Raw genomic sequence first — 57671 nt, forward strand, 5'->3', positions numbered from 1 at the left:
TATCTGCACTATTTTCCTCGTTTGACGGCAATTTATCTCATTTTTATCACCATTTTTAAAATGAGGACACGCCCTAGTTTTAATAGTTTATTTATAAAAAAGCGTCGTAATGACGCTTTTTTTGTCTCTTATTTTTAGTAACGCTATTTTACTTTGTGGTTTTATTATATCTTATCATTACTTCCTCAACGAGTATGGCTATGACTGTATCTGACTCAACATCTGCATCTACTGGCGTTATCAAATCCTTTTTTCAGAAGTATTTTATCGATGCTTTTACTGGTATGGCTCTAGGTCTCTTTGTCACATTGATAGCGGGTCTTATCATCTCACAAATTGGCGGTTGGCTAGATCTGCCTGCGTTGGTTGCCGTCGGTAAGCTAGCATCGATATTGATGGGGGCGGGTATCGGCGTGGGCATTGCCTATTATCTTAAAGCGCCAACGCTAGTCATGCTAAGTTGCTTGGTAGCAGGTATGTTAGGTGCACATTCTGAAGCATTAATGGCAGGTACGCTTTTTACCCCGCAAGTAGGCGGGCCTGCGACTTTTGTGGCATTGCCTGGTAATCCGATAGGGGCATATTTGACGTCGGTATTTGCGTATCGTGCTGGTACTTGGGTTGCTGGCAAGACTAAGCTGGATATTTTGTTAATTCCTTTATTAGTCTGTGCCGTCGCATTAGCCGTTTGTGCGCTACTGAATCCACCTATCGTTGCTGCTGTCGCGGCTATTGGTCAAGGGATCCAAGCAGCCACTGAGTTACAGCCTCTATTAATGGGTATTGTCATCGCCGTTGTGGTTGGTATTTTGCTGACCATGCCCACTTCAAGCGCGGCTATTTGTATTGCTATTGGGCTGGGCGGTGTGGCTGGCGGTGCGGCAGTAGTTGGCTGTGCAGCACATATGATTGGCTTTGCGGTTGCCAGTTTCAAAGACAACGGTGTAAGTGGCGTGATATCTCAAGGTTTGGGCACTAGTATGCTACAAATCCCTAATGTGCTAAAAAAGCCATTGATTCTACTGCCCGCCGTTATCGCCAGTGCTATCGTTGGTCCTATCGCTACAGTAGGGTTCGGGCTTGCCTGTACTGCTACAGGGGCAGGTATGGGTACTGCTGGTTTAGTCGGTGTGTTTGGGGTCATTGAAGCATCACAAGAAATCATGAGTACGGGTCAATTATGGACAGCGATTATTCTATTGATGTTTGTATTGCCTGCTGTCATTGCCGGCATGGTTGCTTACATGATGCGCCGTATGGGTTGGTTGTTAGATGGTGATATGAAATTGCCTTAATAGTTGGAGTATTGAACTAAAATATTTTCAACAGTCTCAAAACTCAGTCTTATTCTCAATCAGCAATAACAACTCTCAAAAAGCTCAGCTATGACCACAGCTGGGCTTTTTATATATAAATTAATCAATTTCTCATGATGCAAAATATATTTACAGCATACTATTTAACTGTCTTTAGCTTTTTATGACGGCGTGGTTTTAGTTTGCGAGATAGCGTAGTGACATCGTTCAATATTTGACTATAGTGCGATGGGAATACCCGCTGGATAGCATCAATCATCTTGGCATCGTTACCGATCAAGCAGCGTTGCTGATTGGTCGCTGCTGCATGCAGGATAATCCAAGCCGCTTCGCTCGCATCAAATTTTAAAAACTTATTAAAACTTCTGATGGCTTTGGGCCCCGTACTCATACCAATATCATTGATACTTTCATTACCGCGTGCGCTGTTGGCGATATTGGTTTTGATACCGCCTGGATGGATACAAGTCGCTGACACTCCGCAGTGCTGTATATTTAGCTCTTGGCGTAGGCTTTCTGTGAAGCCGCGTACCGCAAATTTACTAGAGTTATAGGCAGACTGTGACGGCTGAGCGGTTAGGCCAAAAAGACTTGAGATATTGATAATATGACCATGCTCACTAAACTGGCTCTGTTTAACGCTATTTTTGATTAATGGCAAAAACGCCTTGGTGCCGTAAACCACGCCCCAAAAGTTGATATTCATCACCCATTCAAGCTCACTAATACTACTGCCTTCGACGGTAGAGTAGAGTGCGACGCCCGCATTATTAAAGATAAAATTCACTTTGCTATGCTCAGCCATGACGCTATCAGCCCATGCTTCCACGGCTTTGTTGTCTGATACATCGAGTACGGTCAGGGTGACGTTGACATCATAACCAACGAGTAACTGTTTGGTTACTGCCAGCTGCTCAGGATTGATATCAGAGAGCGCAACATGGCAGCCCATTTTTGCCAAATGAACCGCGAGCTCACGTCCCATACCAGAGCCTGCACCCGTGATAGCGGCGACATGGTTTTGGTAATAAGAAGCAACATCAGTGTCATCTAATGGGGCGTGACTGGAAGAGAACGGCAAGTGTTGGCGCAATGAGGTCGCCATGGCGGTCACATAATTGAGCATAATAAACAATCCTTTGTATTATTAATCATATGGGATTCATACGGAATATATATGGCGATATATAGAAGTAAAGTAAAAAGGTCAAAACAGACTATCTACGTTAGCATAATTCGTGCCGATGCTTACTAGCGATTGATAAACGCTGCTGTCATTTTATGATAGGTATAATCCATACCTTTTAAAGCTTAATTTTGCCAACGTTGGTCGTAGGAAAAATAGCCCATTTAGATGACTATCGAGTGAATTGAAGACACGCCCTAGTATTTAAGACATCACTAACTGGTATTAGAATCACGAATAGTCGGATTGTTGATGGTTAATTCAGCTAATGAATAGGCATAAAAAAAGCGTCTAGCAAACTTTGCCAGACGCTTTTTTGTATTAATAGCTAATTAAGTATAACTAGCGATATTAACTGAACGATACCATACATTAAGATATTTCAGGCGTTTTACCTTCATTGATGACGTCTGCATCAACCATGACGGTCTTTGCATTTTCCATAGAAGGTAGCTCATACATGGTTTCAAGCAATGCGTTCTCTACGATAGAACGTAGACCACGGGCACCCGTTTTACGCTCCATGGCTTTTTTGGCGATGGCATCAAGTGCTTCTTGCGTAAAGTTAATCTCAGCACCTTCCATGTCGAACAAGTACTTATACTGTTTTACCAGTGCGTTCTTAGGTTCAGTCAGGATTTGTACCAATGCCTCTTCATCAAGCTCTTGTAGTGCAGCAAGTACAGGCAAACGACCAATCAGCTCAGGGATAAGACCAAATTTGATCAAATCTTCTGGCTCAACTTGCTGTAGCAAATCTGAGCTGCGACGGCTATCGTCTTTTGAGCTGACATCGGCGTTGAAACCAATACCGCCTTTTTCAGTACGCTGCTGAATGACAGCATCAAGACCAGCAAATGCACCACCAACGATGATAAGGATGTTGCTGGTATCGACTTGAATCAGCTCTTGCTGTGGATGCTTGCGACCACCATGTGGCGGAATAGCAGCCACGGTGCCTTCGATAAGCTTTAGCAATGCTTGCTGCACGCCTTCGCCTGACACATCACGGGTGATCGATGGGTTATCGCCTTTTTTACTGATTTTGTCGATTTCATCGATATAGATGATGCCTTGCTCAGCTTTTGCCACATCATAGTCAGATGCTTGGAGTAGCTTTTGCACGATGTTTTCAACGTCTTCGCCGACATAACCTGCTTCGGTCAACGTCGTGGCATCAGCCATAGCAAAAGGCACATCAAGCAGACGTGCTAAGGTTTGCGCCAGTAATGTCTTACCTGAACCTGTTGGGCCTATGAGCAAGATGTTACTTTTCGCCAGTTCAACCATGGCATCATCAGCACCAATCTTAGATTTTTTGCTGTCATTGGCCAGTGTTTGGCTAACTTTTAGGCGCTTATAATGGTTATAAACGGCAACCGCCAATGCTTTCTTAGCAGCGTCTTGACCGATGACATATTCATCAAGCTTGGCACGTAGCTCTTTTGGCGTTGGTAGCTTTTTATTGACCCAAGAGGTATCGATTTCGCTGTCATCATCGCCGTCTTCGGCACTGTCAGCGATTAGATCGGTACATAACTCAATACATTCATTACAGATATTGGCATCGTCAGCGGCAATCAGCTGCTGTACATCGCTTTTGGCTTTGCCACAAAACGAGCACTGCGGGGTATTGTCTTCTGCCATAAAAGGCGCTCCTAAAATTTTAAAACTTACAAATATTTTGATTGTTTGCATCAATGCCAAAACGCATCGCGCTCAGGCAGTTGATGTTTATCAAGGCTGTTATATGCTAATTATAAAGAAGTAGGGCGGCGCTCTAATACTTCGTCAACCAAACCGTATTCTTTTGCTTCGTCTGCATCCAACCAATAATCACGCTCAACATCTTTTTCAATTTTTTCTACTGGTTGACCCGTACGCTCAGCCAATATTTTGTTCAAACGTGCACGAGTTTTCAGGATTTCACGAGCATTAATTTCGATATCAGTGGCTTGACCTTGCGCGCCACCTGAAGGCTGGTGAATCATCACACGAGCATTCGCAAGTGAATAACGCTTGCCTTTTTGGCCAGCTGCCAACAAGAATGAACCCATGCTGTAAGCACCGCCCATACAGATGGTAGATACTTCAGGCTTGATGAAATTCATCGTGTCAAAAATAGCCAAACCAGCACTCACTGAACCGCCTGGTGAGTTGATATATAGGTGGATATCTTTGTCAGGGTTTTCAGCTTCTAAGAATAGTAACTGTGCGACGATGAGATTGGCCATATTGTCTTCGACTTGACCAGTCAAAAAGATAACGCGCTCACGTAATAGACGTGAAAAAATATCAAACGAGCGTTCACCGCGTGATGATTGTTCAACCACCATAGGCACTAATGCAGCTTGAGGTGCACTTTGGGTATATTGCATATCATTGTGCGCACTCATCAGCATATCAAAATGCGGGTTGGCAGTGATGCGATCATAATCTGTCATAAAGATGTCCTGTTTATAAGTACATAAAATAAAGGGATTGGGATTAGCGAACGGTTAAGATTTTATGGGTGCTTATCATGATAAATACTACCGCTTGTTGTTAACACTAACTAGATGCAATGCTACGATCTAGATGTCGCTAAAAATAATTGAGCTAATGGTAACTTTTTTATCGGTGCAATAGTAACTTTTTAATGTGAAAAATAATAAATGACTCCCTATTAATAAGGTGTTTGTATACATTTATCAAGGGGCTTAGTGACAAACAATTGATAAAGAAGGTGCTAATACTTGGTCTGGCCACCAATAAAAATGCCCTAACAAAGTGTTAGGGCATTTTTGTATTACTTTTAGCAATGACAGCCAGTGACAGGCAAATTGCTAAGAGGTATGCTGCTCACTGACAATGTCGACAACGTCAGTAATCATGCAAACTACATGGCTTGCTGCTGTTGTTGCTGAGCAGCTAGCAAGTCTTGGTAGCTAACTTCTTTGTCAGTTACTTTACCTTGCTCGATTAGATAATCAACCACTTGGTCTTCTAGTACAACAGACTCAATGTTAGCGCGCTGTTGCTTATCAGTGGTGTAGTACTCGATAACTTCTGCTGGATCTTCGTAGTTTTCAGCCGCTTCTTTGATGAATGTCTCAACGCGTGCTTGATCTACTTCTAAGCCTTTGGTATCGATAACACGAGCAACGATGATGCCAAGACGGGCAGCACGTAGCGCTTGCTCTTCAAATAGCTCATTTGGTAGCATGTCTTTATCGAAGCTATCAGCATTCGCGCCGAACTGCTGAGAAAAACGTTGCATCATCATGTTGCGTTGACGCTCGATTTCTTGCTCTAGCATCGCGTTTGGTACGTCAAACTCATTCTTTTCTAGCAATGCGTCAAAAGTCGCTTGCTTAACTTGGCTACGCGCAGCGTTTTTGATTTCGCGTTCCATGTTTTTGCGTACGTCGTCTTTTAGTTTTTCAACGCCGCCTTCTTTTACACCGAATAGCTCAAGGAACGCATCGTCGATTTCAGGTAGCTTAGATTTTTCAACCAATTTTACGTTGATTTTGAACTGAGCTTCTTTACCCGCTAAGTTTTCAGCTTGGTAATCTTCTGGGAAAGTCACTTCGATGATTTTTTCTTCGCCAGCTTTCATGCCTTTGATACCCGCTTCAAAGCCAGGAATCATTTGGTTGCTACCGATGACTAGTTTGAAGTCTTCAGCAGAGCCGCCTTCGAATTTTTCGCCGTCGATAGAACCTTCAAAGTCAAAAGTCACTTGGTTGTCTTTCGCAGCCATACCTTTTTTCTCAACGAATTCTTCACGTTGCTTTTGTAGGTTTTCGATCATGGTGTCAACGTCAGCTTCATCAACCTTGGCAGTATGACGCTCAACTTCGATCTCATCGATACCTTGTACGTCTACTTCTGGGAAGATTTCAACAGTCGCTTGATAAACCAAGAAATCGTCTTCAAGTTTTACGTCGTCGATGTTAGGCATGCCAACAGCACGGATGTCTTCAGATTTGATCGCTTCAAAAACGGTATCACGGATCACATCGTTGATAACTTCTTGTTGAATGCCAGCACCGTACTGAGAGCGGATGTGTGACATAGGGACGTTACCTTTACGGAAACCGTCAATCTTGGCAGTTTTCGCAACTTGGCGAATACGGCCTTCGACTTTGTTTTGAATTTTTTCGACAGGTACTTTAACCGTCAATTGGGTTTCTTTGTTAGATAGCTTGTTGGTTGTGACTTGTAAATCTGTAGCCATGTTAATTACACCTTTAGGATTAGATAGTACTTAAAATTAAGCAGTACTTAGGATTAAATGGTAATAGACAAACCGAGCCTCAAAATACGGGCGTGTACAACGGATTGCCGTTGGAATAAATAGGGGACAATGATAGCCCGCAACGTCTATATCAGTGTCAGTAGCAATCGCTGCCAGCACAAAATATAAAACTGCTGAGGTTGTAAATGCTATCAAATATCAATAATAAACCGTTAATACACCGCATAATAACGCTTTTTGGTGAATTATACAGACATATAACGGTTTTCGACAAAATTTTTAAAAGTAGAACAGTATAATCTATCTGATTATTAAAGTAAAAATTATCTGTTTGGTGTCATGTTTCCTTATGTTGCTTACCTTTATAGGAGTACTTATAAAGGCAGCTGCGCCAATAGCTGTTGAATGGCCTGACCGCGATGACTGATACTGTTTTTATCAGCAGCGCTCAAGCTAGCTGCACTGGCTTGCAAGTCAGGTAACCAAAACAATGGATCATACCCAAAACCACCATCACCATGTGCTGTCCCTGAAATCTCGCCATGCCATAATCCTTGAGCGATAATCGGCAATGGATCATCAGCATGACGCACCATCGCCAGTACGCAAACAAATAACCCTTTAACATGAGCATCTGGCTTCGCTTCGCGGATAGGCTGTAAGTCAGCGATGAGCTTGGCATTGTTGTTACTATCGTTACCATGCTCACCAGCATAGCGAGCAGAGTAGATGCCCGGTGCATTACCGAGTGCGGGTACACACAGTCCTGAGTCGTCAGCGATAGCAGGCAATCCGCTGATACGGCTGGCATGACGGGCTTTGATAATGGCATTTTCTACAAAGCTTAGCCCGTCTTCGATGGCATCTTCGATATCAAGCTGACCTTGCGGGATGATCGTCACCTCCAGATTGGCCTCAGCGAATAACCGTTTAAACTCAGCCAACTTGCCTTTGTTATTACTGGCGAGCACCCATTGGGTACTTGGTGCTGACTGTGTCGCATGTAGGGGAGTGTCGATGGTGCTTGTGTTGGTCATAGTGTCTTTCCGTTAAGCGGTTATGTGTGGTCTGTTTAATCTAGCTTTTGTTTTTAGTGTCTTTTACTATGTCTATAAATCTAGCTAACCGTCATATTTGCAGTAGCCATTGATGTCTGTAAGGTAGCGTGGGCTATCGGCTGGGCTATCCGCTAATACATAGCCAATGGCTATACTGATTGTACGGTCTATAACATTTGGTAACTGATACTTTTGGTCATTGTTGCTATAATACTCGCCAAGCTACAGCGAGTTATATCCTGTAACTTTTGAATATTTAATTAATAAATGCTTATGAAGTCAAATACTTGGCTTTTAAGCAAAGAATAATAGCAAGCAGTAACCGCTAGGTTCATTTTGGATTCATAATAATACGTGATATTGTATTGAGCAGTACCGTGTATCAAGCAATAATATTCGTTTCAAACAATAAACTCAGCCAATTTAGTCCGCTATTTTATAGTGTTTTTTGCGGTGTAAAAATAGCGTAAAATTCAGTTTCTATAATCAGTTTTATAAACTAACGGCTAAACAGCAAGGATAAAATAATTATGTCAAACATTACATTGCCAGAACTACCATACGCAAAAGACGCACTAGAGCCACATATCAGTGCCGAGACGTTAGAGTATCATCACGACAAGCATCATAATGCATACGTGACCAAGCTTAACGATTTGCTACCAGGTTCTGGTCTAGAAGACAAAACGTTGCCAGAAATCATCCTAGCGACTGCTAACGATGACAGCAAACAAGGTATGTTCAATCAAGCAGCTCAAGTATGGAACCACACGTTCTACTGGAACTGCATGACGCCAACAAACGGCGGCGGCGAACCTACTGGTGATCTAAAAGCTAAAATCGAAGAAGATTTCGGTAGCTATGACAAGTTCCGTGAAGAGTTCAAAAACGCAGCATTGACTCAGTTCGGTTCAGGTTGGGCATGGCTAGTCGCTGATAAAGTCGGTGGCAAATTGTCTATCGCTAAAACCCCTAACGCTGGTACGCCACTAGCGAACGGCCAAGTAGCAGTATTGACTTGTGATGTATGGGAACATGCGTACTATGTTGATTACCGCAACCGTCGTCCTGACTATGTAGACACATTCCTAGACAAGCTAGTGAACTGGGACTACGCAAACGCAAAATATAAAGGTCAAGATGCTGGCGTTGAAGAGTAATCTTTAACCACTAAGTATTTGATTGATAAAAAAGGACACCGCGAGGTGTCCTTTTTTTGGCTTAGTAATTCTTAATAGAACAACGATATTACGCGATACCGCCGTTAGCACCGATATTTTGCCCTGTGACCCAAGCGGCTTCTTCGCTCACCAAAAATGCCACCACACGGGCGATATCGACTGGTTCACCGATACGGTTGAACGGTGACATGCTAGCGAGGCTTTCTACCGTGTCATCTGCTTTACCTTCGTGGAACAGCTCAGTATCGGTAGGGCCGGGTGACACTGCATTGACTGTAATTCCTCGCGCGCCAACTTCTTTAGAGAAGATTCTGGTCAGCTGATCAACTGCACCTTTGGTAGCACAGTAGGTGCCGTAATTAGGTAGCAGCATACGAGTAGTCGTACTTGAGAGGTTCACAACACGGCCGCCGTCATTAAGTTTAGTCGCCGCCTCACGCAATGTATTAAACGTGCCTTTTACATTGATAGCAAATATACGGTCAAAGTCTTCGTCTATGGTCTCGGCAATGGGTTTATTGATCATTATGCCTGCGCTGTTTACCAAGATATCTGGCTTGCCAAACGCATCGATGGTGGCATCAAACATCGCTTCGACTTGCTTGGCATTACTGACATCGGCTTGCACAGCGATGGCTTCACCACCTGCCGATTTAATTTGGTTGACGATATCATTGGCCGCTGTGTCATCGTTTGCATAGTTAATAATTGTTTTGGCACCTGCTGCCGCAAGTAATATAGCTATCTGTGCACCGATGCCTTTTGATGAACCAGTTACAATCGCGACTTTATTATTTAGTGTTGTCATTATTATTCTCTCTATTATGGCTGATAAATATCAGAGTGCTTATATTGCACTTTGACTGATAATTTTTAATTGACGATACAGACATTACCAGTGTGCAAAGACAATGAGTAGAGCGGTTACGTATAATTATTTTAGGATAAGCTTATCCATTGTGTCTACGCAGATGCAAAGCATAAAGGTTAAGAGGTTGGCGTTGAAAAGTATTCTTTAGCTATTAAGGGTTTGGATAAAAAAAAGGACACGGTGAGGTGTCCTTTTTTGGTTTATAATTATTTCGATAGTTGAGCGATCTCAAATTTTAACAGAGATACATTTCAAGGAAAACTCCAGCCAAACCAAACCCAGTAGAGTACTAGAACTAAAGTAGCTATAACTAATATATAAGAGAGAAACTCTAACAAAAGAGTAGAATATATATTAAATTTAGAAAACCACCATTTAAGGCCGTTGATATTATAGTTTTCAGGCATTACAAGTTGTGCCCTAATATGGTCACTACTAGAGTAATTCTTTGAATGAGTCTCGAATAGTTTTAATATACTGTAATATGAATCTCTGAAAAGATCATAGGCATATTGATCATGTGGTTGGTTTAGGTATGGATATATCTTCTGTTTGAGTTCACCAAGCTGTGTTGCACAAGAATACATTTTTTCAGCCAAATTTGAATAATCGTTTCTATCAATTAAAAGTGAGTAAACTAATACTGCGATAGTTGAAAAAATTTGAATCAAGGTTACTAAATCGTTATTTATATTCTTCCCAAGACCATAAGCTTGCATCAAGGATATGAGAATTAACACCAAGGAGATTATTACAACTGTATAAGTTGACCACTTGCTATGACTTCTCAAGCATTCAGATGCATTAAATCTTGTTTTTGAAGTGGAATCTATTTTTTTGTATAAGTTATCGAAGCTATCTTCTTTCTTCAAGATTGTTCACCTTATTTTAGAATAGTTGTAATTTCATTACACCAGTTTTGTGATTTAAATATATGTAATATTTAGTCATTTTATAGAAGCGATAAAACCTCAAACCCAAATCTATCCAACGCTTCACGCAGCATCGCAATATTATAATACGCATGCGCGTTGACGGTGTTTTGAAAGAACATATACAGCGTGCCAAAGTACTGATGCTGATTGGCGATCGCTTGCATCTTAAACGCTATAGACACCTTTTAGCCTTATTAAGCACTAATCCTCATCAACCAAAACCCAACCACCATCGTTATCCACGACCGACTCATCAAACACTCTCACAAATCCTTGTTTCACCAGTTCAATGCGCGATACTTCAGGTTTATCATCAGTTTTGACAATGGGCGCATCTATAGGCGTAATCGATTGCCATGGCGACGCTTGTCCTGTTTTATTAGCCAATATAAAACTAAAGAACGCCGTGTCGCCTGCCATCATGCGCAGGTCATCAACGACCAACTGAACGTCTTGTTTGTTAGGCTCGGCAGCGTCATCAAGCATCGTTTGAGTTCGGTAGCCTGTCCAATCACCAGAGAACCAATCCAGCCTGTGTGCGTAGGGCTGGCTCGCTATTGGCAGGTTTGCACGTAGCGTCTGCGAGTTGTCATACTGCGTCAGATAGCGATACTCAGGTAAGCGACTGTCTAAAACGCTACCGCGTATCTCAATCAACTTATTTTGATCGTCTTCAGCGACTGTACGCCACATCAGGATAGTAGGTAGGACAGGCATGGTTTTGATACGGACTATATTGTCTATTTTGGCAGCCGCTAACGTTTGCTCAGCTTTGTCTTGCGCGTAATATTTTAGCCCTAACGAAAGCATCAGATACCCACTACTGATCACCAGCATCCAAATGGCAAGCCGTTGGCAATGAGCTAATACGCCAGTTTTAAAAATACCAAGCTTGCTTCCTTTTGTCAGCCCTACGATCATGGCGATGAGCAGTGGCAACGTATATAGCGGATCGATGATAAACATCGAGGCAATACTAAAAGGTGTCAGCGACAGAGACTCTTGTAGCGGCCACAACAATTGAGTGCCATAGACCGTAAAGCTGTCTAAAATTGGATGGGTCGTGAGCGCCAGCGTCATGGCTGTTGCCAAGCGCACAGTAGAGTAAGGCAGTGGCATGTTGCGCCATTGATGGTAACGACTGATTGCCCACGCGCCCACTATGCCGACTGCTGTGAGGACGATTAGCGAATGACTAAAACCACGGTGATAGGTCATATTGCTGATGGGATCAGGATAATTTATTAAGACATCCAAATCGGGCAAAGTGCCCAGCATTGCCCCGTATAGATAGCCTTTGCGCCCTTGGTATTTACCCAGTATCGCACCTTGTACACTAGCGCCTAACACAATCTGACTGAGTGAATCCATGGTTGTCTACTTGTATGGTTTTTTATTTGATTGCTTATTTGATTGCTTATTTGCTTTCTTATTGGAATGTGAGTAATGACTGACTATCAAATTAAACAGTTTCTGGTTTAAAAAATCTCAAAATGGTGAGCGGATAAAGCCTTACGCAGCATCGCAATATTATAGTACGCATGTGCTTTAGTAGTGTTTTGAAAGAAGATATAGAGCGTGTCAAAGTGCTGATGCTGATTGGCAATCGCTTGCGCCCAGTCCTGCATCTCCGCCTCACTATAGCGATAATCATGACGGTCAGCTGCGCTCATCGCATCCCACCAGTTTAGGTTATTGCCATGCATGCGTAGGTAGCCAGTACGTTCGGTAAATATCAATCGTGATGGTGGTAGGCCATTCACCTTTGGGTAATCAACGCTACACCAAATCAGACCTTGCTGCCGAAAGCTATCGACCACTTGCGATGTGTGCCAAGCGTTATGACGAAACTCAATGGTGAGTGGGTAGTCTTGAAACCAACTGACAAGCTCTGCTAGATAGAGACGATGCTCACGAGTACGATCAAAACCATGCGGAAACTGGAGTAATAATGGCGCTAAAGCATTTGCTTCGATAAGCGGAGATAAGGCGTTTAGAAATGCTTGTGCATGTTCGGAAGTACCTTTGCGTGCATGAGTAAAGTCTTGATGCAGCTTGACAGCAAATTTTAACTGACTGTCCGTTTGCACGTAGGCTTTATCAACCATCCCCGCAAAGGCTTTTTGTCCAATAGGTGCGTAAAAGCTGCTGTTAATCTCCACTGCGCCATATTGCTTGGCATACTCACGTAAAAAGTCGGTCTTCTTGGTGCCAGTAGGATACAGCGTACCGAGTAAGTCGGTATCGCTATAGCCACCAGTGCCAAGATAAATACGCGGGGTAGGGGAACTGTCCATGTTGACCACTCACTGCCGTTTGGGTAATAAAGTTTGCTGAGCTGTTTTTACTCAGTGGCTGTTCGCTACACTATTTCTTACGCGACCATAGCCATTCAATCAATGCCAATAGCGCATCGTTGTCTGTGTCAATGTTGTCGGTACTACTGTTCAAATCACCATTACTCATTTCGCGCATAATAGCAGCGCGCCCATCATTAAACAGCGATTGCGCATAGCTGGTGGCATTATCGACACCCATCAGTTTTACGTAGGTAGATTTGTCTAGTTTTTCATCGCTACCTGCAGGCTTACCAAGTGTATCAGTCGTCATCGTGACGTCGAGCACATCGTCTTGGACTTGAAAGGCTAGACCAATATGTTGGGCGCACTCTTGTAGTGCCATGCGCTGCGGAGCCGTTGCACCAGCGCAAATGCCGCCCATGAGCATCGCTGCTTCAATCAACGCGCCCGTTTTGTCACGGTGGATGGCTTCTAAATCACCCTGCACGATACTGGCACTGGCTTCGGCATTGAGGTCTAGCATTTGACCAGAGACCATACGTCTGGCACGCGGTGCAAATATTGCCAATAGCTGACTTGCGATATTTGCATCAAATGGCGCAAAGGTTGGCATTTCTGCGGTCAACACTTCAAACGCTAGCGTCTGCAATACATCGCCTGCCAGCAGGGCTGTCGCTTCATCAAAGGCGATATGAGCCGTCGGCTGGCCACGACGCAGCTCATCATCGTCCATACACGGCAAATCATCATGCACCAATGAGTAGGTATGTAATAGCTCTACGGCCAACGCAGCACGGCGTGACATATCGTAGTCAGCGTCATTTTCTAATAGCGCGTCCAGCTCAGCATTGAGAGTGTCGATGTCATCATTAGGCTCGTCTGGACGTTCATTATTGCTGCTATTAATACTGGCAAAAGCGCTGGCGACCATCAGTGGGCGTACCAGTTTGCCTTGTCCAGTCATCACGTAGCGACAAGCATCTACTAGCGGACTGGGGAGCTTCGCATAAGCAAACAAGACTTCGATGTCTTGCGCCAATTGCTCGCGCACAGCACCATGAAATTGCTTAGTGCTCTGAAAAGAGACAAAGTCAAAAGGGATGATGCCAACAGAGGTAGTGCTAGAAGTAAAGGAAACAGTCATAATCCAACCATTTATCAGGGATACAATAAAACTTATCAGGGATAAGGTAAAAACGCTATTAGTGTAGCATGATAGGCCATATTGCTTATGTGAGACACCGTATCAATTGATTGTTTTTTGCATTTTTCTACCAAAGTTTATTCAAAAAACAGAGCAATCTTAGCTGCAATATAGCGACAAGATTTCGTTACGGATGGATGATGTCACTCTCTGGTTGAATATGTTCTGATAAAAGAGCAAGCTAAGCGAGGTACATTAATCGTATCGCATCAACGGCCTATCATCTTTGAGGCGGTAGGCATGAAAATGAGCAACACGAAATAAATCTAAAATAACAATTCAGTATACATTTATTCACTAAAACGCTTTTAGCGTAAGGTAAATGCCTAAAAGTGATTTAAGAGTGACTTGCGAGTATGGTATTAGCTTGTGACAGTGAGGGGCATAATCCCCTACACTAATTGACGTGAAAATGGTCTGGTGGTGATTGTACTGGGTTTTTACTCAGGGTGTTCAATGGTCAATGTTGATCATGAGACCCTGTCTCAGTCAGTATCTTGAACATCAGTACCTGCAACAGCGGTATATAAATGAAGCGTCACATGATGTCATGTAAGAGACGCAAAATACGTGCATCATGATGAGTGCTGGATAATAAAGACATCTTCACTGGTGCGCTGGTTATATGTTTGTTTTTATAACATGACAAGCGCACAGTGCTATTACCCATTTTACTAACAGTAACTGGCTATTTATTTTAATTAAAAACGTAGCTTTCGTTATATAGAAAGGAGTTTCAAATGGTATATCAAGGAAATCGCATCACGGTGACAATGCTAGAGGATGGCATCGCCAACATGCAGTACAACGCCGAAAATGAGAGCGTGAACAAATTTGATGCCGAAACCAACAAGCAGTTTGGTGAAGCGGTGAGCGCGCTAGAAAAAGCGGACGACGTAAAAGGTCTTATCGTTACTTCAGCCAAAGGCGTGTTTATCGCTGGTGCTGACATCACAGAATTCGTCGGTTCTTTCAAGAAGTCAGAAAGCGAGATCAAAGAGTGGGTCGTTCATGTCAATGACGCTTTCAATCGTTTTGAAGACCTGCCATTCCCTAAAGTAGCTGCCATCAATGGCGCTGCAATGGGCGGTGGTTGTGAGATGACCTTGGTGTGTGAATACCGTGTCATGAGCGACAAAGCGATTATCGGTCTACCAGAAACTCAGCTAGGCATCTTCCCAGGTTTTGGTGGTACGGTCCGTAGTACGCGTATCATTGGTATCGACAATGCACTTGAGCTTATCGCGACTGGCGCTCCTAAAAAAGCACTAGCAGCATTAAAACTAGGCTTGGTTGACGCGACTGTACCTGCTGATGACTTGCAAGATGCCGCAATTGACCTAGTCAAAAAATGTATCTCAGGTGAGCTTGATTGGAAAGCAAAACGTGAAGAAAAACTGGCTCCAGTTAAGCTAAACCAGCTTGAGCAAGCGATGGCGTTCAACAGTGCCAAAGGTATGATCTTTGCCAAAGCAAATCCTAAGCAATACCCAGCACCAGCGCTAGCAATCGAAGCCATTGAAAAACACGTGAATTTACCACGTGACAAAGCAATCGAAGTTGAAGCGGCTGGTTTTGCTAAAGCGGCTAAAACCCCACAAGCAGAGAGCTTGGTTGGTCTGTTCTTAAACGATCAGCTAGTCAAAAAACTGGCAAAACAGCATAGCAAAATAGCACATGAAATCAATGAAGCAGCCGTACTAGGCGCTGGTATCATGGGTGGCGGTATTGCCTATCAAGCAGCTAGCAAAGGCTTGCCAATCATCATGAAAGACATCAAGTCTGAGCAATTAGACCTTGGTATGGGCGAAGCCAGCAAGTTACTTGGTAAAATGGTCGATCGCGGCAAAATGACCCCAGCAAAAATGGGCGAAACCTTGAGCCGTATCCGTCCTACTTTGAACTATGGTGATTTTGCTGAAACTGACATCGTTATCGAAGCAGTAGTCGAAAATCCAAACGTGAAGCGTGCGGTACTAAAAGAAGTCGAAGGCTTGGTAAAAGACGATTGTATCCTAGCGTCAAACACTTCGACTATCTCTATTACCTTCCTAGCAGAAGCGCTTGAGCGTCCAGAAAACTTCGTCGGTATGCATTTCTTCAACCCAGTACATCGTATGCCATTGGTAGAAGTTATCCGCGGTGAGAAATCATCTGAAGAAGCTGTTGCGACCACCGTTGCACTAGCGTCTAAAATGGGTAAAGTGCCAGTAGTAGTTAACGACTGCCCAGGTTTCTTAGTTAACCGTGTCCTATTCCCATACTTTGGTGCATTTGACTTGCTACTTAAGCAAGGTGCTGACTTTGCTCATGTCGATAAAGTCATGGAAAAATTCGGCTGGCCAATGGGCCCTGCTTATCTAATCGACGTCGTCGGTCTAGACACTGGTGTTCATGGCGCAGCAGTCATGGCAGAAGGTTTCCCTGATCGCATGAAGCCTGATTATAAAGGGGCTATTGAGCTTTTATATGAAAACAAACGCCTAGGTCAGAAAAACGGTGTTGGTTTCTATAAGTATGAAATGGACAAACGCGGCAAGCCAAAGAAAGTCGCTGACGAAGCCACTTATGAGCTACTAAAAACCACGACTGATAGCGAAACGCAGACGTTTGACGATCAAGCCATCATTGACCGCACCATGATTGCATTCTGCAACGAGACTGTCCGCTGCCTAGAAGACAACATCGTGAGCACACCAAGCGAGGCAGACATGGCGATGATCATGGGCGTAGGTTTCCCACCATTCCGTGGTGGCCCTTGCCGTTATGTTGACCAAATGGGTCTAGATAACTACTTGGCATTGTGTGAAAAATACGCACATCTAGGCAAAGCCTATGAAGCGCCGCAAAAGATTCGTGATATGGCAGCAGCGGGCGAGACCTTTTACGCAACAGCGTAATAGGCAGTCACTACTAGGATGAAGTGCCGTACGTTTGCTATTTTTGCATGAAAGCAATTGAGACATGAATCGTCTCCAATAGTGAACGTACGATTATAGTTGGTGCAATTTAATACTAGTACCAGGAAATCGAGCGCAAATGTACCTATTGTACTTTAAGCGAGATTGACGATATAGCCGTAGTAAATTGAGCTGACTACACTGACAATAAAAATTGAAAAGGAATATAGTATGACAATTTTAAGTCCAAAAGACGTGGTCATCGTAGATGGCGTACGCTCAGCGATGGGTAAAACTAAAAACGGTATGTTCCGCCACGTTCGCGCTGATAGCATGTCTGCTGAATTGGTACGTGCATTGGTCGAGCGTAACGACTTTGACCCACGTGACGTTGAAGACATCATCTGGGGTTGTGTCAACCAAACGCTAGAGCAAGGCCTAAATATTGGTCGTAACATCGGTCTGCTAGCTGGTATTCCAAAAACTGCTGGTGGCCAAACAGTCAACCGTCTATGTGGTTCTTCTATGCAGGCGCTTCATACCGCCGCTGCTCAAATCATGACCAACCAAGGTGATGTATTCATCATCGGTGGTGTTGAGCATATGGGCCACGTCGGCATGATGCATGGTGTTGATCTAAACCCTGCTGCTTCTAAGCATTATGCAAAAGCCTCAAACATGATGGGCTTGACCGCTGAGATGCTGGGCCGTATGAATGGTATCACTCGCGAAGAGCAAGATGCTTTCGGTCTTGAGTCACATCGCCGTGCATGGGCTGCGACTACCGAAGGTCGTTTTGATAATGAAATCATCGGCATCGAAGGTCATGATGCTGCGGGTCGTTTGCAACTGTGTACGGTTGATGAAGTAATTCGTCCAGACGCAACGATGGAACAAATGCAAAAGCTACGTCCAGCGTTTGATCCAAAAGGCGGCACGGTTACTGCTGCTACCTCATCTGCATTGTCTGACGGTGCGTCTGCTATGCTAGTGATGAGCGCCCAAAAAGCCAAAGAGCTAGGTCTAAAGCCTCGCGCTCGTATCCGTAGTATGGCAGTGGCTGGTTGTGATGCTGCTATCATGGGTTATGGTCCTGTACCTGCGACTCAAAAAGCACTTAAACGTGCTGGCATGAGCGTCGATGATATGCAAACCATCGAGCTAAACGAAGCATTCGCAGCGCAAGGCTTGTCGGTACTTAAAGCCTTAAACTTGTCGGACAAGCAAGATATCGTCAACATCAATGGTGGCGCGATTGCATTAGGTCATCCACTAGGGTGTTCAGGCGCTCGCATCACGGTTACCTTGCTAAACGCAATGGAGCAGTCAGATACTGAAATCGGTCTAGCGACGATGTGTATCGGTCTTGGCCAAGGTATTGCTACTGTTATTGAGCGTGTGTAAATTTCAATTAAGCTGATATTTGTTGGTTAATATGCTTTGATATCTTGTAAAATGAGCGCCTCTAACTTAAAGTTAGGGGCGCTTTTTTGTGCCCGCATAAAATAAAACAATGTAAATAAGTATGTTGAATCCAATCATACCGTTATTGGTTGAGTGAAAAAGGTTATCAAAATTAGAACGTGGTTTATTATAAGTGAATGGTGATAGTGCATGGATGATAGCAATAAGCGAAGCCAATATAGATATAAGAATAAAAATAGAAATAGAAGCAGAGTAGGTAGACAGGAGAGACGTAAACTTGCTAAGCGTAAAGAGCAGAAAACCCAACGCCCTAAAGGATCGATTAAACTAAAATTAAAGCAGGTGTTTTTGCCTTATTTGGGTTTAAGTATCCTGACCATTCTACTTTTTGGTGCTTTGCGTTGGGTACTTGATATTTATCTAAATATTCTGCCTTTAAAAGAAGGCTACTGGAATTTTGGCATTCCTTTTCTTTTATCTATTTTCGTCGTTGGTATTTGGATGTGGCCGAGGTATGAGCTTTTGACGTTGAAGTGGGCTAAGCGTAGTAGTTCAAGCTATTTTTTTATAACGATGGTTTTAGCATTAGTGATACCACTTTTGATCAGCCAAAACTATTTGTCCAAAGCGGCTTATGACGTCATTGAAGTAGACAGCTTGAATGATATTCGTCATTATCCAAAACAAAAATACTTCAAAGTTGGTAGTGTTGAGCCACTAAAATCAGAGAGTGTTTCTTATGTAGAGACACAAGTAATCAGTGGACGACATTTCGAATCGACATTGCATATTAATTATTACACTGCTACGCCATTTACAGCCGTTGATAATATTTGGCTAGGTTCTAGCTACCACACGAAATACGATAATCGAGAAGAGCAGAGCATTAAAGACAGACAATACTCAGCGTTTATTAATGAATCACGCCATAAATACGCCGCCGAAGATTTCTCTAATATCAGCTATTTTAGAAAGCTGAAGTCATCAAATGACAGAAGCGCCTATTTGTACACGATTTCTACAGCTAATAAGCAGTCTAATTTGCCACCCTTGGTATTAATGCCTGAAACAGGATTGCTTACTGACAGTTTAGGTCGTGATTTCGTCTGGGGGTTTGGTTCATTTTTTATTGGTATGGTGCTGTGCTTGTTGCTCGTTCTTGCAGCAGATATGGATAATCAAGAAAAAAAGAGCACGCGAAAACGTACACCTATCAAAAAACAAAAGCCCGTAAAAAAACGAGCACCAGTGAGTGATGTATCAAAAAGCCTAGTAGCTTTGTTTAGAAGTAATAAAAAGCGACCTGCAACGTTGGTATTAATCCTGACCTGTATAGGTGCATTTATACTCACCGTATTCATGGGTATGGATATTATTGCCCCTTTATCCAGACAGGTAAATAGTGTGGGTGGATTGACGATGGATGCGCTGCAAGCTGGTCAATATTGGCGAGTAGTGACATCGATTTTTGTACACGCAGGGATTATGCATTTAGCAATGAGTCTGGGGATGCTTTTTGCGACAGGTTATATTTTGGAAAAAGTATTGGGTCCTATACGTTTTGCGATTGCCTTTTTTATATGTGGGATTTTCGCTAATGTTTTAGGGGTACTATATTTTGATATGGATATGGCAGGTGTTTGGGGTGCTACATTTGGCTTGTTTGGTATTGCGATACCGTTGGTGGCCTTTAAGATTTTTAATAAAAAATATCGAGAAATATATGGCGCTACTGTGGCTGTCATACTGACTATTCTCTTATCCAGTATGTTTTTTGCTTTCATAAACACGCTCAGCTATATGGTGTATTATCTTCTGACCCTATGTGTTGGTATGATTTTCGGTGTGGTCATGGTTATGACCCAAAAACAGGCTTTGTTACGTAATGCTAGGCGCCACAATATATAGTTACTCACTTTTTGGTAGATGACAGTTTGAGTCAAGAGTGACAAGTTGTTATTAAAGCGGATGTCCATTGACGCACTGAACAAAATATGACTAAATAAGAGAGAGATGAACCATGGCACTGTTTATGATAATTCTAAAATAGTTTTAGTTGCAACTGTCAGCCGTACAAGGAGTGTACTATGTCTACTATGATTAATGATCGCACCTATCGAATCGCTCGTGAGAATACCCAGGCAATGATTGTCGATGTGCAAGAGCGCTTAACGCCGCATATCTATGACCACGAAAATATCGTCAAAAAAACCGTTACCTTGATTAAAGGGCTGCAAGCGCTCAATATTCCAATCATGCTCAATGAACAATATAAAAAAGGCTTGGGCGACACCTTGCCGGAGCTACGCGACGTACTCGAAGGAGACAATGCCAAGAGTTTTGAAAAGGTCACGTTTAGTGCCTGCGATAATAATGATTCATGGCACCATTTAGCGCAGCAGAACCGTAGTACCGTGTTGCTTTTTGGTGCTGAAGCTCATGTCTGTATTATGCAAACGGCACTAGATTTATTGGATAATGGTATGCAGCCTGTCATTATTGGAGATGCGGTGGGTTCTCGTTCTCCTTATGACAAAAAGCAAGCCATTCGCCGTATTCGCCGCGCGGGTGGCGTGATTAGCACTGTTGAGTCGATCTTGTTTGAGCTGTGCCGTAGCAGTGAAGATCCTGCGTTCAAAACCATTATTAATTTGATTAAATAAGTGTTTGAGCAATGAAAAGAATAGTGACTTGGCTAAGTTGCCTATTTACGGACTTGTAAGAGATAGCGTTTGGTAAAATAAGCGCTATTTTTTTGATGACACGCCCTACAGAAAACCAGAGAAAAACAATGTCACACACCAGCTCTACATCGTTCTCTACGTCATTGACCAAGCCAGAAACCGCTTCGAATATCGACATAGATGATGTCACGAATTTCTTATTGGAATTAGATGCGCTCAAACGAGTCAATCGCCGCAGCTATGTGACGCAAACCACTCGCAAGGAAAACTCTGCTGAACATTCCTGGCATTTAGCCATGGCCTGTTGGTCGATCGCTGATTTGTTTGCATTAGACGTTAATCATGAAAGGCTGCTTAAAATGGCGCTGGTACATGATTTAGGCGAGATTGATGCTGGCGATACTTTTTTGTATGCCAAGACACGTAATACTGCACACGTAGAAGAACGCGCTGGTATTGCTCGGTTACAAGCTGAACGTGGCAATGGTATTAGTAATTTAGGTGAAGTTTGGGAAGCGCAAGAAACAGGCGATAGTAAAGAGACGCAACTGCTAAAAGTGGTCGATCGTTTATTGCCTTTTTTGCTCAATCTAAATACCAACGGCAAGACATGGATTGAGCTGGAGGTCACACGCTCGCAAGTGGCTGGCGCGCATGCATTTATTAAAGACAGCTTTCCTTCCATTCATGATTGGCTATCACAAAACATTGACTATGCGACCCAGCAAGGGTGGCTGATTGATGCCTAGATCCATAAATCCGCCATTTTCCTCGTGTTAAGCCTCACCATCTACCTATTGAAATGCCTTAGATGATAGACGAGCGAACTGTTCAGTAAATTAAATAAAGAGACTGTTAAATGAGAGTAGCTGGCACTTATAAAATTTTCGCTAAATCGATCGTCTTTGTTGGCCTACTAAGTTTGGCGCAACTGACGCAGGCTGCCGAGCCTATTAGTAATGGTGGTAAATTGGCACACGATGCCAAAAAGCAAATCGGGATTACCACCAGCTATGATCCTGCTTATCGTAAATTAGAGTTTCCGCGTGGTGATGTGCCGATAGAAAGTGGCGTCTGCACCGATGTCGTCATTAGAGCGTATCGGCTACAAAATATTGATCTACAGCAATTGGTTAATCATGACATGAAATCTAACTGGTCGGCTTATCCAAAGAACTGGGGACTGAAATCGACGGACAAGAATATTGACCATCGACGTGTGCCGAATCTGGAAGCATTCTTTGAACGTCATGGACAGACATTATCGATTACGGATAAAGACAGTTTTCAAGCAGGGGATGTGGTGACGTGGCGACTACCGAACAGTAATTTGCCGCACACGGGTATCGTTTCCGATAAAAAGACAGCGGATGGCACACCGCTGATTATTCATAATATCGGACGTGGTACGCAAGAAGAAAACATCCTTTTTGCTTATCCTATCCATAAGCATTTTCGCTACTAGGGCGTGTCCCCATTTAGATGACTATCGATTGAATTGAGGACACGCCCTAGGGTCTGTTGAATAAATCACACCCATTAAAAAGCTCAGTTAAGGGCAAATTGAGATGCTTAACTGAGCTTTTTTGAAGTATTAAGGCGTGTTCTCCATTCAAACACGGCCTAGATCGCTCGATTATTTATGGTTGGCGACACCCAATAGCTGCCCCATTTGCACGATGCTATTGGCTTTCATACTATCTTGCCAGTCTGCCCTTGCAGCTTTTGGCAGTACCACGATAGCGGTTGAGCCTAAATAAAAACGTCCAAGCTCTTCGCCTGCTGCAAACTGCATATCATGATCGGACTCGAATATGTCGTCAGTACGAGCAATTTTGCCAGTCGCGACGGTTTCGATACCAGCGACAATCATAGCGCCGACCATCACCACGGCCGCTTTGCCATATTTGGTATCAAACATACAGACCAGACGCTCATTGCGCGCAAACAAATCTGGCACGTTAGCCGCAGTGGTATTATTGACCGAAAACAGCGTGCCAGGCACATAGCGAGTCTTGGTCAAAGTGCCCGAAAACGGCATGTGGACGCGGTGGTAGTTACTAGGTGCTAGGTAAATAGTCGCAAAACTGCCATCGGCAAAATAATGGCCATCTTCGCTATCAGCCAGCAGTTGGCTGACATCATAGTGACGACCTTTAGCCTGTAGCAACTGGTGATCTTCTATCTGTCCAAGCTGAGAAATGATACCGTCAGCAGGACTAACGATCGCATTTTCGGTGGTATCAACGGGGCGCGCATCTTCTCTTAACTCACGGGTAAAAAAGTCATTAAAGCTCTCATAAGCGTTAAGGCTTTGGCGTTCGTACTCGTCTAAGCTGATATTATAAGCTTTGGCAAAGCTACGAATAAAGGTGCGTTTGACATAAGGGTGGCGACTGGCGGCCAAACGTCCAGCGACTTTACTGAGCTTTTGCTGTGGCACAAGCTGTTGTAAGGTGGTAAATACATTCATAATAAGGCTACCAAAATAAGGTGTAATGTGATCAATAATAGGCAAGTTAATGACGGTATTTTATCATGGACAGCGCATTATTGTATGACCATAATCTGTTAAGGAATCAGTAAATGAAAGCACTCATACAACGGGTGAACCGTGCTAGTGTCATCGTCGATCAGCATTGTATTGGCAAAATAGACCATGGCGTATTGGCGTATATTGGCTTGGGGCATGAAGATAACTTGCTCACTGCTCAGCGCATGATCGATAAAATATTGACCTATCGTATTTTTGAAAATGACGATGACCCTGCCAAACTGGGTAAGCTGGATAAAAACGTTCAGCAGGTCGGTGGTGGGCTATTATTAGTCTCACAATTTACCCTAATGGCAAAAACGGACAAAGGGCGGCGACCAGACTTTGGCGGTGCGATGGCACCTGCTGCGGCGCAAGTGTTGTTTGAGCAACTGGTCGCTTATGCCAAAACTCAATATCCAAGTGTGGCAACGGGTCAGTTTGGTGCTGATATGCAAGTTGAGAGTGTCAATGATGGGCCGCTAAACTTTTTACTGGACATCTGACCGTAGAGTGTCATCAAGTTGTCATAATTAATCCGTTTAATAGGCAGAGACGGGTGAGTGTATATCACCTTTTTACATACTAGATTTTGCCCTCTAACACCGAGAATGTCCTATGTATAATGAGCAAATTTTGATTGTTGAAGATGAGCCTGCGATTCGTGAAATGGTTGTCATGACGCTAGAGATGGCTGGGTTTGATAGTTTACAAGCGGCCGACGTGTCAGAGGCGCATCAGCAAGTGGTCGATCATAGACCATCACTGATTTTGTTAGACTGGATGTTGCCTGGTGACAAGAGCGGTGTGGATTTTTGTCGTATGCTCAAAAACGATGAGTTGCTTTCTGAAATACCAGTCATTATGCTGACAGCCAAAAGTGAAGAAGACAGTAAAGTTCATGGTCTCGATGCAGGTGCGGATGATTATATGACCAAGCCTTTTTCGACCCGTGAGCTGATCTCCAGAATCAAAGCTGTATTGCGCCGCAGTAGCGCGATGAGTGGCGATAAACCGATCGAAATTGGTCAATTAAGCCTCGACACCAAAAGTCAGCGCGTAATAGCCGCTGGCAAAGTCGTCGATGTTGGCCCCACAGAGTATCGGTTATTGGCATTTTTTATGAGTCACCCCGAGCGTGCCTACACACGAACGCAGCTGCTCGATCAGGTGTGGGGCGGCAATGTATATATCGAAGATCGAACCATCGATGTGCATATCAAACGCCTCCGTAAATTACTGCGTCCCTATGAGTGTGATACCTTAATTCAGACAGTGCGCGGTACAGGTTATCGGTTTTCTAGCCTTATTGAGCACAGTTAGTCTGGTACAAATAATGCCGTAGTGACATTGAGGCAGCGGATAGTGCTAAGGATGAGAAATGGACAAGATAGCGCCAACACAAAGTAAGCAACCAGTGGTATCAGAGCAAATATCAACTCAAAGTACAGCGGCACAACTCAAAAAAATCGGCAGTGCATTGCGAGCTTTACGAGATGTGGTGATTTTGCTCAATAATGATGACAGTCTAGAGTGGTGGAATCAGGCAGCGCAAGACTTGCTAGCATTGCAACCCGAGGATAAAGGCCAAAGTATTTTTGACTTTATTACGGTACCAGAGTTCCATCAGTACTATCAGGGGACGACGATACCTAACGATGGTGTTCATATAGAGTCGTGGCGAGATCCCAGCCGTTATTTGAAATGTGAGTTGACACCTTTTGGCGATGAAAAGCTGTTGTTTATTTATGATGTGACTCGTTTACGGCACTTAGAGCAAATGCGTCAAGACTTTGTGGCGAACGTCTCTCATGAGCTAAGAACGCCATTGACCGTGATGATGGGTTACTTGGAGAACTTTTCCGATCAGCCTGATATGCCGCCGCAATGGCGTCGCGGTTTTGAGTTGATGACTCAGCAGACTGCCCGTATGAACAGAATTGTGAACGATTTATTGTTGCTGTCTAAGATCGAAATCGAAGAATCACACGAGCTACATTATATAGATATGACCAAGCTGCTAACCAATATCTATGACGACGCGCAGGCATATAACCAAGCATATAAACACATTATTCATTTGCATATCGACACGTATGACGGGATATATGGGTCAGAGATGTATCTGAACAGTGCGTTATCCAATCTGGTGATTAATGCGATTAAATACACGCCAAAGGGTGGCAGTATCACCATTAGTTGGACCAGAACCTCTGATGGTTGCCGCTTCGCTGTCGAAGATGATGGCATTGGTATTGCGCCAGAGCATATCACCCGCTTGACAGAGCGTTTTTACCGTATCGATAAAGGTCGTAGTCGTGCAACAGGCGGTACAGGATTGGGGCTGGCGATTGTAAAGCACGTCTTGCATCAGCACGAGGCGCAATTGCAAATTGAATCAATAGAGGGCGCAGGGTCGACCTTTAGTGTGGTGTTTCCAGCGGCTTACGTGAGATCAGCCATCGCAAATTGATATGAATAATACCCCGTATCAGTTTGAGTTTGGCTAAGCTTGGTTTAGCTTAGTTGAGACTCATCACTGAGCGCGGCACATGCGTTATTTTTTCTGCAAAAGCGGATAAGGGTTCACCGCACTGCCATTAATATAAATACCATAATGCACATGTGGCGGTGTCCCTTTTGCATTACCGCTATCGCCCACATAACCGATAATATCACCCTTATTGACCCAGTCATTGGGAGCGATATCGGCATAGTCCTCTAGATGGGCATAATAATGCCCTGCGCCACCAGGTCCTGCCACCACGACGATGCGTCCACCTAATGTATTCTCGCCAACTTTTTTCACAATCCCTTGTGTGGTCGCCTGTATCGGGGTATTGCGAGGTGCAAAAATATCAATGCCTTCGTGAGAGCGCCCTTGGCTACGCGCCGCACCCCACGTATCCGTCAAATGCTGATTTGGTAATGGTGAGGGAAGGCTGTTTTGTGTAGGAGGCGCTTGTTGCAATAGACTCAGCTGCTGCCATTTGGTAACCACAAATGACTGAGTTTGTTGACTCATATTGGGCAGCAATTTATCAAAGACAAACAGTAGCACCAGTAGTACAGTGGCCTTAATCAGTACGCTTAATACACGACCGAAAAAAGAGGGCTTTGACGTTGACGGCTGGTTGTTTCCATCTGCTGGCATTGATGTCTCTTATATATCTGATGTTGTTTGAGAATTTATTATAGAAGCCTTATCTGCTAAGGTCTATATGGCATTGTCATCTATGGCTGTTATCCCCATAAATATCATTGTGGTCAAATACAGACACAGACACAGCAAACACGCCCTAATAATACTTCTGCTACGCTTCGATGGTTGCTCTTAATGGTTAATTTTTTATGAATGATGTTTTTAACCCTGCTGATATTTTGACCACGGCTGAAACAGCGCTGGTTATCGATACCGAAACAGATCAGGGTAGTGATCCCCGACCTATCCAAGTCGCTACTATCAATGTGACAACTGGCTTTGAGTGGATGAAATACTTCAACAGTGGCCGATCTATCTCACCCATTGTCATCAAAGTTCACGGTATTACCGATGAAGATGTGGCTGGTCTTGAGCGTTTTGAGTTGGAACAGTTTGAATTGCCAGAGTATTTGATTGGTCATAATGTACGCTTTGATTGGCGAGTGATTGGCAGTCCGTCTGCCAAGCTGATTTGTACGGTGAGACTCGCGCGCGTCGCCTTTCCAGAATGGAGCGCTTACAGTCAGTCTAAATGTATCGAGCAGTTATTGGGTAAGGGCGAGGCGCATGCAATGACGATTGCGGCTCATGATGCGCTGGGCGATGCACGGATGTGCTATCTGCTGTATCAAGCATGTTGTGAACGTCTACAGATATCTCCAACGAATTTTGTGGCAGCCCATGCCATCTCTAATAAATCGACCCCTGTGAGTAAGATGCCGTTTGGCAAGCATAAAGGCAAACCGATCAAAGAAGTGCCTATCAGCTATGTTAAATGGATGATAGGCACTATTCATAACATGCAGCCGTCGCTGTATTCGGCTTTGACCAAGCGTATCAAAGCAGAAGAGAACGAAAGCGTGGAAAAGTAAATATCCCTCTTAATGCTGCTTATTCAGCCAGTCCACGGCCATCTGCCATAACGGCGGGGCTTTAGCATTGGTCTTACTACTAAAATAGCGCATATGGCCGATATGGTTTACGCCAAAATCTTCAGGATGCAAAAATCGTTTTTCGATGGGCATACTCGTAAATACCCGTATCATATCATCCATGTTTTCGCTATTAGCGATGTCATCATCACTAAAGCCGAGCCACAATGCTGGCATGCTGAGTTCATCATAAAAATGCGTGTGTATACTTTTGCCAAATGCCGTTTTGATATAGCCTGCGGCATTGCACCATTCACGCCATTGACGGGCCACACCGCGTGGCAGCGGCTCACCCATGCCCATTTTATCCGACGGTGTATAGCCCAATGTTAAGTTAGCGAGCGGAATAAACGCATCCATAAATCCCATCGCCTTGAGCTTATACGGCATATTCATGTTTTTGATACGTCCTGAAGAGCAAGCAACATTGAAGACTGAGGTAATCGCCTGATAGTTGGGCATTAAGCCAATCAACTGACCGCCTGCGCTATGACCGATGAGGTGATAAGAGGCATTAGGAAATTCATCTTGCAGCGCATCAAGGACGGCAGGCATGTCATGGCGACCCCAACTTATTAGCGAGGCATCACACTTTGCTAGGTCAGTCGAAAGCGATTCACCGATACCTTCATTGTCAAAGGTCAGCACCCCAAAGCCACTCTCTGCGAGATACCTCGCAAAATGATGATAAAAATGGCGTTTGATACCTGTGGCTGGTGCCATCATGATTGCTTTTTTCGTCGTATCTCTAGGACGATAGACAGTGGCTGCCAAAGCTTGATTACGATCGGTCATGATAGTCAGTGAGTAGGTATCGACATTGGTAACGCCATCAGTATTATTTTTTTCAACACGATTGTTATTGATAACAGGGGCTAATGACTCTGAAGTCGCAGAAATGTCGTGATTATTCATGGTGATACCTTAATGTGTTTTATTAGAGCGTGTCCTCATTTTTAGCTCATGGAGCGCTTAATATTCATATGGAGGACATGCTCTGGTAGATAATGAGTGTGGATCTGTGATGAGTCCTAAACCCTCATCTTTAAAATGTAGTCGTTGCGTAGTGATAAATCGTTGTGACTGTGTGTTGGCCTTGCTTATGTTAAGATAAATGCTGGCGAGACAGGCGGGCAAATATGACTTCCAAGTTTTGTACGGCTTGGTTGAGTTTGTCTGATAAACCATGTGCGTGACAATATAAATTAAGTGTGTCGGTATTTGACACGCCCTAATAACAAGCACTCAATAAAAACTGATTGGTGAATTAAGGAAATTATATGCAAATGAAAATTAATAATGATACGTACGAAGTGATTACTAGCAAAGACATCACGCACATCGAAAAAGCCGTAGACAAATCAACATTAGCCATGCCATTGGTGGCGGTATATTGTGGATCGCGTTTGGGTAATAGCGAAGTGTATGAGCAGGCAGCACGCGAACTGGGCAGTGCATTGGCAGCCAACGGTATGGGACTGGTGTATGGTGGTGCTAGCATCGGTCTGATGGGTGCGGTCGCCGATGAAGTTATCAAAAGCGGCGCTCAAGCGGTAGGCGTCATTCCGACCTTTATGCTCAAGCACGAAATCGCTCATGAACAGTTAACGCGCTTGCATCTGACGGATACCATGCACACGCGCAAAACAGTCATGGCAGAGTACGCAGATGCCTTTATCACTCTCCCAGGTGGCTTAGGAACGCTAGAAGAAATCATGGAAATCGCCACATGGCGTCAGCTGTACCAACACGAAAAACCCATGATTATTCTAAACATCAACGGTTTTTATGACCGTATGGTTGAGCATTTAAAATATACCACTGAGCAGGGTTTTATGAAGCAGGAAGATTTAGATCGTCTGGTGGTGTGCAATACCATCAGCGAAGCGATCGATATGCTACAGACAGTGGTGACCATCAATGAGGATGTAAATACAGAAAAAATGGCGGGTCGTAATAGCTAAGCTGTATAACACTCGTTAATAGATAATGGACGCTTAAGTATTAAGCGCCATTACGCAGAAAGGAGCAGATAACCAAAATTTGGTTATCTGCTCCTTTTTTGTATCTATTAAAAACCTATCAGCGAATCATAACTACTAGGGCGTGTCCTCATTTTAAAAATGGTGATAAAAATGAGATAAATCGCAGTCAAACAAGAAAAATAGCGCAGATAATATCGAGATATTAGTCAGCTATTTGACGCCGTTTGGCCATTTTTAACCCATTTAGATGACTATCGATTGAATTGAGGACACGGCCTAGGCATCAGCAGATGACAGATCGTTCAATGCCGCGTCACAAATACTACGATTGACATCGGCCATTGCTATTGGGAATCCACGCTGCTCAGCGAGCACGCGCGCGACTTTGTCCACAGCGACGCTATCATTATGTACAAGGTATGACCACTCATGGGCATAGCGGCTACGATTCATTGGCGTATCATTATTTATTAAGCCCAATTCGGTCAGCTCATTCACTATCTGATCCGCAGCAATCAAAGTTGAAGATGCTTTGACATTTTCTGCACGGGCATAGCGTATATTAGAATACAAGCTCACATCCGCGACTCGCAGCGTATCATCCTGTCCAGGAATCTGCTGTCCACCGTATAGCGCATTACCAACGGTACGCGCGCTATTGAATGTCGGTACAAACTCAGCCACATATTCAATCGCTTGCTGGCTACGTGCCTGTAAAGGGGCTTTATCCCAGCCATCTTCAATATAATGCACGTATTGCTGTGGCAGTTTGGGCTGCGCACTGTCTGTACTTGACGCGACTAAACCATCATCAAATAAGGTAATGGCTTTACTCATGCCATGTATCTGAAAATAGCCGCCAGGGTAGGGAGTGAGCTGTGCCATGCCTTCTGGTGTACCGCGCTGACCATAAATAATAATCTCTGGTATTTGACCACCTGCCTCACCCCAATGAGTGACATAAGAGGATTTGAACTCAACCATACGTGTGACTTCAACACCAACCATGTCATCGATAACACCAGTACGGAAACCACAGGCGTTGACTAAGTAATCCACTTCGATGGATTCTGGCTGAGATGTATTTTCTGGTTGATAGTCGATACGCCATTTTGTGACATGATGGTCAGCATTGGTACAGTTTTCGCAATCCACTGGTACGACTTTTTGTACAGCTGTATTGGTAAAGACATGTGCATGATCATATTCTTCTAGTGCCAGTGTTGCAGAGGCTGCCAAGCGAAAAATATTCCAGCCATACTCTTGAACGACAATCAGCGGAAATTTGACTTTATTCAAGTCCAAATATTTCGCAACCGGTATCATCCATTCATCAACCGTGCTGGGTACAGCGACTTGCTCACGCTCAGACAGCTCAATCAATTGGTCGTGACTGTATAGCTGGTAGTAGTCTGCAGGCTCACCCAATACTTTATTATTGGCATCTTGCTCAATCATTTCTTGATAAGCATTGGTCAAAATATCTAGACGCGGTAGCAAGTCTTCAGGCAGTCCTTCGTCACGTGTCGGCACGGCAAACACAGTGGGACGCACGTCGATGGTATGAGGATACAGACGCAAGATATCGATACATTGTTTGAGGAGTGCCACGCAATCTTCATCAGGTATCTCACGGTACAAATTACCACCCGCATGCAAATGACACATGGGCGGTCCATCAATGAGTGATTTTTTCTTCTCAAATAAATACGTCTCAAGTCCTAGTGCTGCAAGGCGAATAGCAATCGTTGCTCCCGCAGTGCCGCCACCCAAAATGCCAACACGTTTCGTGGGCAAGTTGTTTTGTGCCTCGTAAGATAGCGCCTCAGAATGGGCGTCACGGTTCAAGGATTGAGCGTGGTTTTTATCAAAAGGCTGAGTCATTGTCGTCGTTATATCCTTAATAGCATCCGTATTAGGCTGTGCTCGGTACATTTATCACATGTCTTGCGACTATCGATGTGTATGCGAATGATATGTGTGCGAAGGTGGTTAAGTTCAATACGCAAACTTGAACTTCATTTAAACTTCAATAGCCATCTTGTCGATTGTGTAGCCATACTTCACTTCCATAGGTATATTTTACGAAAAACTACAGCCAATATGATGGCAAATACGTAAGTACATGCATGAGTTTTGTCAACAAAGCGCTACGATAGAGGCATAAAAAGCAGACGTGAGCGAATGAGACAACAATATTTCACTTATCACTTACCAATTACAAGTGCCATGCTCGAATGTTTAACACACCCTAAGATATTCTAGGGCGTGTCCTCATTTTAAAAATGGTGATAAAAATGAGATAAATTGCCGTCAAACGAGGAAAATAGTGCAGATAATATCGAGATATTGACCAACTATTTGACGATGTTTAGCAAAATTTAGCTATTTTTAGCCCATTTAAAGGACACTCGTTTGAATTGAGGACACGCCCTAAATAAAGGGTAGTCCATTTAGATGACAATCAATTGAATTGAGAGCATTTCCTAGCAGTATAAACAACGACATTGGCATAGATCATTGGCGGGGTAATAAATAATAAGAAAATATTGATTTTGCATGTTTTCAGCCAGCTTTATGCTACTAATCTAGGGTGTAAGTGCTTAACTGCCTTGCAAATTTGCCGAAAAATCGGTAAAATCGCGGTTTGATTTTCCCGCTGGGGAAAGGCTAAGTGAGCAGAGGTGTGGTGTTGGATGCTGGAATAAGCCAGTGATGCAATTGCCATACTTGCAAATGTCCTTAGTGCCTCAGTTACGTATGACTATAGCTTGGCCTCAGGCCAATGATACTAAGCATACATCGGACATAGAGAGTTTATTATGCGTAAAGATATCCATCCTAATTACCAAGAAGTTTTATTCCACGACACTAACGCTGACGTTTTCTTTTTGACTCGTTCAACTGCTAAAACCAAAGCTACTCGTGAATACGAAGGTACAGAATATCCATACTACCCACTTGATATCTCAAGTGCGTCGCATCCATTCTATACTGGCGAACAACGCAAAACTTCTACTGAAGGCCGTGTTGCTAGCTTCAACAAACGCTTTGGTGCGTTTGGTGGCCGTAAGAAAGCTGCTGATACTGACGCTGCAGAATAATTTACACTTATTGTGTAAATATATTTCGCAAAGCAATAAAAAACCGCTGATTATTCAGCGGTTTTTTTTGTTTGAATGTTAACAGTCGTATTTTTGAAAGGTGGAACTAAGACGTCTTCTAAGTAGTGGAAGGGTCTAGCAACTGTGTAATCAGCTCTGACAATTGCTGCGCCCAATAGCCATACATGAGGCTGCTAGGGTGAAAGCCGTCACTGGCAAACATCACGGTGATATCGATTGGCGTGCCACTCGCATGCTCTTCTATCATCCGTGGAAAATCAGTTGCCATATAAGTAACGCTGTCATGCTCGGCGCATATTTTCTGCAATATCTTATCGAGAATTGAGGCTTTAGCACCGACAAAGTTGTTTAATGGGGCAGGGATTGCCGGCATTTGAGCCATTGGTGGTAGGCTTGAAAAAATCAATTCTCGCACACCAAACTTGCGCTGAGCAATAGCAATAATCGCTTCAATCTGCTGCTGCCATTTACGCGCAGAGACATTGGCAGTGGTGTCATTAACCCCGACACTCAATACCATGATATCAACCGCTTGACTAGGAGCGGGTAGGATATAGAGCCGACGCAAGATATCAAAGCTGGTGTGACCAGTGGTTGCTTGCAATGACCATGTCAGCTCATCAAACTGAGTCTGAATAACAGACTGCTGCTGCAAAATAGGAATCAGCTTGCCAGCTAATGCTTCTTGCTGCGTTTGACTACCCACACCAGCGGCGGCTGAATCCCCAACGATCATGACGGTGAGCGTTTTCTTAACAGCATCTTTTTGTGTATTGGCAGACAGGGTATTAGCAGAGTGGTTTAATTGAACATGACCATGCCTTTCGCCATGTGGTTCAGGCAAGCGAACCGTGTCACGCTTGATTCTGCGACCTTGATAGAGATAAACAGGGGCAAGCAGTACATCTCTTGCCACTGTCGCCATCTTATTGCTATTTACCATATTGCTACCATCCAGCACGCTCTCGAATAGTCGTGAGGTTGTCTTCAATGAACAACTTGCCATCGACATAAACGTCACGCAACAGGTTTTCCGCATCATCCGTTAAGTCATCGGCTTTGATGGTTTTTAGTTTTCCGTTGCTGTCTTTGACCAAAGCCAATCGACCTTTTTTTGAACGTTTCGAGCGGCTGGTGATGGGATCTTTATAGATATCTTTCCAGACACCATCGATAGAGATAGAACTGGCTTTCATTGCCCAGCTCATGGTGTCGCGGTTGACTTGCTGTAATAGACCACCGCCCATACCAAAGGTTACGTTTTCAGCGCTGAAGCCTGCTTTTAATATGACATCAATAATCTTGGTTAGGCTTTGTGGACTGATACCATCACCTTGGATGACTCGTACATAATCTGGTAATACCTTATAGCCTTTGCTATTCACAGTCGTTCCAAACTTCACTGCCAAGCGCTCTAATGCCTCGCGGACAACTTTGGTAGGCTCGCCACTGTCTGGTCTAATGACCAATGTGCCGCCCATGTTTTTTACGTCGTCTTTTAGGCTGCCACCCCAGATATTATCGATGGCGTTCCATAAGTCATAACTGTCTGAAACCACTGAAAAGCTTTTACCGTCGCCACCAAACCGTTCAATCATATTGGCAAAGGCTGCTGTCTCACCGTCACGGCCCCATGCAGTCATCGTGCTGTGTTCAGCTGCAGGGATAGAAAACGCTGGCATGTCTTTATCCATTTGATACCAGCGACTGGCAGCTACTAGTGCCGTCATTGAGTCAGTGCCCGCAAAGTTCACCAAATGTGCCAAGCTGCCGAGTGCCACAGATTCCTGACTAGATGCACCGCGTGAGCCAAAGTCGTGCAGCCTGAACGTGAGTGACTCTGTGTTATCTGCTGATTTTTCTAATGCTTTACGAATGATGTCTTTACAATAATGCGAGACACTGGCGACCGTTGATGGATACCAAATCGCGCGTAATAAGGCGGTTTCGATATAGCTTGGTAGCCAGTAAAATTCAGGGTCGGTATTGATGATTTGGCAAACCACATTGGACACTGGCACGATGCTGCCTTCGGGTACGGCTTGGATACGCAGTGGTAGATAACCATTGTGTTTTTCAATTAAATGCTCCCAACCCGCACGATTGAAGGTCAAGCCGTGTGCTTGCACGACCATTTCGGCTTCATCGATATCTTGATGGGTAATAGGGGTGCTCAGGTATTCTTTGATAAAGGCTTGCAGACCAAAAAATACCACATCATAGTCGCCTTTGCGCGCTTCAATATAGCTTGACAGATACTCACTACCGCTTGGATATTGCACCCAATGTGAGGTTTTATAGCTGTCGCTGTTAAGAATTAAATTATTTAGATTACTGGTATACATCACAGAACTCCTCTGCTTTGAAATGCCACAGCTGCTTTAATGAAAGAGCAGTTGCAGCGGTAAACCCTTGCCGTCTATCGACTTGGGCGGTGAAAGCTGTTGTACAAAAACGTGTGCAAAAAGGATCAATCAGGTTTAAAAATAAAAAACTAAGAAAATAAATTATATAGACTATAGTCGATTATAAGGTTGTAAATGATGTACTAGTCGGTCAATGTTATGTAAATTTACAACCCTACCATCTTGGTAATAATCGCATAATGGTCTTCGAACATCATGGCGGCATCGAGCTCTGCCAGCGGTAACCAAAAAGCTTTGGCTGCGTCATCACCACCTTTTACTTTTGGTAGACCTTTTGGGTCATTTTTCAGCTGAAAATAAAATGCTTGGGTAATCGTTCGACCACGTGCCGAGCGATAGGGATCATCAAAGGTATGCTGACTGTGACAAGAGCCACGCAACACCGCTTCAGGAACTTTGAGGCGTGTTTCTTCCCGTAGCTCACGGATACAGGCATCAAACAACGTCTCTTTTGGATTCAAGAATCCACCAGGCAATGCCCACAGTCCGCGCCCTGGCATACTACGGCGCTCTACCAACAGGATATGTCCGGACTGTACAATTAACGCATCAGCCGTCATAAATGTAGGCGGATAGGGGGCTGATTCCCACTGTCTTTTATATTTATCAATGAAATCGGCTTCTTCATGCAGCTGATGGTAATCGTCAGTTTTTTTGAAGTCATTCAGCACTTTACGGGTTGATTCGGGCGTGCGCTCAGGTGTCGGCGTGGCCCCCATCAGGTAGCTATCGCGAATCGGCGTGGCTGATAGATTGTGATAATTGGGCACTGAGACCGAGTCCCAGTTGGGGAATAGCGATAAATAATACGATGAGCTGTCTTTTGAATGACCAATCAACCCAATATCGCCCTGCAAATCACCAGTGACAGATTTTACGCCTGCCTGCACATATTGTAGCCAGCGTGTGTCGTTGTAGAGTGCATCGTCTAGACCCACGCAGTGAATACGTGCCGCTTCCTCTGCTGAGTAGGCGTCTTTAATCATGGCCGCACGCTCAGCGACGCTAAATGGATTGCGTAAGCTGCGTGGTAGATTGGCTGAGCCAATGAGCATAATCACATCATCCGAGCGCTTTAATGCTTCGTCGATGACGGCTTTATGTCCACGATGGAACGGCTGAAAACGCCCAATGAAAACCAAATAACGATAGTGTTTACTGCTTTTCTGATCAGGGGTTTGTGTGTCTGAACTTTGCTCTGATAATTCACTCATAGACGCCAATTTCCTACGACTTATATTTCATTGGTAAAAAATTAATAATGCCAATACTGACACAGCCGATGACTCGCTGACAAGTGGAAAGATGTTTGGGATAGTATAACGGTCAATGATGATGTGAATCATGATGTGACGAGTCCAGATAAATACGCCCATAATTTTAATGGGAGTGCTTTTCAATCCAAGCAGTCACTGTTGGCCAGATTTCTTTGGCAGCGTTACGGCTAATCATAATGCAGCCATGAGTATAGTCGTCTAAATCACCATGGCTGAGCGCGTATTCACAAAAGACATTTGCAGGATTTTTAAAGTCACCAGCTTGAGTGCCATATCACAAAATTTTTGGCTACATCTCTATACGGACAGCAGCCACGGTTTTAGGGTTTAGCATGTTCTCAAGATTTACCCAAACGGCGTGATAGCCAAATCCACCAGCGACCATCTCTTGCTTAGCGTGTTCAATAGACCACTCTTGCTCAATGATTCTATACATAGCGATAATCAGTCCCGTACGGTCAGCACCATGATAGCAGTGTACCAGTACGCTCTTATTTTGTGCCTGTAACTCTTTTATTGTATTTAAGGCTTTAGCGATTTCTTTTGGAGTAACATACCACGATTTAAGCGGTTGATTATATAAGTCTAAGGACGTCTCATTAACAATATCAGTTAGTAATTTTTCATCATCATTTCGATCAAAAAATCGTAAATTAAGGATAGCGTCAATACGATTGGCTTTAAGTAGAGGGATATCAGCTGCACGTAACTGCTCACTTCGAAACAGTAGCTTATCAACTTGATATAAATTGGTCGCCTTATTAATCAAGACTGCATTTTGCGGTAAGGATGGGGGAGCCGTAAGTTGAGTAGTAGCAGTTGACTGGCAGCCGATCATCAGACTGGCTAGACTCATAGAGCCTGCGACTAATATTGACTTGTAACGCTGTTGCCAGCGATGGTTATGGTCTATGGTACCTTTGTTCGACCTAGTGCTCAAAAGCTGGTTAATAAGCATAATTCTCATACCCTTAGTTTTGATTGGTTATCATTCTACCGCTACAGACTATTGGATAGCCATTATCAGCCATAATAGTTTCAAGCCTTGCAGTTGTTGTACATAATAAAGCGCTCATTATAGTAAGTGGCTAAGTGGCTAAGTAACTAAGTAACTATCGAGTATGACGCTCAATCCAATCGGTCACCGTTGGCCAAATCTCTTTTGCAGCGTTACGACTAATCATGATACGGCTGTGAGTATAGTCGTCTAAATCACCGTGACTGAGCGCGTACTCGCGAAAGACATTGGCAGGATTTTTAAAATCATCAAAGAGCATCTGACAACCATGCGTAGGAGAGATGAATCTATCTCCTCTCGCACTGATGGCGTATACAGGTATCGTAATATTCGGCATCTGTTGTCGATAGTCTAAAAGCTCGTCAGCGACGCCATTTGTATCAGTGCTAGCTTGATTAAATGTACTTTGCTTGATAAAGCTGCTTTTAAAGTTCCTTCGTAGGTTCCAGTCGTACCATTGACTCATCGTATGGTAGCTTTCGTCACAAGCGCCCATCTTCAATTTTCTGGCAGGGATAAAGCCCAGCAGTCGTGTGAGTATCTTGGCTGCAATAATTTTCGCATGGCTAATTGGCTTTGATGCTGCACCATAGGCTTGGCAAGCAAACATGCTGATGCTGTTTATTTTGTCGATATAGCGTGGGTTTTGAATTAAAAACATAATCAAACCAATACCACCGCCACTATGAGTAATACAATGCAAATTCTCAATTTTTAATTCCTCAAAAAAATAGCGGAAAGTTGCTTCATAGTCATAAGTAGCAACCGTCTCGAAATTGAATTTTTCTTTTGGCATTGAGCTGTCACCATGACCGCGCCACTCCATGATGTAGCAGTGATGCCCAAGGGCAGCCAGATACTCAGCAATTTTTAAGCAAGTTTGTTTGTCCGAAAAGGTACCGTGCGTCAAAAATATATTTTGAGATTTTATAATAGACAAGCTGTTTTCTAATGTGTTGGTTATCATACCGTCTTCTATAGTATCAACTACTTTCCAAACGGCAATCTTCTCATCATCTTTGGTAGTTATTAGGTGCAACGTCCGTGTCATCATAAAAATTATCCTATCCGAAAAATACGTAATATTTATACATGGCCATCAAAGCTACCATGCTCATAAAGCCAGTGCACAAAGTTATTCAAACTATCAATACTACGTCAAATATAAATGACTTGCTCAAACGAGATGTGAACGGTATCGCATAGCGAAAATGCTGAGTATGCTTGATAAATGGTATAGCTGTCTTTATATAGAGAATAGCTTAATATAGAGAGTAACTTGGCAGCCAACACAACTATTAGGCATGTTTGTTTTTCATTGTTTAAATATTGAGTTACTTTGCCAGTAGGTAGCATCATTAAAAAAATCAATGACAACCATTTACAGCGGCCACCGTTCAATTCACAGTAGCGTGGTCGGAATTGATGCTTGATTCAGGTATAATGAGTGCTATAGACGAATTAAACTTTATACTCATGGCGGGCAGCGTCATACAATAATAAATCTCAAATATTGCTAGCCTGCATGTTTTATACAAGCCGTAAAAATTTTAAACATTCAAATTCACGACACAGTAGCCATAATAGATATAGCGTTTGTGTCATAACGCATAGGAAACATTATGAGTGAGCATGACCAAGTTGATAGCCCAGTAGCGCCATCAGCAGACTATGAATCAGCGCTAGATACGGATCAGACTGAAGCAAAAAGTAATATTACTATTACTGAGTCAGCCCAAGGGTATTTGGCAGATTTGTTATCTAAGCAAGATACAGACGGTATCGGCGTACGTATTTTCGTCGAGCATCCAGGTACGCCACGTGCAGAGTGCTGTATGGCGTACAACCAACCGGGCGAAGAAGACAGCGCTGATCTGCGTTTTACGTATGACAGTTTTTCTGCATTTATCGAAGCGGCATCAGTCCCTTATCTAGAAGATGCGGTCATCGATTATAATAAAGACCGTTTCGGTGGTCAGCTGACTTTCCGCGCGCCAAACTCTAAAGTGCCAAAAGTAGGTGCGGATGCCAGTGTCGAAGAGCGCATCAACTACGTATTGCAGTCAGAGATTAATCCAGGTTTGGCAGCGCATGGTGGTGACGTACAGTTGCTTGAATTGATTGATGAAGAAGGCGTTGGTCTTACAGCCGTATTGAAATTCGGTGGTGGTTGCCAAGGGTGCTCAGCCGTTGACATGACCTTGCGTCAAGGTGTCGAAGTACAGCTCAAGCAGCAAATACCAGAGTTGACCCAAGTCATTGATGAGACCGATCATACCCGTACTGAAAACGCTTATTACAAATAAAAGTCTAGCTGGAAACTGCAGACTTAAGTAATAGCGAAAAGTTATTTTAATTAAAAAGCCAAGTTTTAATGAACTTGGCTTTTTTTATTGCTATGATTTGGTAGATTGTTTTTTAGCTGAATTTTCAGTGGTAGGTTGTTGATTAATAACTTTTATCGAAATAAAGGAATATATAATGAGTGACGGACAAGCAGACCAGCAAGCAGCCCAAAAATCAGAGACCCCTCAACGTCTTGAAACCTTAGCGATTCATGCCGGTTATAGTGTTGAACCCACCACTAAAGCCGTCGCAGTACCTATCTATCATACTAGTTCATATGCGTTTGATAATACTCAGCATGGTGCAGATCTGTTTGATCTAAAAGTCGCAGGCAATATTTATACCCGTATCATGAACCCGACCAACGCTGTGCTAGAAGAGCGTGTCGCAGCGCTAGAAGGTGGTATCGGTGCGCTTGCCGTCGCATCTGGTATGGCTGCCATCACTTATGCAATTCAGACCATCTGTGAAGCGGGTGATAATATCGTTGCGGTGTCGACCTTGTATGGTGGTACTTACAATTTATTTGCCCATGCGTTGCCGCGTCAAGGTATCGAAGTACGCTTCTTTGACCACAAAAACCCTGAAGCGATTCGTGATTTAATCGATGATAAGACGAAGATGGTCTTTGCAGAAAGTATCGGTAACCCATTGGGTAACATCGTAGATATTCAGGCGTTGAGTGATATTGCTCACGAATATGGTGTGCCAGTCGTGATTGATAGTACGGTTGCGACACCTGCGCTATGTCGCCCTTTTGAGTTTGGTGCGGATATTGTCATTCATTCATTGACCAAGTACATGAGTGGTACAGGTACGTCGATTGGTGGTGCGATTGTCGATAGTGGTAAATTCGCATGGGGCGATTATCCTGAGCGTTTCCCATTATTAAACACGCCAGATCACAGTTATCACGGTGTGAACTTTGTCAAAGATGTGGGCGCAGCAGCCTTTATCGCTCGTGCTCGTGTGGCACCGCTGCGTAATACAGGCGCGGCACTTAGCCCGCTAAATGCTTTTGGTATTTTGCAGGGTATGGAGACATTGAGTCTACGTATGGAGCGCCATGTACAGAATGCTCAAGCCGTTGCGGAATATCTGCGTGATCATGATAAAGTTGCTTGGGTGAAATATGCGGGTTTACCGGATCATCCTGAGCATGAGCTTGCTAAGAAGTATATGAAAGGAACGCCATCTGCTATTTTGACCTTTGGTGTTAAAGGTGGTCTAGAAGCAGGTGCACGCTTTATCGATGCGCTGCAACTGATTACTCGCTTGGTCAATATCGGTGATGCCAAATCATTAGCTTGTCATCCAGCTACGACCACCCATCGCCAGTTGAATGAGCAAGAACTTGCCAATGCTGGGGTGAGTACTGATATGGTACGACTATCGATTGGTATCGAACACATTGAAGATATCAAAGCAGATTTAGAGCAGGCACTAGCTTCAGCTTAATACTAGAACAGAAGACTCTCATTGAACTGAGTAACTTGCTTATTGAGTGACAAAAAAAGCCCATAGCGAATTCGTTATGGGCTTTTTGTTTGACTAAACGGTTTTGACACTGATAATCGTATTTTTTGAGTTTAGTATTATGCTGATAGGACGCGCTGAGCAATATCTCTATAATCTTGTGAATCTAATCTTGGCCCAAATTGTTGAATGACTTGTGCTGATATTTCGCTGGCAAGTCGACCACATTCTGGCAGACTATATTGCTGTGACAGCGCATATAAGAAGGCACCCGCATAGTTATCGCCTGCGCCATTGGTGTCAATGACATCGGCCACTACTGGCGTTGCAACCTCATAAATTTCCATTTCTGCCTCGGCGTTAGGCTTGTGGGCGATGACTGCACCATTAGCCCCATCAGTGACGACCGCTGTTTGGCAATATTCAAGCAGGGCACGTGCGGCGGCTTTAACTTGTTTTTTATCCGTGAATAGCTTGGCCTCTTCGCTATTGCAGAATATCACCGCGACTTTATTGCCCAGCATATTGAGTAAGCCATCTTTGGCAAATTTTACCACTGCAGGATCAGCAAAGCTCACCGCGATTTTTGCATTATGAATGCCTGCCTGTTGACGTAACTGAATCATCGCTGGTTGGATGCTCTCAGTCATGGCCAAATAGCCTTCTATGTATAGCCAGTCTGCTTGCATCAAAGCATCAAAGTCGACATTGTCAGCAGTGATATCGCTTGAAGTGCCGAGATAGGTCTGCATGGTTCGCTCGCCATCTTCTGTGACGGCGACCACGCATGAGCCAGTCACACCGCCTGCGTGGATAGATTTTTCTGAGGTAGACACGCCAGCTTCATGCAAGTCTTTAAGATAAAACTCGCCTTGAGTATCATCGCCGACACGGCAAGCATAAAACGGCTTACCGCCTAGACTGGCAAAGGTAAACATGGTGTTGGCTGCTGAACCGCCGCCCGCTTGTTTGGATGGCTCAATCTCAGCCAGCTTAAAGTAAGCCAGTAGTTGCTGCTGCTCTTCGATACCTGCCAGTGTCATATTACCTTTGGTCAGTTCAGTCTCTTCTAGCGCAGCATCAGACAGCACATACTCGTGATCAACCAACGCATTACCTATCGCCATTACGTCGTACATTGCTTACCTCTCCTCGATTAATGTATCAATATGATTTTTTATCGTTAAAACTATTCTGCCTGTAGTTCAAGCAAGCGCTGATAGAGCGCATTCTTTTTTACACCAGTGATGTCAGCGGCCAACGCGGCAGCTTTTTTGACCGATAAATCCTCTAGCAAGCGCTGTAGCAATTTATCATGATTGGTGATGTCGTCAGTGTCTTTTGCCACACTGATGCCAGCGACGACCACGACGATCTCGCCGCGCTGCTGATTGTCATCTGCTTTGACAAATTCGACCAACTCGCCAAGAGTGCTCTTGCGTACCGTTTCAAAGGTTTTGGTCAATTCACGGCAAAAAGTCACCGCACGATCTGCACCAAATATCGTCGCCATGTCTTCTAGACTAGATACGATACGATGCGGCGCTTCGTAAAATATCAGGGTTTCGGTACGCGAGGTAAGGGCACTCAGTTGTTTTTGACGACCGTGCATTTTTGCTGGTAAAAACCCAATAAAACTAAATCGATCGGATGGTAGCCCTGCGACTGACAATGCGCCAATTGCAGCAGATGCCCCAACGATAGGTGAGACCGTCACGCCAGCTTCATGCGCCGCTTGTACCAATTGATAACCTGGATCACTGACCAGAGGCGTACCAGCATCGCTAATCAAAGCGACCGAATGACCTTGCTCGATCATCTCAATGATTTTGGGTGTCTGAATGGCGCTATTGTGCTCATGATAGGCCCACAGCTTGTTATGGCCTTTTTGCTTTGTGGTGGTATCATCATCACTTTCAACACGATTTTTGGCATGATGAGTCTCTGAGTCTGTTGTCTCGTCAGCTTTACTGCCTTTGGTATCAATGCCAAAATGCGACAACAGCTTACCTGAGGTACGGGTGTCCTCACAGGCAATAATCGCAACCTGCTTTAGAACATCAATCGCGTGTGGCGTCATGTCGGTCAGATTGCCAATTGGCGTGGCAACGATATAGAGACAAGCTGGCATCGCGGTAGGAGTAGACATGAAAACCTCGGGTCATTAAAAAGAATATGGTACGGTTGCCCATACCGTCATCATCTAATGTATGTTTCAGCCAAATAGTGAGCGATTACATACTTATCGATGACACAGCTAGAGCGTGCGAAAGTGGCTAGTTTAGCATGTTGTGCTATGATAATTCTCAAATGTTAATCAGGCGAATTGACCTTATGCCGAATCATAAGCCCTTGACCCTCACCTCACCGAGACAACGCCAAGGTAGTCGGTTTGAAAATCAGGCGTGTGAGTTTTTACAAGCGCAAGGGTTGAGGGTGGTGGTGCAAAACTGGCAACAGCCAAAAGTAGGCGAGCTGGATCTGGTCATGCTTGAGACAGGCTCTGCATGGTCAACGCTAGTGTTCATTGAAGTTCGGCAGCGCAAGCGTTCGGTCTATGGTGATGCGGCACTCAGCGTGACGCCAAGCAAGCAACGCAAACTTATTAAGTCGGCGCAGTATTTTTTGCAGCAGCATCCTGAGTATGCTCATTATGACTGCCGATTTGATGTCATTGCTTATAACACGACAGGTACGATGAATCCCAAAAATGTGCGGTTAGATAATCAACCAGAATGGATTCAAGGTGCTTTTATAGCGAATGCTTGGTCATAAAATAAATGAGGTAGACGCTGAAAAACAAAGCGCCTGCTCGCACCTGGTAAGTAGGGTCTGTTGAACATTCAAATGTGGTGCTGGCAGTCACCATTTTTTAGACAATATGCAGTGAAATTTTTGACGCCTAGTTATTCTAGGTTAGACAATTTCGCCATATATTGGCAAAAAAGAGTACTGCCCTGAAAGGCTGATGCTAAAATCCCCCCAAACGTTGTTACAAACCTAGCTAAGGTCTCGACATTATCGTCGGCTTGCGCCTAGTTTGGTGAAATTTTAGCAATCAGCAGCTCTAATATTTGAATGTTCAACAGACCCTAAGGTTCGTTACCAAAAACCTAACCGTTTATCGCTAAAATTAAGTAAAGTAGCAGTTATGGTCAATTCCCTATAAAGTAGATACCGTAATTATCTTGAACTGATTTTAGCACTTGGTTCTTAGATTAATATTGGCTCAACTCATTGAATTTATAAAACCGTCACAATCATGTTCTAAGAGGTAAATAATGACACGGATGCATTTGCGCACTGCTATTTTTGGTTCATCACGACGTATTACGACAGGTATTATGATTGCGGCCTGCGTGGTCAGTACAGGCTGTGCTACCAACTATCTAACCAACAGTACAGAAGGAACGTACGGTGTGCCCATGACCGAGCGCACGATTCCGCAGCGTCTACTCGATCGTAGTATTGAACATACTGCTAAAATCAATGTATACGGGCTAAAAGAAGACTTGCAGCAAACCAGTCGTATGGGTATCGATAGTTTCAATAGCGAAGTGCTGCTCACAGGTGAAGTGCCAACTGAAGCGCTCAAAGCAGAGGTCGAAAACGTCGTCAGCTCCATGCCAGATGTACGCCATGTCTATAACGAGATGGAAGTGAGTGCCTCGAAAGGTTATAGCGCAACCGTCCATGATGGTTATATCACTTCAAAACTACTGGCCAAGGTCGCCGCTAGCGATGGTGTGAGAGCGTCACAGCTTAAAGCAATCACTAATAATGGCGTGGTCTATATTATGGGTCGCATGACACCTACTCAGCAGAGTCATTTGATTGACATCGCCAATACCACGGTTGGCGTTACCGAGCTGGTATTGCTGACGACCGTCGTTGATGACAGAGGTATAAAAATAAATGACGCTGACATTATGTACGAGAATAATGTATCCAATCCTGCGGTAGCGCCAGCTGCTCAAGATACGGCTATTGGCACGGCAACACCCATCGTAATAACAGAGGATGATGCCGCTACCGATCAACCGTCATCAAGCCCTTATATCAACCTTTATCGGAATCCATAAAAACCCTTAGTGGGCCAAGTGATGATTGATGTTAATCACAATAAGCCTAAATAGTGATAACAGTAAAAGCACGAGAATTTTTCAGCCAGTGAGTACTATATCAACCGTAAAACGTAGCAGAAGCAGCACATTGGCCACTGATAGATTAATATAAAAAGTATCAGTGGTTAATGGATAAAATAATAGCGCTGTCAGGATGCTACTCATTATTGATACATAAATATAATAGGATACTGGCAATGAAGAATTCGCAAAAATACATGCAGCAGAATGAAAAAATGAGTGAAAGCACCCTTAATCATGTAGAGTCACACAACAAATCTGCTAAGAGAAAAGCACGTACGCTAAGGTTTGGCGGGGCAGCATTATTCGCATTGGGTAGCATCGCGCTAGCCACACAAAATGCACAGGCTTTATCACCGCTCGCGATCGTCAATGGCATCACTACTAGCGGCGGTGTTGGCGTTAGCAAAGACATTTTATACGGTGACGAGCCCTCACAAGATCTAGATATTTATTACCCAAAGCCTTTGACACAGGCAATGAAAGCCCAGAGCGCTATTGAGGATACCTATCCGATGGTGGTGTTTGTCTATGGTGGCTCGTGGGAAAATGGTACCAAAGAAGAATACGCCTTCGTTGGTCAAAGCTTGGCCAAAGCAGGGTATGTCACGGCAGTGATCAATTATCGCAAAGCCCCTGAGCATGTCTATCCGGATTATGTCGAAGATGCGGCACAAGCGATTGCTTGGAGTATGGATAACGCGGCCAGTCTGCATGCTGATCCATCACGCTTGGCGGTGATAGGGCACTCAGCTGGCGCATTTAATGCTGTGGCAGCCGTGTCTAACGAAGATTTTTTGGCGCCTTATGGCATGAAGCCAACAGACATTGCAGCTGTCATCGGTATAGCGGGACCTTATAGTTATGACTTTACCCAGTTTGATAGTGCTAGCGCCTTTCCTGCGGATGCAACGCCTGATCAAATAATGCCAGATCGTCAGATTAAGGGCGCGCAACCACCGTATTTATTATTGACCGCTGAAAAAGACAAAATCGTACATGACACCAATACTATTAAAATGACAGAGGCACTCAAAAAAGCAGGCGTAACGGTGGAGAATGGTAAAATCGAAGGTGCCAGTCATGCCACCAGCATCGGTGCGATGGCGCCACCGCTACGTTGGTTGAATGATGTGCGCGCGCAAGTGCTGACATATCTAGATAAAACGCTGAAGTAGTTTATCGCTATATCTCTCAGTGAACGTGATTGTTCAACACCCCCTGCTATTGCCTCAGCGCTTGCGTGCTTAAACATACTTGCGCAAGACAGTACTGTAAGATATGCAAACTCTTGTTATAATGTGATTACTTTAAATCTATACCCTATTCTAAACTTTAAGGCAGACTATTTTATGAGCATGAACGCTGACGATTTGATCGCATTTTTACAGACTCACTTCCCAGACGCTTTTATTCAAGCTGCCAATCAAGGTAATAAGTTTGACGTACGCGTGGTTGATGCCAGTTTTGAAGGCAAGCGTGCCGTCCAACGTCAGCAAGCAGTGTATGCATTAGTCAATGATAAGATTGCGAGTGGCGATATTCATGCCCTCAATATCCAAGCACTGACGCCTGCTGAGTGGGACGTTCAGTCAAAAGGCTAATCAAATAGCTGTCTATATGATCAGAGACTACTGAATCAGCCGCATGAATGGTTGGGTTCTGTCGTGCTGGTTTTCATAATTTTTTATACTCATCGCTAGGTTGTCACCTTTATGGATCAATTTTTAATCACTGGTAGTAGTCGTATCGCAGGGGAAGTCACCATCTCAGGCGCCAAAAATGCCGCTTTGCCGTTACTCGCAGCTATGATATTGGCTGAGACTCCAACGACACTGCATAACGTGCCGTCACTACAAGACGTGCGAACGTTGATTGAATTGATCGGTGGTATGGGTATCAAAATCCAAAAGCAAGATGATACGGTCACTTGCGATACCAAGAGTATCGATAACTTTTATGCCCCGTATGATTTGGTAAAAACCATGCGCGCGTCAATCTTGGTGCTAGGGCCGTTACTCGCACGTTTTGGCGAAGCCGAAGTCTCATTGCCGGGCGGTTGTGCCATTGGTTCACGCCCTGTTGATCAGCATCTAAAAGCGTTTGAAGCCATGGGTGCTAACATCAGTGTAGAGAATGGCTATGTAAAAGCCCAAGCCCCAGCAGGTGGCAAGCTATTGGGTTGTAATTTCTCATTTGATATGATCACGGTTGGCGGTACTGAGAACGCCATCATGGCAGCAGCATTGGCCAAAGGCACAACGGTTTTAGGTAACTGTGCATTAGAGCCAGAAGTGGTTGATTTGGCCAATATGTTGGTCGCGATGGGTGCCAAAATAAGCGGTATCGGTACGTCAACGATGACCATCGAAGGGGTAGAACGTCTGCATGGCTGCGAGTATTCAGTCGTACCTGATCGTATTGAGACAGGCTCATATCTTGCTGGCGCGTTGATGACACGCGGTGATGTATTGACCAAAAACACATCGGCTCTATTACTAACACCAGTATTAGAAAAGTTCGAAGACATGGGTGCGGTTATTACGTCTGGCGATGGTTGGATTCGCGCACAAATGAAGGGTCGTCCAAAGGCAGTTGATATTCGCACACAGCCACATCCTGGTTTTCCAACGGATATGCAGGCACAGCTGATGGCTATTGCTTGCTTGGCTGAGGGTACGAGTACCTTTATCGAAAATATCTTTGAAAATCGCTATATGCACGTCCCTGAGCTAAATCGCTTGGGCGCCTCTATTCAGGTCGATGGTCATACTGCGGTAGTAAAAGGTGTTGAGAACTTTACCGCGGCACCTGTGATGGCAACTGATTTGCGCGCATCTATGTCATTGGTAATGGCAGCGGCAACGGCGGAAGGCGAGAGCTTAATTGACCGCATTTATCACATCGATCGTGGTTATGAGCATGTTGAAGAAAAGCTACGTAGCCTTGGCGTAAATATCGAGCGTATTAATACCAACGCTTAGTATTGATTCACTCAATATCGGCTGTTACGCGTATTACGTTCTAAATTAAAAACGCCCCTTTAAATAGGGGACTGCACATGGATATGATGTCATTATGACTGAGACAAGCAACTCTTTACCAGCCAGCGGTTTATTAAACGAAGTAAACGATGCGTTTTCAGGTCTAACCTTGGCCTTATCAAAAGGCCGTATTTTAGAAGAGACCATGCCATTGCTGCGTGCAGCTGGCGTTGATCTTTTAGAAGACCCAGAAGCCTCGCGTAAACTTATTTTTCCAACCTCAAATCCAAACGTGCGTGTATTGATATTACGCGCCAGCGATGTACCGACCTATGTCGAACATGGCGCAGCTGATTTTGGGGTGGCAGGTAAAGATGTGCTGCTTGAGCATGGTGCCAATCATGTTTATGAATTGCTCGATTTGCAGATTGCTCAATGCAAACTGATGACAGCGGGTGTGAAAGATGCTCCGCTACCGAATCGTCGCCTGCGTATCGCGACCAAATATGTCAACGTGGCTCGTGCTTATTTTGCAAGCCAAGGTCAGCAAGTCGATGTCATTAAACTCTATGGCTCAATGGAACTTGCGCCATTGGTTGGCTTGGGTGATTTGATCGTCGATGTGGTCGATACGGGCAACACGCTGCGCGCCAATGGACTTGAAGCCCGCGATCACATTTGTGATGTTTCCTCACGTCTTATCGTCAATCAAGTCAGCTATAAGCGTAAATTTGCGCTACTAGAACCAATCTTAGATAGCTTTAAAAATAGTATTGCCAATGCCTAATAACCCAGTGCAAGTCATTGGTAATATAAAGCATGGTGATACGAATTTTTAAACCAGTTTAGCAGGCTATGAATGATATAGCGTGCTAAACTGGTTTTGTTGTCTTAGCGTACAAAAAATAAAATTACCGTAAAATTTAGACCAGAAGACAGCGAATAAGTCGCAGGGTTTGTGAGTGACAAGCCTACTTTATGTATTTTCAAACCGTTTATTTTTAGCACTACTTTCTGCTTAGATATAGGATTAGGTCATGCGCCAGTTAAGTACCCAAGATGCCGATTTTGATAGTCAATTGACACAATTGCTTGCCTTTGAAACCGTCAATGATGCTGAATTATTGCATACCGTCGACGATATCATCGCCCAAGTACGCGCTGATGGTGATAGCGTCGTATTGGCATTGACTCAGAAATTCGATCAACATCCAGCGACGACGATGCAAGAGCTAGAGCTGTCTAAAGAGGCGCTTGCAGAAGCGTTTGCCAATCTTGATGACAAAGTAAAGACAGCGTTGATCACAGCGGCCACACGGGTGCAGACATTCCATGAGCGCCAAGTACAAGAAACATGGCAATACGAGGATGAGCTTGGTAACCGTTTGGGTCAAAAAATCACACCACTTGATCGCGTTGGTATTTATGTACCGGGCGGTTTGGCCTCTTATCCATCGTCAGTACTGATGAACGCCATTCCTGCCAAGGTTGCTGGCGTCGCTGAAGTTATCATGGTTGTGCCCGCACCCAAGGGAATACTAAACCCATTGGTATTGGCAGCGGCGCATTTAGCCCAAGTCGATCGCGTCTTTACCATTGGTGGTGCACAGGCTGTGGCAGCTTTGGCTTACGGCACCGACACTATCCCAGCCGTGGACAAAATAACAGGACCTGGCAACAAGTATGTCGCGGCGGCCAAACGTGCAGTATTTGGTCAAGTTGGCATCGATATGATCGCAGGCCCTTCGGAAGTGTTGGTCTATGCAGAGGGTGAAGCGCAAGATCGAGCGGATTGGCTAGCGATGGATTTATTGTCACAAGCAGAGCATGACCGTATCGCTCAAGCTATCTTTGTGACCACCAGTGAAGCGCAGCTCAAACAAGTGGCGATTGAGATAGAAAAAGCATTGGCTGAGCTACCAAAAGCAGATATCGCCCGTGATTCTCTACAAAATCGTGGTGCACTTATTCTAGTCAAAGATCGATGCGAGGGCATGGCGCTTATCAATCGTATCGCCCCTGAGCATTTGGAGTTATCTGTTGATAGCCCTGACGCACTGCTAGATGATATTCGTCATGCAGGTGCTATTTTTATGGGTCGTCATACACCTGAGGCTATAGGGGACTACTGTGCAGGGCCCAACCATGTATTACCAACATCAGGTACGGCGCGTTTTTCTTCCCCACTCGGTGTGTACGATTTTCAAAAAAAATCATCAATCATTTATTGCAGTGAATCTGGCAGTAAGCCATTGGCTGAGACGGCAGATATTTTGGCGCAACGTGAGGACTTAGAAGCCCATGCGCGTTCAGCTCGTTATCGTTATGAGTAGTGTATGTGGCGTGGTTTCGAATTTACTTGAATCATTTATGTTTAATAATTTATGTGGCTAATAGTAGGATAACTTATGAGTGAGTTAAAGATAGACACCAGACTTTGGTCATCTAAAGCGCGTAATTTGTCACCTTACGTTCCTGGCGAGCAGCCTCAACATGAGAATTTGTGCAAATTAAATACCAACGAAAACCCATTTCCGCCATCACCAAAAGTGGGTGAGGCAATTGCCAAGGTTTTAGAGCAGCAAGCTGATGATTTGCGTTTGTATCCAGCGCCTGAGTCTGATGATTTGCGTGCCGCCTTAGCACAACTGTATGAGCTTGATATAAACCAAGTGTTTGTTGGCAACGGCTCAGATGAAGTATTGGCATTGGTATTTGCCAGTTTCTTTCTAAAAGAACGCCCTGTTTTGGCTCCTGATATTAGCTATAGCTTTTATCCAGTATATGCACAGACCTTTGGCATAGAGCTGGTAAAAATAGCTCTAGAGGAAGATTTTAGTATTGACCCTGATGCTTATCGTCAGCCTTGTAGCGGTATTATTATTGCCAATCCAAATGCCCCAACTGGACTGCTATTATCGCTTGCCGATATTCGTAAGCTGGCTAGTGAGCACTCCAATGCTGTGATTGTGATTGATGAAGCTTATATTGATTTTGCTCATATAGACGAAAGTAATGTAGATGCGCAAGTCTCAGCAGTGAGATTAATCAATGAGTTTGACAATGTTATCGTGACGCAGACTTTTTCCAAATCACGTTCGCTCGCTGGCTTGCGTGTCGGTATGGCGTTTGGTAATGTTTCATTGATTGAAGCATTGACCCGTATGAAAAACAGCTTTAATAGCTATCCGTTAGACAAATTAGCGCAAGCGGGTGCGACTGCCAGTGTCTTAGATGTTGACTATTTTGAGCAAACCCGTCAGCAGGTTATTGAGCTACGTGAGTCATTAACAGCGGATTTAACGGCCTTGGATTATCAAGTGCTGCCATCACACGCCAACTTCATTTTTGCCCGTCCAGAAGATGGCAGTGCGAGTGAGGTGGCTAATGCGTTACGTGAGCAGGGCATTATCGTGCGTCATTTTGATAAGCCGCGCATCAATGAGTACTTGCGTATTACCGTTGGTACAGCAGAGCAGAATGAGCGTTTAATTGAAGCTCTAAAAGCCTTACAAGTTGCTGCTGAGTAATATTAGATTGATAGCTTAATATAGAATATTGATAGGTAAGTCTCTTTATTCAGAACGCACACCACTATCGATAAGTCTTAAAAAAGGCCTGCCAACATATCGTTGGCAGGCTTTGTTTTTGCTTGTAATTAGAAACGATAGTTCACGTTGGCAGCCTACGATTTTTGAGCCAGTACTGACAGTAGATTACCTACTTTATCCAAACATTCCTGGTATTCAGCATCGCAATCAGACGCAACCGTAATACCACCTCCTGCCCATAGGTTGACATGTCTTGCTGTGTCTAGCTCATTGTGTGATGACGCGTTGGCTTGCAGCGTACGAATGAGTACATTCCATTGACCACTACCATCAAAATTCATATAACCCATGGTGCCACAATAAGCACCGCGTGGCGTGGTTTCCAGTTCAGCGATTATCTCGACGGCGCGCTTTTTTGGTGTACCAGTGATGGAGCCAGCAGGCAAACTACCAAATAGTACCGCTAATGGATGAGTATCAGTTTTGAGTTCGGCGCTGATGGTGCTGACCATATGATGCACGTTACTAAAGCTCTCAATCGCAAATAACTGCGGTACTTTGACGCTACCTATCTTGGCATATTTACCCAGATCATTACGCAACAAATCCACGATCATGACATTTTCGGCACGGTCTTTTTCGCTGTGGGTCAGTTGTTGTTTATACGACTCATCTTGTTCATCGGTGATGCCACGTGGCATGGTTCCTTTGATAGGCTTAGTGAGAATACGATGCTTACCCGTGTTATGGTCTTTAGTAAAAGTAAAAAACAACTCAGGTGAGCAACTTAATAATTCAAACGGATGCGTGGGTATATGAGTGTTTATATTGTCAGTTACGTCACTCACCGACAAGTATCCTGCAAAAGGTGCTTTTGTATTGCGGTATAGCGCAGGCAAATAATCAATAAGTGCTGAGGTTGATTGGGTAGAATCATGGTTATACGGCAAACAGCCAGACCATTTTTGCGTTAAGTTGATTTGGTAGCAGTCGCCTTGCTGTAAGTAGTCCTGAGTTTGATTGAAGGCTTGCTGATAATCCTCTTTACTCCAGCGTGATTGTAAGACCAAAGGCGTCATATTTAGTGATGCTTTAAACTGTACTTGATTGAGATATTTGTCGGACAGTTTTTGATCCAGTTCATCTAGGTAGGAGGTAAGAGCCGTTAAAAGAGTGTCTTTTGTTTTATGACCGATATTCTCAGAAGCGTCATCGTTGGTCAGATGAGTCTTTAACACCCAACCAACGTTGCCAGTTTCTGCTTGGTCAGTTTCTTCAGGGGTAAGATAAATATCATAATGTCCCAACGAGGCACACGGCTGCATCGCCAATTCAATCCTATCGGCAGGACTTAGCTCATAAGCGGTAATATCATAACCAATAAAGCCGATTAGACCATGATGATAGTTGGATTTGGTACTTTGTTGAGTATCTATATATGCCGTATCGTTATCCGCTTTTTGAGCATTGCTATAAGCGATAAGCGCATCTTGCCACTCTAGATAGCTCAGGTAAGTTGTCGTGATAGCATGGCTATTATCCATGCCAATAACGCTATTCAAGTCCGTACCACGGCAGTTTTTGATTACCTTATAAGTATTTAATGAGTCATTAGAGGAGTGCTCATCAGCGGGGTAAACAGACCAGCTGACTTTTGGCAGTAAACCAATCACTGGTTGACCATCATTATTGAGCCAAACAAATTGCCAACTCGCTTTAGTATCTTGATCGAGCAAATGGCGTTGTAGCTGCGGCATCAGCGCTGCGGCAGACAAGTCACCGAACCGCCAGCTAGGCTTATTAGCTGGCGATGGCACAGAATCTGTCTGCTCAGTCGTCTTTTGGTTTGATACAAACATGGTTTACGCGTCAAACTTTTTGATGATTAGCGTGGCATTAGTACCACCAAAGCCAAAGCTATTGCTCATGAGTGTTTCAAGGTTGGTCTCGCGCATTTCAGTGACAATATCAAAGCCTTCAGCCGCAGGGTCTAAGTTCTCAACATTGATACTTGGGGCAATAAAGCCATCTTGTAGCATCAGTAGACAATAAATCAGCTCTTGCGCACCGACCGCGCCCAAGCTATGGCCTGTCATTGATTTGGTTGAGCTAATAGCAGGTACTTTACTGACATCATTACCGAACACTTTAGCAATCGCCTTAAGCTCAGTGATGTCACCTAACGGTGTGCTGGTACCGTGGCTATTGATATAGTCGACAGTTTGCAAACCAGCTTCGGCTAGTGCTTGCTGCATACAGCGTACGGCACCTTCACCACTTGGCGCAACCATTTCAGCACCATCAGAGCTGGCACCATAACCGACGATTTCAGCCAATATGTTGGCACCACGTGCTTGTGCATGTTCTAGACTTTCAACCACGACCATCGCACCACCAGCAGCAATCACGAAGCCATCACGATCTTTATCATAAGCTCTTGAGGCGCGCTGCGGTGTCTCATTATACTGCGTACTGACTGCACCCATCGCATCAAACATACAAGACTGTGTCCAATGTTCCGCTTCGCTACCGCCGGCGAGTATCACATCTGCTTTGCCTAACTGAATAAGTTCAGCCGCATGACCGATACAGTGCGTTGAGGTGGCGCAAGCAGAGGTGAGCGAGTAGGAGACGCCTTGGATTTTTAAACCTGTTGCCAGTGCCGCTGATACTGAGCTGCCCATCGTTTTTGGCACAGCCATCGCGCCGACACCGCGCAGACCTTTATCCCGCATGGCATCTATGGCATTGACAATATTCTCTGTCGATGCGCCGCCAGAGCTTGCGACCACGCCCACGCGTGGATTATTATTGATGGTTTCAAGCGACATACCAGACTGCTCAATGGCATTTAAAGCACTGACATAAGCGTATAGACTGGCATCACTAAAAAACCGCTTCAACTTACGATCGATACCACTAGTATCAAGCGTCGACTGGTCGATACTGCCGCTAACGTGTGATTTAAACCCATGCTCAGCATAAGCCTCATTAAATGTAATGCCAGACTGCCCTTGCTTTAGAGCGGCAGTAACCGTGGCTAAATCATGTCCGATACAAGAGACGATCCCTGCTCCAGTGATAACAACGCGGCGCATATTCTATTCCTTATGAGTAACGATTTTTCACAATTATTTTTAATAATCGTTTTTAAGTATGTATTTCTATTTAAGGGGCTGTAGTAGATAAGGATTAAACATCACACCATATTCTCAGAGTTTTAAGCTGAGTAGACGGTGATCCATAGTTGAATCTAAACTCACACTCTTTTAAAAATAAATGGAAGTTCTTCTTATCGATCCCATTATATTTTCTGAGTATTCGTTTAGACTGGTTCCAAAAGTTCTCAATGCCATTGATGTGATTGTTTTTACCGCAAGTAAACTCTTTAGAGTGATTGACTCTGAGGTGTTTAAACTCGCTCACATCTAACGCATTGTAACTTCGATAACTATCAGTATAAACAAAGCTGTCAGGCTTGATTTTACGCTTAATAACAGACATTAGAGTCGTCTGTTTGGTGTCTGCTACGACAATGGTATAAACCTTACCATTTCGTTTTAGAATACCAAATACAGCTGTCTTACCAGCAGCCCCGCGACCTCTTTTGCCTTTGCGTACGCCGCCAAAGTAACTTTCATCTAATTCGACTTCACCATCAAAGAGCTCATCAGCTTCTAATGAGAGATGGTCGTCTATTACAAGTCTAATTTTATGATAAAAAAGTGCCGCAGTGTTAGGTTGAATGTCGAGCAAGTCTGCGGCTGTTCTAGCAGTCACTTCAGCCGTGAAAAACTCTAAGAGCCTTCGCTGTACTTTTTTACTTAGTTTACAACGGGTTATCTTCATAAAAGTAGTCTAGCATAGTGCTTATCTACTACAGCCCCTTATTTAATATTAGGATGTATTGAGCGTCAAAGCCTCATTTTACAATCATTGTGATGATTATAGTAAGACTATATGCTTGGTAACTGATTATTTATAAGTAACGAACTACTTATAAATATAAGTACAAGTGTACTGTGAGTTATGGCACATGATAACGTATCGAGCGTCCAAAATCTTTGTACAAGTGCAAAATAACGACAAAATCGCGCTTGCTGTCTAAAGCCATCTAAAAAGACCATTTGATTGAAGACAGCTTATAAGATGGTATCAATCATACATCAAGTGATACTTTTGGATACAAAATTTGTGATTGCGATAACATTGTTCGCACTGACATCGATTATAGTGATTGACTAGAATGGCACATCTATTATTATAAATCGCTTACAATAAAACAAAATCACTCATCACATTAAGGACATCACGATGGCGAAGCGTAGCACTCTCTCTAAAGGTATCACTACCGTTGGCTCTTTTACTCGCAATAATCTAGAGCGCATGGGCGCTATGATTGATAGCATGAATGCTAAGACGGGCAAACCGCGTCAATACAAAGCAGTCAACTTAGGCGATGAAGACTATCAGCAGGATTTGTTCCGTGAGCAAACGTTGAAAGCCACTCAGCAATTGTTAGGGCCACGTTTTGCCACCTATGGTAAATATGCCAAAAAAGTAGTGCCAAACAGTTTTTTTCAGTCGACGGTCGATGGCGCTTTTGCACAAGTGGCAAACCTTGCCTCTAATTGGAGTCAGATTGATTTACCTAATGAGCATCGTTTCGCCAATATCGCAAGCTTGGATGATGAAGAGCGTTATGCATTAGCCACTGATATCGCCAATCAAAATCGTGCATTGGCAACGATAGGGGGCCTAACAGGTTTGGCTGGGCTTCCTGGTTTACTGGCTGATACACTTTGGCTTTTATTGGTATCATTACGTACCGTCTATCAGTTAGGTGCTGTCTACAATAAACCACTCACAGGTAAGCAAGGCGTCAAGATGGCTTATGAGCTGCTAGCGAATGCTGATCTGAGCAAGATGCAAGAAAAACAAGCATTGCTAGCAGGTATTGGTATCGGCAAAGGCTTATTGGATAATGCCCAAAGCAGTGGTCTACACAATGAGCTAAAAAACCTAGGTCTAAAGGATAAAAACGTCAACTTTTATGCAGAACAAGTTGACAGCATTGCCAGTCAGGTCGGTATTGACTTGGATAAAATCAATTTAACATGGATACGCAAATTCTTACCAGTTACCGCTGTTATCGTTGGTATGCGCTACAACAGCCAGCTCATTGATGAAGTGATTGGCGTGGCTCAAGCGACTTTTGCCCCAGAAGCCAAACTTGCCAATCGCGCAATCACTGATGATAGCGGTAATGAAGCTAAGGTAAACAAAACAGCTGACAATGACAAGCAGCAAGATGCTGAGAAAGAGTCAAGCAAGGATACCGATAGCAAGAAAGACACTGCTGAAGAAA

At 44.0% G+C, this 57671-nt stretch carries 50 protein-coding genes (1 of these 50 running past the window's edge); 25 read left to right on the forward strand and 25 right to left on the reverse strand.

Annotated elements, in window-relative coordinates; translation table 11 throughout:
- Positions 1-200 precede the first annotated feature (200 nt).
- The gene (locus QL982_RS03025; RefSeq protein WP_290161644.1) at positions 201-1295 is read left to right on the forward strand and encodes a PTS sugar transporter subunit IIC; all 1095 of its coding nucleotides are present in this window, start codon (positions 201-203) and stop codon (positions 1293-1295) included.
- A gap of 160 nt (positions 1296-1455) precedes the next feature.
- On the opposite strand, the gene QL982_RS03030 is transcribed toward QL982_RS03025, so the two are convergent.
- The 5 genes from QL982_RS03030 to rdgB form a co-directional block, all read right to left on the reverse strand.
- Positions 1456-2442 (reverse strand): SDR family NAD(P)-dependent oxidoreductase, encoded by a 987-nt coding sequence (locus QL982_RS03030; RefSeq protein ID WP_290161642.1) that lies wholly within the window; start codon positions 2440-2442, stop codon positions 1456-1458.
- A 432-nt stretch (positions 2443-2874) separates the two neighbouring features.
- Positions 2875-4149, reverse strand: coding sequence for an ATP-dependent protease ATP-binding subunit ClpX (gene clpX / locus QL982_RS03035; RefSeq protein WP_194198226.1), 1275 nt, complete (start codon positions 4147-4149; stop codon positions 2875-2877).
- A 110-nt stretch (positions 4150-4259) separates the two neighbouring features.
- Positions 4260-4898, reverse strand: coding sequence for an ATP-dependent Clp endopeptidase proteolytic subunit ClpP (clpP, locus tag QL982_RS03040; RefSeq protein ID WP_110924211.1), 639 nt, complete (start codon positions 4896-4898; stop codon positions 4260-4262).
- Between the two features lie 482 nt (positions 4899-5380).
- Complete coding sequence (gene tig, locus QL982_RS03045; RefSeq protein WP_194198232.1) at positions 5381-6724, reverse strand: trigger factor; 1344 nt, start codon at positions 6722-6724, stop codon at positions 5381-5383.
- Positions 6725-7119: 395 nt separating this feature from the next.
- Positions 7120-7782, reverse strand: a complete 663-nt coding sequence (gene rdgB / locus QL982_RS03050; protein WP_290161637.1) for an RdgB/HAM1 family non-canonical purine NTP pyrophosphatase — start codon at positions 7780-7782, stop codon at positions 7120-7122.
- A gap of 551 nt (positions 7783-8333) precedes the next feature.
- On the opposite strand from rdgB, the gene QL982_RS03055 reads away from it, so the two are divergent.
- Positions 8334-8963 carry a superoxide dismutase gene (locus QL982_RS03055; protein WP_201593112.1) on the forward strand — a complete coding sequence of 210 codons (630 nt, stop codon included), beginning with the start codon at positions 8334-8336 and terminating at the stop codon, positions 8961-8963.
- A gap of 88 nt (positions 8964-9051) precedes the next feature.
- On the opposite strand, the gene QL982_RS03060 is transcribed toward QL982_RS03055, so the two are convergent.
- The 6 genes from QL982_RS03060 to QL982_RS03085 all read right to left on the reverse strand — a co-directional run bounded on the left by QL982_RS03060 (position 9052) and on the right by QL982_RS03085 (position 14234).
- On the reverse strand, positions 9052-9792 hold the full coding sequence (locus QL982_RS03060) for an SDR family oxidoreductase (RefSeq protein WP_290161633.1): 741 nt from the start codon (positions 9790-9792) through the stop codon (positions 9052-9054).
- Positions 9793-10106: 314 nt separating this feature from the next.
- A complete protein-coding gene (locus QL982_RS03065) occupies positions 10107-10727 on the reverse strand; it encodes an SLATT domain-containing protein (RefSeq protein WP_290161631.1) in 621 nt (206 codons plus the stop codon).
- An 80-nt stretch (positions 10728-10807) separates the two neighbouring features.
- A complete protein-coding gene (locus tag QL982_RS03070) occupies positions 10808-10972 on the reverse strand; it encodes a hypothetical protein (RefSeq protein WP_290161629.1) in 165 nt (54 codons plus the stop codon).
- Between the two features lie 19 nt (positions 10973-10991).
- Entirely contained in the window at positions 10992-12161 is a 1170-nt protein-coding gene (locus QL982_RS03075; protein WP_290161627.1) for a metal-dependent hydrolase, read from the reverse strand.
- 107 nt (positions 12162-12268) lie between these two features.
- Entirely contained in the window at positions 12269-13087 is an 819-nt protein-coding gene (locus QL982_RS03080; protein ID WP_290161625.1) for a DUF72 domain-containing protein, read from the reverse strand.
- A 70-nt stretch (positions 13088-13157) separates the two neighbouring features.
- Complete coding sequence (locus tag QL982_RS03085) at positions 13158-14234, reverse strand: polyprenyl synthetase family protein (protein ID WP_290161623.1); 1077 nt, start codon at positions 14232-14234, stop codon at positions 13158-13160.
- Between the two features lie 800 nt (positions 14235-15034).
- On the opposite strand from QL982_RS03085, the gene fadB reads away from it, so the two are divergent.
- The 6 genes from fadB to QL982_RS03115 all read left to right on the forward strand — a co-directional run bounded on the left by fadB (position 15035) and on the right by QL982_RS03115 (position 22768).
- On the forward strand, positions 15035-17194 hold the full coding sequence (fadB, locus tag QL982_RS03090) for a fatty acid oxidation complex subunit alpha FadB (RefSeq protein ID WP_290161621.1): 2160 nt from the start codon (positions 15035-15037) through the stop codon (positions 17192-17194).
- A gap of 231 nt (positions 17195-17425) precedes the next feature.
- On the forward strand, positions 17426-18598 hold the full coding sequence (fadA, locus tag QL982_RS03095; protein WP_290161618.1) for an acetyl-CoA C-acyltransferase FadA: 1173 nt from the start codon (positions 17426-17428) through the stop codon (positions 18596-18598).
- Between the two features lie 210 nt (positions 18599-18808).
- Positions 18809-20527, forward strand: coding sequence for a rhomboid family intramembrane serine protease (locus QL982_RS03100; protein WP_290161616.1), 1719 nt, complete (start codon positions 18809-18811; stop codon positions 20525-20527).
- A gap of 179 nt (positions 20528-20706) precedes the next feature.
- On the forward strand, positions 20707-21282 hold the full coding sequence (locus tag QL982_RS03105) for an isochorismatase family protein (protein WP_290161614.1): 576 nt from the start codon (positions 20707-20709) through the stop codon (positions 21280-21282).
- A 128-nt stretch (positions 21283-21410) separates the two neighbouring features.
- A complete protein-coding gene (locus QL982_RS03110; RefSeq protein ID WP_290161613.1) occupies positions 21411-22052 on the forward strand; it encodes an HD domain-containing protein in 642 nt (213 codons plus the stop codon).
- Positions 22053-22162: 110 nt separating this feature from the next.
- On the forward strand, positions 22163-22768 hold the full coding sequence (locus QL982_RS03115) for a DUF1287 domain-containing protein (RefSeq protein WP_290161612.1): 606 nt from the start codon (positions 22163-22165) through the stop codon (positions 22766-22768).
- 171 nt (positions 22769-22939) lie between these two features.
- On the opposite strand, the gene asd is transcribed toward QL982_RS03115, so the two are convergent.
- Positions 22940-23776 carry an archaetidylserine decarboxylase gene (gene asd, locus QL982_RS03120; RefSeq protein WP_290161610.1) on the reverse strand — a complete coding sequence of 279 codons (837 nt, stop codon included), beginning with the start codon at positions 23774-23776 and terminating at the stop codon, positions 22940-22942.
- A gap of 113 nt (positions 23777-23889) precedes the next feature.
- On the opposite strand from asd, the gene dtd reads away from it, so the two are divergent.
- The 3 genes from dtd to phoR all read left to right on the forward strand — a co-directional run bounded on the left by dtd (position 23890) and on the right by phoR (position 26309).
- Positions 23890-24342 carry a D-aminoacyl-tRNA deacylase gene (dtd, locus tag QL982_RS03125; protein ID WP_290161608.1) on the forward strand — a complete coding sequence of 151 codons (453 nt, stop codon included), beginning with the start codon at positions 23890-23892 and terminating at the stop codon, positions 24340-24342.
- A gap of 112 nt (positions 24343-24454) precedes the next feature.
- Positions 24455-25159, forward strand: coding sequence for a phosphate regulon transcriptional regulator PhoB (gene phoB / locus QL982_RS03130; RefSeq protein WP_290161606.1), 705 nt, complete (start codon positions 24455-24457; stop codon positions 25157-25159).
- 58 nt (positions 25160-25217) lie between these two features.
- Positions 25218-26309, forward strand: coding sequence for a phosphate regulon sensor histidine kinase PhoR (gene phoR / locus QL982_RS03135; RefSeq protein WP_290161604.1), 1092 nt, complete (start codon positions 25218-25220; stop codon positions 26307-26309).
- A gap of 84 nt (positions 26310-26393) precedes the next feature.
- On the opposite strand, the gene QL982_RS03140 is transcribed toward phoR, so the two are convergent.
- Positions 26394-26990, reverse strand: a complete 597-nt coding sequence (locus QL982_RS03140) for a M23 family metallopeptidase (protein ID WP_290161602.1) — start codon at positions 26988-26990, stop codon at positions 26394-26396.
- Positions 26991-27187: 197 nt separating this feature from the next.
- Between QL982_RS03140 and QL982_RS03145 the strand changes: the two genes are divergently transcribed.
- Positions 27188-27910: a DUF3820 family protein gene (locus QL982_RS03145; protein WP_290161600.1), complete on the forward strand. Its 723-nt coding sequence runs from the start codon at positions 27188-27190 to the stop codon at positions 27908-27910.
- Positions 27911-27919: 9 nt separating this feature from the next.
- Here QL982_RS03145 and QL982_RS03150 read toward each other — a convergent pair whose 3' ends face one another.
- Positions 27920-28765, reverse strand: coding sequence for an alpha/beta fold hydrolase (locus QL982_RS03150; protein WP_356644810.1), 846 nt, complete (start codon positions 28763-28765; stop codon positions 27920-27922).
- Between the two features lie 485 nt (positions 28766-29250).
- On the opposite strand from QL982_RS03150, the gene QL982_RS03155 reads away from it, so the two are divergent.
- Positions 29251-29934 carry a TIGR00730 family Rossman fold protein gene (locus QL982_RS03155; protein WP_290161596.1) on the forward strand — a complete coding sequence of 228 codons (684 nt, stop codon included), beginning with the start codon at positions 29251-29253 and terminating at the stop codon, positions 29932-29934.
- 297 nt (positions 29935-30231) lie between these two features.
- Here QL982_RS03155 and QL982_RS03160 read toward each other — a convergent pair whose 3' ends face one another.
- Positions 30232-31839: an FAD-dependent oxidoreductase gene (locus tag QL982_RS03160; protein WP_290161594.1), complete on the reverse strand. Its 1608-nt coding sequence runs from the start codon at positions 31837-31839 to the stop codon at positions 30232-30234.
- A 938-nt stretch (positions 31840-32777) separates the two neighbouring features.
- Between QL982_RS03160 and QL982_RS03165 the strand changes: the two genes are divergently transcribed.
- The gene (locus QL982_RS03165; protein WP_110924187.1) at positions 32778-33059 is read left to right on the forward strand and encodes a type B 50S ribosomal protein L31; all 282 of its coding nucleotides are present in this window, start codon (positions 32778-32780) and stop codon (positions 33057-33059) included.
- A gap of 118 nt (positions 33060-33177) precedes the next feature.
- Here the strand turns inward: QL982_RS03165 and QL982_RS03170 are convergent, their stop codons facing one another.
- From QL982_RS03170 to QL982_RS03190, 5 genes are all read right to left on the reverse strand, one after another.
- Complete coding sequence (locus QL982_RS03170) at positions 33178-34023, reverse strand: SGNH/GDSL hydrolase family protein (protein ID WP_290161591.1); 846 nt, start codon at positions 34021-34023, stop codon at positions 33178-33180.
- Between the two features lie 4 nt (positions 34024-34027).
- Positions 34028-35425 carry a nicotinate phosphoribosyltransferase gene (locus QL982_RS03175; RefSeq protein WP_290161589.1) on the reverse strand — a complete coding sequence of 466 codons (1398 nt, stop codon included), beginning with the start codon at positions 35423-35425 and terminating at the stop codon, positions 34028-34030.
- Positions 35426-35652: 227 nt separating this feature from the next.
- On the reverse strand, positions 35653-36720 hold the full coding sequence (locus QL982_RS03180) for a bifunctional nicotinamide-nucleotide adenylyltransferase/Nudix hydroxylase (protein ID WP_290161587.1): 1068 nt from the start codon (positions 36718-36720) through the stop codon (positions 35653-35655).
- 352 nt (positions 36721-37072) lie between these two features.
- Positions 37073-37741, reverse strand: coding sequence for a dual specificity protein phosphatase family protein (locus tag QL982_RS03185; protein WP_290161584.1), 669 nt, complete (start codon positions 37739-37741; stop codon positions 37073-37075).
- Positions 37742-37895: 154 nt separating this feature from the next.
- Complete coding sequence (locus tag QL982_RS03190; RefSeq protein WP_290190161.1) at positions 37896-38855, reverse strand: alpha/beta fold hydrolase; 960 nt, start codon at positions 38853-38855, stop codon at positions 37896-37898.
- 568 nt (positions 38856-39423) lie between these two features.
- Here QL982_RS03190 and nfuA point away from each other — a divergent pair.
- Positions 39424-40107, forward strand: a complete 684-nt coding sequence (gene nfuA, locus QL982_RS03195; protein ID WP_110924191.1) for a Fe-S biogenesis protein NfuA — start codon at positions 39424-39426, stop codon at positions 40105-40107.
- Positions 40108-40282: 175 nt separating this feature from the next.
- Positions 40283-41605: an aminotransferase class I/II-fold pyridoxal phosphate-dependent enzyme gene (locus QL982_RS03200; RefSeq protein WP_290161578.1), complete on the forward strand. Its 1323-nt coding sequence runs from the start codon at positions 40283-40285 to the stop codon at positions 41603-41605.
- A 137-nt stretch (positions 41606-41742) separates the two neighbouring features.
- Here QL982_RS03200 and QL982_RS03205 read toward each other — a convergent pair whose 3' ends face one another.
- Positions 41743-42762 (reverse strand): adenosine kinase, encoded by a 1020-nt coding sequence (locus QL982_RS03205; RefSeq protein ID WP_290161576.1) that lies wholly within the window; start codon positions 42760-42762, stop codon positions 41743-41745.
- Between the two features lie 50 nt (positions 42763-42812).
- Positions 42813-43772 carry a 16S rRNA (cytidine(1402)-2'-O)-methyltransferase gene (gene rsmI, locus QL982_RS03210; RefSeq protein WP_290161573.1) on the reverse strand — a complete coding sequence of 320 codons (960 nt, stop codon included), beginning with the start codon at positions 43770-43772 and terminating at the stop codon, positions 42813-42815.
- 137 nt (positions 43773-43909) lie between these two features.
- Between rsmI and QL982_RS03215 the strand changes: the two genes are divergently transcribed.
- The 8 genes from QL982_RS03215 (at position 43910) to hisC (ending at position 52282) form a co-directional block, all read left to right on the forward strand.
- Positions 43910-44398 carry a YraN family protein gene (locus QL982_RS03215; RefSeq protein WP_290161571.1) on the forward strand — a complete coding sequence of 163 codons (489 nt, stop codon included), beginning with the start codon at positions 43910-43912 and terminating at the stop codon, positions 44396-44398.
- 506 nt (positions 44399-44904) lie between these two features.
- A complete protein-coding gene (locus tag QL982_RS03220) occupies positions 44905-45705 on the forward strand; it encodes a BON domain-containing protein (protein WP_290161568.1) in 801 nt (266 codons plus the stop codon).
- A 239-nt stretch (positions 45706-45944) separates the two neighbouring features.
- Positions 45945-46946 carry an alpha/beta hydrolase gene (locus QL982_RS03225; RefSeq protein ID WP_290161566.1) on the forward strand — a complete coding sequence of 334 codons (1002 nt, stop codon included), beginning with the start codon at positions 45945-45947 and terminating at the stop codon, positions 46944-46946.
- A 174-nt stretch (positions 46947-47120) separates the two neighbouring features.
- On the forward strand, positions 47121-47372 hold the full coding sequence (locus QL982_RS03230) for a BolA/IbaG family iron-sulfur metabolism protein (protein WP_102091608.1): 252 nt from the start codon (positions 47121-47123) through the stop codon (positions 47370-47372).
- 111 nt (positions 47373-47483) lie between these two features.
- Positions 47484-48752 (forward strand): UDP-N-acetylglucosamine 1-carboxyvinyltransferase, encoded by a 1269-nt coding sequence (gene murA, locus QL982_RS03235; RefSeq protein WP_290161563.1) that lies wholly within the window; start codon positions 47484-47486, stop codon positions 48750-48752.
- A 94-nt stretch (positions 48753-48846) separates the two neighbouring features.
- A complete protein-coding gene (hisG, locus tag QL982_RS03240) occupies positions 48847-49539 on the forward strand; it encodes an ATP phosphoribosyltransferase (RefSeq protein ID WP_290161561.1) in 693 nt (230 codons plus the stop codon).
- Positions 49540-49789: 250 nt separating this feature from the next.
- On the forward strand, positions 49790-51085 hold the full coding sequence (hisD, locus tag QL982_RS03245; protein ID WP_290161559.1) for a histidinol dehydrogenase: 1296 nt from the start codon (positions 49790-49792) through the stop codon (positions 51083-51085).
- Between the two features lie 75 nt (positions 51086-51160).
- Positions 51161-52282, forward strand: a complete 1122-nt coding sequence (gene hisC / locus QL982_RS03250; protein ID WP_290161557.1) for a histidinol-phosphate transaminase — start codon at positions 51161-51163, stop codon at positions 52280-52282.
- Between the two features lie 155 nt (positions 52283-52437).
- Here hisC and QL982_RS03255 read toward each other — a convergent pair whose 3' ends face one another.
- The 3 genes from QL982_RS03255 to QL982_RS03265 form a co-directional block, all read right to left on the reverse strand.
- Complete coding sequence (locus QL982_RS03255; RefSeq protein ID WP_290161555.1) at positions 52438-54162, reverse strand: anthranilate synthase component I family protein; 1725 nt, start codon at positions 54160-54162, stop codon at positions 52438-52440.
- Positions 54163-54165: 3 nt separating this feature from the next.
- On the reverse strand, positions 54166-55401 hold the full coding sequence (locus tag QL982_RS03260; protein ID WP_290190162.1) for a beta-ketoacyl-ACP synthase II: 1236 nt from the start codon (positions 55399-55401) through the stop codon (positions 54166-54168).
- 94 nt (positions 55402-55495) lie between these two features.
- A complete protein-coding gene (locus QL982_RS03265) occupies positions 55496-56152 on the reverse strand; it encodes an IS1595 family transposase (RefSeq protein WP_193008975.1) in 657 nt (218 codons plus the stop codon).
- 465 nt (positions 56153-56617) lie between these two features.
- Here QL982_RS03265 and QL982_RS03270 point away from each other — a divergent pair, with 465 nt between their 5' ends.
- Positions 56618-57671, forward strand: the 5' portion of a protein-coding gene (locus QL982_RS03270; RefSeq protein WP_290190163.1) for an EcsC family protein. The gene runs 131 nt beyond the window's last position; the window shows 1054 of its 1185 coding nt (coding positions 1-1054); its start codon is at positions 56618-56620; its stop codon lies off the right edge, out of view.

Source organism: Psychrobacter sp. 5A.1 (assembly GCF_030407455.1).
Classification (GTDB): Bacteria; Pseudomonadota; Gammaproteobacteria; order Pseudomonadales; family Moraxellaceae; genus Psychrobacter.

Coding starts and splice junctions, on each gene's coding strand:
- QL982_RS03230 (WP_102091608.1), top strand. CDS start 47,121: ATGAGCATGAACGCTGACGATTTGATCGCATTTTTACAGACTCACTTC.
- clpP (WP_110924211.1), bottom strand. CDS start 4,898: ATGAGTGCGCACAATGATATGCAATATACCCAAAGTGCACCTCAAGCT.
- QL982_RS03200 (WP_290161578.1), top strand. CDS start 40,283: ATGAGTGACGGACAAGCAGACCAGCAAGCAGCCCAAAAATCAGAGACC.
- QL982_RS03185 (WP_290161584.1), bottom strand. CDS start 37,741: ATGCTTATTAACCAGCTTTTGAGCACTAGGTCGAACAAAGGTACCATA.
- QL982_RS03190 (WP_290190161.1), bottom strand. CDS start 38,855: ATGATGACACGGACGTTGCACCTAATAACTACCAAAGATGATGAGAAG.
- QL982_RS03025 (WP_290161644.1), top strand. CDS start 201: ATGACTGTATCTGACTCAACATCTGCATCTACTGGCGTTATCAAATCC.
- clpX (WP_194198226.1), bottom strand. CDS start 4,149: ATGGCAGAAGACAATACCCCGCAGTGCTCGTTTTGTGGCAAAGCCAAA.
- QL982_RS03225 (WP_290161566.1), top strand. CDS start 45,945: ATGAAGAATTCGCAAAAATACATGCAGCAGAATGAAAAAATGAGTGAA.
- QL982_RS03080 (WP_290161625.1), bottom strand. CDS start 13,087: ATGGACAGTTCCCCTACCCCGCGTATTTATCTTGGCACTGGTGGCTAT.
- hisG (WP_290161561.1), top strand. CDS start 48,847: ATGACTGAGACAAGCAACTCTTTACCAGCCAGCGGTTTATTAAACGAA.
- QL982_RS03265 (WP_193008975.1), bottom strand. CDS start 56,152: ATGAAGATAACCCGTTGTAAACTAAGTAAAAAAGTACAGCGAAGGCTC.
- phoB (WP_290161606.1), top strand. CDS start 24,455: ATGTATAATGAGCAAATTTTGATTGTTGAAGATGAGCCTGCGATTCGT.
- QL982_RS03030 (WP_290161642.1), bottom strand. CDS start 2,442: ATGCTCAATTATGTGACCGCCATGGCGACCTCATTGCGCCAACACTTG.
- hisD (WP_290161559.1), top strand. CDS start 49,790: ATGCGCCAGTTAAGTACCCAAGATGCCGATTTTGATAGTCAATTGACA.
- QL982_RS03220 (WP_290161568.1), top strand. CDS start 44,905: ATGACACGGATGCATTTGCGCACTGCTATTTTTGGTTCATCACGACGT.
- QL982_RS03255 (WP_290161555.1), bottom strand. CDS start 54,162: ATGTTTGTATCAAACCAAAAGACGACTGAGCAGACAGATTCTGTGCCA.
- QL982_RS03175 (WP_290161589.1), bottom strand. CDS start 35,425: ATGTATACCAGTAATCTAAATAATTTAATTCTTAACAGCGACAGCTAT.
- QL982_RS03055 (WP_201593112.1), top strand. CDS start 8,334: ATGTCAAACATTACATTGCCAGAACTACCATACGCAAAAGACGCACTA.
- tig (WP_194198232.1), bottom strand. CDS start 6,724: ATGGCTACAGATTTACAAGTCACAACCAACAAGCTATCTAACAAAGAA.
- murA (WP_290161563.1), top strand. CDS start 47,484: ATGGATCAATTTTTAATCACTGGTAGTAGTCGTATCGCAGGGGAAGTC.
- QL982_RS03165 (WP_110924187.1), top strand. CDS start 32,778: ATGCGTAAAGATATCCATCCTAATTACCAAGAAGTTTTATTCCACGAC.
- QL982_RS03170 (WP_290161591.1), bottom strand. CDS start 34,023: ATGGTAAATAGCAATAAGATGGCGACAGTGGCAAGAGATGTACTGCTT.
- QL982_RS03105 (WP_290161614.1), top strand. CDS start 20,707: ATGTCTACTATGATTAATGATCGCACCTATCGAATCGCTCGTGAGAAT.
- hisC (WP_290161557.1), top strand. CDS start 51,161: ATGAGTGAGTTAAAGATAGACACCAGACTTTGGTCATCTAAAGCGCGT.
- QL982_RS03115 (WP_290161612.1), top strand. CDS start 22,163: ATGAGAGTAGCTGGCACTTATAAAATTTTCGCTAAATCGATCGTCTTT.
- asd (WP_290161610.1), bottom strand. CDS start 23,776: ATGAATGTATTTACCACCTTACAACAGCTTGTGCCACAGCAAAAGCTC.
- QL982_RS03085 (WP_290161623.1), bottom strand. CDS start 14,234: ATGACTGTTTCCTTTACTTCTAGCACTACCTCTGTTGGCATCATCCCT.
- QL982_RS03110 (WP_290161613.1), top strand. CDS start 21,411: ATGTCACACACCAGCTCTACATCGTTCTCTACGTCATTGACCAAGCCA.
- QL982_RS03100 (WP_290161616.1), top strand. CDS start 18,809: ATGGATGATAGCAATAAGCGAAGCCAATATAGATATAAGAATAAAAAT.
- fadB (WP_290161621.1), top strand. CDS start 15,035: ATGGTATATCAAGGAAATCGCATCACGGTGACAATGCTAGAGGATGGC.
- rsmI (WP_290161573.1), bottom strand. CDS start 43,772: ATGTCTACTCCTACCGCGATGCCAGCTTGTCTCTATATCGTTGCCACG.
- QL982_RS03145 (WP_290161600.1), top strand. CDS start 27,188: ATGAATGATGTTTTTAACCCTGCTGATATTTTGACCACGGCTGAAACA.
- QL982_RS03260 (WP_290190162.1), bottom strand. CDS start 55,401: ATGCGCCGCGTTGTTATCACTGGAGCAGGGATCGTCTCTTGTATCGGA.
- QL982_RS03155 (WP_290161596.1), top strand. CDS start 29,251: ATGCAAATGAAAATTAATAATGATACGTACGAAGTGATTACTAGCAAA.
- QL982_RS03180 (WP_290161587.1), bottom strand. CDS start 36,720: ATGAGTGAATTATCAGAGCAAAGTTCAGACACACAAACCCCTGATCAG.
- QL982_RS03150 (WP_356644810.1), bottom strand. CDS start 28,765: ATGACCGATCGTAATCAAGCTTTGGCAGCCACTGTCTATCGTCCTAGA.
- QL982_RS03205 (WP_290161576.1), bottom strand. CDS start 42,762: ATGTACGACGTAATGGCGATAGGTAATGCGTTGGTTGATCACGAGTAT.
- fadA (WP_290161618.1), top strand. CDS start 17,426: ATGACAATTTTAAGTCCAAAAGACGTGGTCATCGTAGATGGCGTACGC.
- QL982_RS03140 (WP_290161602.1), bottom strand. CDS start 26,990: ATGCCAGCAGATGGAAACAACCAGCCGTCAACGTCAAAGCCCTCTTTT.
- QL982_RS03160 (WP_290161594.1), bottom strand. CDS start 31,839: ATGACTCAGCCTTTTGATAAAAACCACGCTCAATCCTTGAACCGTGAC.
- QL982_RS03075 (WP_290161627.1), bottom strand. CDS start 12,161: ATGGATTCACTCAGTCAGATTGTGTTAGGCGCTAGTGTACAAGGTGCG.
- dtd (WP_290161608.1), top strand. CDS start 23,890: ATGAAAGCACTCATACAACGGGTGAACCGTGCTAGTGTCATCGTCGAT.
- QL982_RS03060 (WP_290161633.1), bottom strand. CDS start 9,792: ATGACAACACTAAATAATAAAGTCGCGATTGTAACTGGTTCATCAAAA.
- QL982_RS03215 (WP_290161571.1), top strand. CDS start 43,910: ATGTTGTGCTATGATAATTCTCAAATGTTAATCAGGCGAATTGACCTT.
- rdgB (WP_290161637.1), bottom strand. CDS start 7,782: ATGACCAACACAAGCACCATCGACACTCCCCTACATGCGACACAGTCA.
- phoR (WP_290161604.1), top strand. CDS start 25,218: ATGGACAAGATAGCGCCAACACAAAGTAAGCAACCAGTGGTATCAGAG.
- nfuA (WP_110924191.1), top strand. CDS start 39,424: ATGAGTGAGCATGACCAAGTTGATAGCCCAGTAGCGCCATCAGCAGAC.